Source organism: Bradyrhizobium sp. WCU1 (assembly GCF_053474805.1).
Window position 1 is genome coordinate 7,457,397 of record NZ_CM130280.1, and the last position, 57,671, is coordinate 7,515,067.

44 protein-coding genes (2 of these 44 cut by a window edge) are annotated in these 57,671 nt (G+C 65.1%); 22 read left to right on the forward strand and 22 right to left on the reverse strand.

Annotated elements, in window-relative coordinates; all coding sequences use genetic code 11:
• Positions 1 to 1,023 carry the 5' portion of a caspase family protein gene (locus ACTUWL_RS35000; protein WP_021081127.1) on the reverse strand. The gene continues 474 nt to the left of window position 1, outside the view, so the window shows 1,023 of its 1,497 coding nt (coding positions 1-1,023); its start codon is at positions 1,021 to 1,023; its stop codon lies beyond the left edge, outside the window.
• 235 nt (positions 1,024 to 1,258) lie between these two features.
• Between ACTUWL_RS35000 and ACTUWL_RS35005 the strand changes: the two genes are divergently transcribed.
• From ACTUWL_RS35005 to ACTUWL_RS35030, 6 genes are all read left to right on the forward strand, one after another.
• Positions 1,259 to 2,212, forward strand: a complete 954-nt coding sequence (locus ACTUWL_RS35005; protein ID WP_021081126.1) for an AraC family transcriptional regulator — start codon at positions 1,259 to 1,261, stop codon at positions 2,210 to 2,212.
• 117 nt (positions 2,213 to 2,329) lie between these two features.
• Entirely contained in the window at positions 2,330 to 2,944 is a 615-nt protein-coding gene (locus ACTUWL_RS35010) for a TetR/AcrR family transcriptional regulator (protein WP_021081125.1), read from the forward strand.
• A 188-nt stretch (positions 2,945 to 3,132) separates the two neighbouring features.
• Positions 3,133 to 3,954, forward strand: coding sequence for an AraC family transcriptional regulator (locus ACTUWL_RS35015; protein WP_021081124.1), 822 nt, complete (start codon positions 3,133 to 3,135; stop codon positions 3,952 to 3,954).
• A gap of 153 nt (positions 3,955 to 4,107) precedes the next feature.
• The gene (locus ACTUWL_RS35020; protein WP_021081123.1) at positions 4,108 to 7,956 is read left to right on the forward strand and encodes an autotransporter domain-containing protein; all 3,849 of its coding nucleotides are present in this window, start codon (positions 4,108 to 4,110) and stop codon (positions 7,954 to 7,956) included.
• 480 nt (positions 7,957 to 8,436) lie between these two features.
• Entirely contained in the window at positions 8,437 to 9,909 is a 1,473-nt protein-coding gene (locus ACTUWL_RS35025; protein WP_021081122.1) for a DEAD/DEAH box helicase, read from the forward strand.
• A gap of 303 nt (positions 9,910 to 10,212) precedes the next feature.
• A complete protein-coding gene (locus ACTUWL_RS35030) occupies positions 10,213 to 11,280 on the forward strand; it encodes a GGDEF domain-containing protein (RefSeq protein WP_021081121.1) in 1,068 nt (355 codons plus the stop codon).
• Positions 11,281 to 11,295: 15 nt separating this feature from the next.
• Here ACTUWL_RS35030 and ACTUWL_RS35035 read toward each other — a convergent pair whose 3' ends face one another.
• The 8 genes from ACTUWL_RS35035 to ACTUWL_RS35070 form a co-directional block, all read right to left on the reverse strand.
• The gene (locus ACTUWL_RS35035) at positions 11,296 to 11,763 is read right to left on the reverse strand and encodes a TfoX/Sxy family protein (RefSeq protein WP_021081120.1); all 468 of its coding nucleotides are present in this window, start codon (positions 11,761 to 11,763) and stop codon (positions 11,296 to 11,298) included.
• A 148-nt stretch (positions 11,764 to 11,911) separates the two neighbouring features.
• A complete protein-coding gene (locus ACTUWL_RS35040; RefSeq protein ID WP_106939927.1) occupies positions 11,912 to 12,301 on the reverse strand; it encodes a HesB/IscA family protein in 390 nt (129 codons plus the stop codon).
• A gap of 74 nt (positions 12,302 to 12,375) precedes the next feature.
• Positions 12,376 to 12,747: an SUF system Fe-S cluster assembly protein gene (locus ACTUWL_RS35045; RefSeq protein WP_021081118.1), complete on the reverse strand. Its 372-nt coding sequence runs from the start codon at positions 12,745 to 12,747 to the stop codon at positions 12,376 to 12,378.
• Positions 12,744 to 13,991 carry a cysteine desulfurase gene (locus tag ACTUWL_RS35050; protein WP_035652741.1) on the reverse strand — a complete coding sequence of 416 codons (1,248 nt, stop codon included), beginning with the start codon at positions 13,989 to 13,991 and terminating at the stop codon, positions 12,744 to 12,746. Before ACTUWL_RS35050 ends, ACTUWL_RS35045 begins: the two co-directional genes overlap by 4 nt.
• Complete coding sequence (sufD, locus tag ACTUWL_RS35055; RefSeq protein ID WP_021081116.1) at positions 13,988 to 15,310, reverse strand: Fe-S cluster assembly protein SufD; 1,323 nt, start codon at positions 15,308 to 15,310, stop codon at positions 13,988 to 13,990. The genes ACTUWL_RS35050 and sufD overlap by 4 nt, the downstream gene beginning before the upstream one ends.
• A 17-nt stretch (positions 15,311 to 15,327) precedes the next feature.
• Positions 15,328 to 16,080 carry a Fe-S cluster assembly ATPase SufC gene (gene sufC, locus ACTUWL_RS35060; RefSeq protein ID WP_021081115.1) on the reverse strand — a complete coding sequence of 251 codons (753 nt, stop codon included), beginning with the start codon at positions 16,078 to 16,080 and terminating at the stop codon, positions 15,328 to 15,330.
• 59 nt (positions 16,081 to 16,139) lie between these two features.
• A complete protein-coding gene (gene sufB, locus ACTUWL_RS35065) occupies positions 16,140 to 17,636 on the reverse strand; it encodes a Fe-S cluster assembly protein SufB (protein ID WP_021081114.1) in 1,497 nt (498 codons plus the stop codon).
• 98 nt (positions 17,637 to 17,734) lie between these two features.
• The gene (locus ACTUWL_RS35070; protein ID WP_021081113.1) at positions 17,735 to 18,892 is read right to left on the reverse strand and encodes a cysteine desulfurase family protein; all 1,158 of its coding nucleotides are present in this window, start codon (positions 18,890 to 18,892) and stop codon (positions 17,735 to 17,737) included.
• 439 nt (positions 18,893 to 19,331) lie between these two features.
• Here ACTUWL_RS35070 and ACTUWL_RS35075 point away from each other — a divergent pair, with 439 nt between their 5' ends.
• Positions 19,332 to 19,979 carry an alpha/beta hydrolase gene (locus ACTUWL_RS35075; RefSeq protein WP_016843213.1) on the forward strand — a complete coding sequence of 216 codons (648 nt, stop codon included), beginning with the start codon at positions 19,332 to 19,334 and terminating at the stop codon, positions 19,977 to 19,979.
• A gap of 259 nt (positions 19,980 to 20,238) precedes the next feature.
• Here the strand turns inward: ACTUWL_RS35075 and ACTUWL_RS35080 are convergent, their stop codons facing one another.
• From ACTUWL_RS35080 to ACTUWL_RS35090, 3 genes are all read right to left on the reverse strand, one after another.
• Complete coding sequence (locus ACTUWL_RS35080; protein WP_021081112.1) at positions 20,239 to 20,568, reverse strand: DMT family transporter; 330 nt, start codon at positions 20,566 to 20,568, stop codon at positions 20,239 to 20,241.
• Between the two features lie 3 nt (positions 20,569 to 20,571).
• The gene (locus tag ACTUWL_RS35085) at positions 20,572 to 21,249 is read right to left on the reverse strand and encodes a glutathione S-transferase family protein (protein WP_021081111.1); all 678 of its coding nucleotides are present in this window, start codon (positions 21,247 to 21,249) and stop codon (positions 20,572 to 20,574) included.
• Positions 21,250 to 21,331: 82 nt separating this feature from the next.
• A complete protein-coding gene (locus ACTUWL_RS35090) occupies positions 21,332 to 22,435 on the reverse strand; it encodes an anhydro-N-acetylmuramic acid kinase (protein ID WP_021081110.1) in 1,104 nt (367 codons plus the stop codon).
• Between the two features lie 152 nt (positions 22,436 to 22,587).
• On the opposite strand from ACTUWL_RS35090, the gene tyrS reads away from it, so the two are divergent.
• Together tyrS and ACTUWL_RS35100 are read left to right on the forward strand one after the other, a co-directional pair.
• Positions 22,588 to 23,841, forward strand: coding sequence for a tyrosine--tRNA ligase (gene tyrS, locus ACTUWL_RS35095; RefSeq protein ID WP_021081109.1), 1,254 nt, complete (start codon positions 22,588 to 22,590; stop codon positions 23,839 to 23,841).
• A 56-nt stretch (positions 23,842 to 23,897) separates the two neighbouring features.
• The gene (locus ACTUWL_RS35100) at positions 23,898 to 25,145 is read left to right on the forward strand and encodes an MFS transporter (RefSeq protein WP_021081108.1); all 1,248 of its coding nucleotides are present in this window, start codon (positions 23,898 to 23,900) and stop codon (positions 25,143 to 25,145) included.
• Positions 25,146 to 25,234: 89 nt separating this feature from the next.
• On the opposite strand, the gene ACTUWL_RS35105 is transcribed toward ACTUWL_RS35100, so the two are convergent.
• Complete coding sequence (locus ACTUWL_RS35105) at positions 25,235 to 28,939, reverse strand: YhdP family protein (protein ID WP_106939928.1); 3,705 nt, start codon at positions 28,937 to 28,939, stop codon at positions 25,235 to 25,237.
• A gap of 242 nt (positions 28,940 to 29,181) precedes the next feature.
• Between ACTUWL_RS35105 and ACTUWL_RS35110 the strand changes: the two genes are divergently transcribed.
• Together ACTUWL_RS35110 and ACTUWL_RS35115 are read left to right on the forward strand one after the other, a co-directional pair.
• Positions 29,182 to 29,919, forward strand: coding sequence for a peroxiredoxin (locus ACTUWL_RS35110; protein ID WP_021081106.1), 738 nt, complete (start codon positions 29,182 to 29,184; stop codon positions 29,917 to 29,919).
• 99 nt (positions 29,920 to 30,018) lie between these two features.
• Entirely contained in the window at positions 30,019 to 31,374 is a 1,356-nt protein-coding gene (locus ACTUWL_RS35115) for a M23 family metallopeptidase (RefSeq protein ID WP_021081105.1), read from the forward strand.
• Between the two features lie 281 nt (positions 31,375 to 31,655).
• Here ACTUWL_RS35115 and ACTUWL_RS35120 read toward each other — a convergent pair whose 3' ends face one another.
• Positions 31,656 to 32,891 carry an ABC transporter substrate-binding protein gene (locus ACTUWL_RS35120; protein ID WP_021081104.1) on the reverse strand — a complete coding sequence of 412 codons (1,236 nt, stop codon included), beginning with the start codon at positions 32,889 to 32,891 and terminating at the stop codon, positions 31,656 to 31,658.
• Positions 32,892 to 33,049: 158 nt separating this feature from the next.
• Here ACTUWL_RS35120 and ACTUWL_RS35125 point away from each other — a divergent pair, with 158 nt between their 5' ends.
• Together ACTUWL_RS35125 and ACTUWL_RS35130 are read left to right on the forward strand one after the other, a co-directional pair.
• Positions 33,050 to 35,218: a carbamoyltransferase C-terminal domain-containing protein gene (locus tag ACTUWL_RS35125; RefSeq protein WP_021081103.1), complete on the forward strand. Its 2,169-nt coding sequence runs from the start codon at positions 33,050 to 33,052 to the stop codon at positions 35,216 to 35,218.
• A 15-nt stretch (positions 35,219 to 35,233) separates the two neighbouring features.
• Positions 35,234 to 35,665, forward strand: a complete 432-nt coding sequence (locus ACTUWL_RS35130; protein ID WP_021081102.1) for a hypothetical protein — start codon at positions 35,234 to 35,236, stop codon at positions 35,663 to 35,665.
• 139 nt (positions 35,666 to 35,804) lie between these two features.
• On the opposite strand, the gene ACTUWL_RS35135 is transcribed toward ACTUWL_RS35130, so the two are convergent.
• From ACTUWL_RS35135 to ACTUWL_RS35160, 6 genes are all read right to left on the reverse strand, one after another.
• Positions 35,805 to 36,740, reverse strand: a complete 936-nt coding sequence (locus ACTUWL_RS35135; RefSeq protein ID WP_021081101.1) for a DMT family transporter — start codon at positions 36,738 to 36,740, stop codon at positions 35,805 to 35,807.
• Between the two features lie 84 nt (positions 36,741 to 36,824).
• Positions 36,825 to 37,694, reverse strand: a complete 870-nt coding sequence (locus tag ACTUWL_RS35140; RefSeq protein ID WP_021081100.1) for an NAD(P)-dependent oxidoreductase — start codon at positions 37,692 to 37,694, stop codon at positions 36,825 to 36,827.
• A gap of 3 nt (positions 37,695 to 37,697) precedes the next feature.
• Positions 37,698 to 38,829, reverse strand: a protein-coding gene (gene prfB / locus ACTUWL_RS35145; RefSeq protein WP_106939930.1) for a peptide chain release factor 2 whose coding sequence is annotated in 2 segments (ribosomal slippage) — positions 37,698 to 38,759 and positions 38,761 to 38,829 — 1,131 coding nt in all. Because the reading frame shifts where the segments join, the coding sequence is not laid out codon by codon here.
• Positions 38,830 to 38,933: 104 nt separating this feature from the next.
• Entirely contained in the window at positions 38,934 to 41,429 is a 2,496-nt protein-coding gene (locus ACTUWL_RS35150) for a penicillin-binding protein 1A (RefSeq protein ID WP_021081098.1), read from the reverse strand.
• A gap of 283 nt (positions 41,430 to 41,712) precedes the next feature.
• Positions 41,713 to 43,023, reverse strand: coding sequence for an N-acetylmuramoyl-L-alanine amidase (locus tag ACTUWL_RS35155; protein WP_035652736.1), 1,311 nt, complete (start codon positions 43,021 to 43,023; stop codon positions 41,713 to 41,715).
• 876 nt (positions 43,024 to 43,899) lie between these two features.
• The gene (locus ACTUWL_RS35160; RefSeq protein ID WP_291736155.1) at positions 43,900 to 44,394 is read right to left on the reverse strand and encodes a hypothetical protein; all 495 of its coding nucleotides are present in this window, start codon (positions 44,392 to 44,394) and stop codon (positions 43,900 to 43,902) included.
• Positions 44,395 to 44,421: 27 nt separating this feature from the next.
• Here ACTUWL_RS35160 and ACTUWL_RS35165 point away from each other — a divergent pair, with 27 nt between their 5' ends.
• Both ACTUWL_RS35165 and ACTUWL_RS35170 read left to right on the forward strand, forming a co-directional pair.
• Positions 44,422 to 46,950 (forward strand): Rne/Rng family ribonuclease, encoded by a 2,529-nt coding sequence (locus ACTUWL_RS35165; protein ID WP_291736154.1) that lies wholly within the window; start codon positions 44,422 to 44,424, stop codon positions 46,948 to 46,950.
• Positions 46,951 to 47,050: 100 nt separating this feature from the next.
• Positions 47,051 to 48,283 carry an NAD(P)/FAD-dependent oxidoreductase gene (locus ACTUWL_RS35170; protein WP_021081095.1) on the forward strand — a complete coding sequence of 411 codons (1,233 nt, stop codon included), beginning with the start codon at positions 47,051 to 47,053 and terminating at the stop codon, positions 48,281 to 48,283.
• Positions 48,284 to 48,503: 220 nt separating this feature from the next.
• Here the strand turns inward: ACTUWL_RS35170 and ACTUWL_RS35175 are convergent, their stop codons facing one another.
• On the reverse strand, positions 48,504 to 49,838 hold the full coding sequence (locus tag ACTUWL_RS35175) for a dicarboxylate/amino acid:cation symporter (RefSeq protein ID WP_106939931.1): 1,335 nt from the start codon (positions 49,836 to 49,838) through the stop codon (positions 48,504 to 48,506).
• Positions 49,839 to 50,021: 183 nt separating this feature from the next.
• The gene (locus ACTUWL_RS35180; protein ID WP_035653350.1) at positions 50,022 to 51,209 is read right to left on the reverse strand and encodes a pyridoxal phosphate-dependent aminotransferase; all 1,188 of its coding nucleotides are present in this window, start codon (positions 51,207 to 51,209) and stop codon (positions 50,022 to 50,024) included.
• Positions 51,210 to 51,448: 239 nt separating this feature from the next.
• On the opposite strand from ACTUWL_RS35180, the gene ACTUWL_RS35185 reads away from it, so the two are divergent.
• The 7 genes from ACTUWL_RS35185 to accC form a co-directional block, all read left to right on the forward strand.
• The gene (locus tag ACTUWL_RS35185) at positions 51,449 to 52,855 is read left to right on the forward strand and encodes a M48 family metalloprotease (protein WP_021081930.1); all 1,407 of its coding nucleotides are present in this window, start codon (positions 51,449 to 51,451) and stop codon (positions 52,853 to 52,855) included.
• A gap of 87 nt (positions 52,856 to 52,942) precedes the next feature.
• Positions 52,943 to 53,710: a DsbA family protein gene (locus tag ACTUWL_RS35190; RefSeq protein WP_021081931.1), complete on the forward strand. Its 768-nt coding sequence runs from the start codon at positions 52,943 to 52,945 to the stop codon at positions 53,708 to 53,710.
• A gap of 145 nt (positions 53,711 to 53,855) precedes the next feature.
• Positions 53,856 to 54,788, forward strand: coding sequence for a hypothetical protein (locus ACTUWL_RS35195; protein WP_021081932.1), 933 nt, complete (start codon positions 53,856 to 53,858; stop codon positions 54,786 to 54,788).
• Between the two features lie 126 nt (positions 54,789 to 54,914).
• Positions 54,915 to 55,751: a DUF1236 domain-containing protein gene (locus ACTUWL_RS35200; protein WP_021081933.1), complete on the forward strand. Its 837-nt coding sequence runs from the start codon at positions 54,915 to 54,917 to the stop codon at positions 55,749 to 55,751.
• Positions 55,752 to 56,098: 347 nt separating this feature from the next.
• A complete protein-coding gene (gene aroQ, locus ACTUWL_RS35205; RefSeq protein ID WP_021081934.1) occupies positions 56,099 to 56,572 on the forward strand; it encodes a type II 3-dehydroquinate dehydratase in 474 nt (157 codons plus the stop codon).
• 52 nt (positions 56,573 to 56,624) lie between these two features.
• A complete protein-coding gene (accB, locus tag ACTUWL_RS35210; RefSeq protein ID WP_021081935.1) occupies positions 56,625 to 57,128 on the forward strand; it encodes an acetyl-CoA carboxylase biotin carboxyl carrier protein in 504 nt (167 codons plus the stop codon).
• A 24-nt stretch (positions 57,129 to 57,152) separates the two neighbouring features.
• Positions 57,153 to 57,671: the 5' end (the start) of an acetyl-CoA carboxylase biotin carboxylase subunit gene (gene accC / locus ACTUWL_RS35215; protein ID WP_021081936.1), read on the forward strand. Its footprint extends 840 nt past the window's final position; only the first 519 of its 1,359 coding nucleotides appear in the window; its start codon is at positions 57,153 to 57,155; its stop codon lies beyond the right edge, outside the window.

The following is a 57,671-nucleotide window of genomic DNA, read 5'->3' on the forward strand; positions in this document are numbered from 1 at the left end:
GCCGGTTTCGCGGAAGTCGCCGCGGTCGCCGATCCGCCAGGAGATGCCGAGCGTCGGATCGGCGATCGAGAACACGACCGTCCAGCCGCCATTGTGGCGCGAGAAGCTCGCGATCGGCGCGTTGATCGAGTCCTCCTTCGGCAGCTTCGGCACCGACACCGGCGGCAGCGCGGCCACCTGCTGCGCAGGCGTGGCCGGCTTGGCCGCCTCGGCCTGGGCTTTCGCAATCCCGTTCAGGAAGACGTCATCGACCATCTGGTCGAAATAGACCGGGATCTGCTTGTGCTTCACGGTCTCGGCCATCTCGCTGACCAGGCGCCGCGTGCGCTGGGCGACCTGCACGAGGTTCTCGCCGGGCTGCAGCAGCTCCCCGGCAAAGGTTCGCGTGAACACCGAATTGGGATTGGCATCGTCGTTCGACAGCCGGTCGAGCGCGGTCTGGCGCGGCCCCGCCGAAAACACCGAGAACACGCCTTCCGGCAGCTGCGTCATCGGGGCGAGGCCACCACCGCCGGCAACCGCGCGCGTGCCGGCCCGCTCGAACGGATTGTTGCGGCAGGCGTCGAACACCAGGATCGAGGTGCGCGCCTTCTTGTTCTGCAACCGCTCGATGATGCGGTCGGCGAGAACCGAGGCGTCGCGCACCAGCTCCTCCTGCCCTTCGGTCGCCGCCGGTACGTCGGTCGGCAGCAGGAAATTCTGGCCCGCGATCTCGAAGCCGTGACCGGCGTAGAAGAAGAATGCGGTATCGCCGGGTTCCACGGCGCGGTCGAAGGCGAGCAGCGTCTCGGAAAACGCCTGCCGGTTCAAATTCTCGGCCAGCATGACGTTGAAACCGAGCTGCTTCAGCGTGTCGCCCATGGTGCGGGCGTCGTTGACCGCCTTCTGCAGCTTGGGCACGTTCCGGTAGTCATTGTTGCCGATCACCAGCGCAATGCGCTTTTCGGCCTGGGCGGGCGCCGCCGATGCGACGCATACGACCGCCAACAGGGCCGCTGAAAGTCTCGAAAGCCAGCTCTTCATCCCAATTCCCGCCTGCACGAAAGTGCGCCGCTCGCGCGCCCGCCTAATAGTCGGGTCAGCCGTTTGGCCGGTTCAAGACCGGCGATGGACGGCCGTCGTGAGCGCCTCTTGGCGCCCGTCCCGGCCACCATGGGGCGTCCCGTCCGCCCCAGGCCAAGTTTCTTTTTACAGCCCGCGTGATAGATTCGGGGCCTCACTCCGGCGCGAGCTCTCCACAGGTCCCAAAGGCTCTTCCGTGTACACATGGTCCACTGAGCAAGTCGATCCCCGGGATCGCTTCGACTATTGGCGCGAGGTGCGTGCCAAGGGGTTGTTCGGCGTCACCGCGGAACTCGAGCCCGAGCACCGCCGCAACTTCTTCGGCGAGTTCTCGCTGCGCAAGCTCGGCGATGCCGGCCTGGTCGAGCTGCGGGCCTCGCCCTACCGGGTCGAGCGGGGCGCGGGCGACATCGCCGACGCCCGCAGCGACAGCCTGTGCGTCTACCAGCAGCTCGGCGGCGGCGGCTGGTTCGGCGGCGCACGGCTTGATGAATTCGCGGTGCGCGACGGCATGTTCGCGACCAGCTATTCGGACCTGCCCTATCGCACCGTCCCGCTGCACGACGACGGCTTCCACCTGCGCATCATCAAGATCCCGGTGACGAACATCGTGCCGCCGGGCGCCGAGCTCGGCGAACTCGTCCCGCGGCCGGTGCAGGATGAGACTGCGCTGCAGCCGCTGCTGGAATCATGCTTCCGCGACCTTGTCGAAGGCAACGACACGACGGCGCCGGACCCGGCCCCGATGGTGCAGGCGCTGGCCCATATCGCGCTGATCGAGCGCGGCATCATGCGGCCAAAGAGCCGGCTCGCACAGCAGGCGCTGCGAACCGCCCATCTGTCGCTGGCGCGCCGCCTGATCCGGCGGCATCTGCCCGACGCGGCGCTGGCGCCAACCCTGATTGCCGGCCTGCTCGGCATCTCGGTCCGTCACCTGCACATCCTGTTCGAGGAGACGGAGATGAGCTTCTCGGAGACCGTCACCGCGCTCCGGCTTGCACAAAGCCGCCGCCTGCTCCGCGAGCAGTCCGGGCGGACCATCGCCGAGGTCGCCTTCGCCTGCGGCTTCGAGAGCCTTGCGACGTTCTACCGCCTCTTCAGCGCCTCCGAATCGATGACGCCGGGCGACTACCGGGCCCGATTGGCCTGATCGTCGGTCTGGACGCGCTGGGTAGACCTGGCTCTTTGCGGGTTGCTAAAGCGCGTTGATGCCCGTAATCGAGTTTCCCGGCGTCACCCGGCGCCCCTCGTCCTCCCCGGACTCCTGATGTCGAAGAAGATGATCAAGCCTGGACCCGACCTGCTGACGCAGGTCAACCAGGCTTTTCTCGACTACGGCTATGGCGGGCTGTCGATGGTCGGGCTGGCCAAGGCCTGCGGCTTCACGCAGCGCGCGCTGTATTACTATTTCAGCAACAAGGAAGAGGCGTTTCGCGCCGTGATCGCCTGGCGCCACGTCGAGGACGTCGCTCTTGCACTGGAGGCCGGCCGATCGGTTCGGGCAAAGGGCGGCGGCGCGCTGGATATCTTCGCGACGATACTCGACGTCCGCTACGGCGAGACGCGGCGCCGCGTCACCGCTTCGCCGCACACCGTCGAGCTCAATGCCGAGGCCTTCAGGCGCTGCCGCGATCTGATGATCAAATCCGCCGTCTCGTTCCAGGCTGATCTGGAAAATCTGGTGATCGAATTGCAGGCTGCACGGCTGCTGAAGCTGAACGGCGAATTCACCGCGGCGCAAATCGCGCAGGCGCTTGCCGATGGTGGACGCGCGGTCAACCAGGCACTGCCGCCGATCGCCCGGGACGGCTTTTCGGCCCGCTACCGCCAGATGTGCGCGATGGTGCTCTACGGCTGCGCCGTGATGCCGAAGCGCAGGTAGTTCACGCGACGGCCTGCGCGGCAGCCGTCGTCGATCCCCAAATCCTCCCGACAATCGACCGTCAGGCGCCGGCCGGGCCATCTCCGCCTGTCCACCGACAAGTTTTGACGCATGTTATCTATTTCATATTTTACGCGACTATGTGAAATATACGATATTGCATCGAAAGGCTTTTGGAGGCGTCTCGAATGGCTGACATGGGGCAAACGGACGACGCGGCCGATCGTCGCGCGATCCGGCATTCTCCGGACCGAAGTGAACAGCCTGCGCGCATTGAGAAGATAATTTCCGTCGAGTTCGCCAGAACCGCGCTGGCGCTTCGCCCGGTCTCGGCACAGCCGATTTCATGCCCGGCGACGCGCGCTCTGATGCAGAGCGAGGGGTCATGCACGATGCGCACAAAGCTTGAGGACAGCCCACACACGCCATCCACGGGCCCGACTCGTGCGCGCAGCTCCGATGCCGTGGACGAGGCCGCAGCGACAGAACTGGCGCGTCGAGGTTCGCCGGCGACGGGCAATCGCGGCTGGACGCCGTTGCTCGAGGCCTGCCTCGCCGACTTCAAGGACGCGACGGAGGCCGGTGACACCGCAAGCATTCCTGCGCTGGTTAAGATCATCGCCGACCTTGCGCTGATCGAGCGCGGCGCGATCAGGCCGGGCAGCCGCCGCGCGCAACAGGCGCTGCGCGTCGGCCGGCTCAGCCTCGCGCGCCGTCTGATCACCCGCCACCTCGCGAAGCCGGCGCTGTCGCCGGGCATGGTCGCCGACATGCTCGGCGTCTCGGTCCGTTACCTGCATGTCCTGTTCGAAACGACCGGGGCGAGCTTCTCGCAGACCGTCACCGCCCAGCGCCTGAGCGAAAGCCGCAGGCTGCTGTCCGAAAAGCCGCCGCGGCCGATCGCCGATGTCGCCCTCACCTGCGGGTTCGGCAGCCTCGCAACCTTCTACCGGATCTTCAGCGCGTCCGAGGGTCTGACCCCCGGCGAATACCGCGCCGCGGGGCTCTAGCCGCGGCGACGCTCCGCTGAGGCCCTGCGGCCACAGTTGGCTGCATTTTCGCGGCAGGCGCGCTTTGGATCGACAGTATGCGCGCACTGAGAAGACACCGCACGACCATTGCGCGAGAAACAAACAGATACATCGGGGCTTGGGGGCAAGGTCATGATCGGCATCGGCGGCAGGCTGACGATGTGGCGCGGCGCGCTGCTCGGCTCGGCGTCGTTGATCGCGCTGAGCTCCGCGGCCGAGGCTGCGGTCTACTGCACGGGCGTCGGCACCGCCAACGTGCTCTGCGACGCCGCCCATCCGTCGGACGGCGGGCTCAACACGGTTTTGCGCGGTGATCTCACGGTCAACATCAACGCCGGCGCCGGGATCACGACCCGCGGCGTGACCGCGAGCAGCAGCGGAAACCTCACTGTCAATCACAACGACCCCGCCGGCATCACGGCGCTCCAGCTGTACAACGGCATCGGACTCTCCGCCCTCGGCACGATCACCTACACGGGATCTGCCGACGTCACCGCCGACGGGTACGCGATCACTGCCCGGATCGGCAACGGTCTGACCTCCATTACGCAGACCGCCGGCACGATCAGGGGCGGCACCGGCATCCAGGCCGTGGGCAGCGGACCGAATGCCAGCGTCAACATCAACTCGATCGGCAGCCGGATCGTGGCCGGTCAGGCAATCTTCGTCGTGACCGACGGCAGCCAATCCGACGTCACGATCGCGACAGGCGCAGTCACCGGTATCACAACCCAAGCCGGCGGCGCGATCTACGTCCGGATGGGACAGAGCCTTAATACTGCACGCAACCTTTCCGTCACCACCAACGGCGCGATCGTCGGCGGCATCTATCTCCAGAACGGCGGCGTCGGGACCGTCGACCTCACCACCAATGCGAGCGTCTCGGGCAACATCACCGTCGAGGGCAACAATTCGGCCAATGCCAACGCGTTCACGGTGAAGCTCAACCAGGATGTCAGCGGCTCCGTGAGCTTGCAGAACTACGGCACTGGGACCACGACGGTCCGAACGCACGGCATCACGGGTGGGACACTTTCGGTGTCCGCCGCCGGCGGCGCCAACAACAGCCTTGTCGTGGACGGCAATATTGCCAGGGGAAGCGGCCCCGATACGGCCTACTACGGCGCCCTGGCGTCCGTCGCTTTCTCTGCGGCCAGCGGCACCAACACCGCGACCTTCAATGGCGATATTTCCGGAACCTTCGACACCAGGACTTCGCCCTCCAAATCGGCCGGTGGCAGCGTCGCAGGCCTATCGGCCGCGCTGGGCAGTACATCCAGCAATGGATCGGCGACACTGAACGCCAATGGATCGATTGCGATCACCGGCATGACAAGGTCCGGCTCCGTCGCAAATGTGACGGGGGCCGCCTTGTCGGCCTTCGGCGAGGTCCCGGTCGACTTCAACCTGCACGGCGCCGTGACGGCCACGTCGATCAGCGACACCGTGTCGAGAGTCGTCGGCGTCAGCGTGGGACAAAACAATCTGAGCACAGTCCGGTTGACCGCCGACGGCGCCGTGACGGCGACCGCGATCGGCGCTGGCAGCACCGCCACCGGCATCAACGCCTCAGGCAGCAGCTTTGCTCCGAGCAACATCAACACCGGCATCCTCACCGTTCACGCCAATGGCGATGTGAGCGCGACCTCGGATGGCGGCGCGACCGGCATCGGGCTGAGCCGCGGCAGCACCAGATTCGCGGCCTTGACCGCGGGACTCGGCGGCATCGATCTCGACACCAAGGGGACCGTGAGCGCCACCTCGGCAAGCGCGGCGGCGATCGGCATCAGCGGCGTCATGGTGAATGGCGCCGACAACGCCGCGACGCTGGCGCTGCGCGCCGAAGGCAACGTGATTGCGAGCGGCACGGCGGCCGGCAGCTACGGCATCTTCGCCCAGCGCGACGGTCTCGGCGATATCAGGATCGATGCGCTCGCCGGCGTGCAGAGCTCAGGTGTCGGCATTGCCGCATCGCGCTCGACACCGGGCAACATCTTCATCACGACCGGGACATCAGTCACCGGCACCACCGGCATCACGACGTCGGGCGGCACCACCACCTTGATCGCGAACGGCATCATCACCGGCACCGGCGGCACCGCCGTCCAGTTCGGCGGCACCAACGATGTGCTGCAAGTCCAGTCCGGCGCCGTGTTCAACGGCAACATCGTCGGCAGCGGCACAAGTATCGTACAGTTCGGCGGAACCACCGCGTCGAGTTTCGACCTGTCGAAACTTGGCAGCGGCTTCGCCAATTTCGGGATTCTCGCCGGCTCGAACTGGAGCTTTACCGGCAACTCGAACTTTGCCGGGTCTGTCAACGTCGACAGCGTGTTCATCCTCAACGGCGCGATGCCGAATGCAAGCGTCACGGTCGGCCCGAACGGCACGCTCGGCGGCAACGCCACCATCGGCAACACTGTGATCAGCGGCACGCTGTCGCCCGGCAATTCGCCGGGGACCATCACGATGGCGAGCCTGACCATGACCGCGGCGGCGACTTATCTGGTGCAGGTCACCAACACGATCAGCGACAAGGCGATCGTGACGGGCACCGCTAACATCGCTGGCAACGTCATCGTGCAGCCGCTCGAACGGATCACCAGGAAGACCACCTACACCATCGTCAATGCGGGAACGCTGAGCGGCACGTTCGGCTCGGCAAGCCTGTTGCTCGCCAACAACCTCGCGCGCAATCCGGTGCTGAGCTACGTCGGCAACGACGTGCTGCTGTCGGTCGATCCCGGCCTGCTCTCCCCGATCCTGCCGGCCAATGCCGGCATCAATCACAGGAGCGTCGCGGGTGCGATCGACAACGGCCTGCTCGGCGGCGCCAATCTCTCCAACGCCTTCAGCGCGATCTTCAACCTGTCGGGAGACAATCTCCTGAACGGCCTGACCCAGCTCTCGGGCGAGAGCGCGGCCGGATCGCAGCAGACCACGTTCAACGCCATGAACCAGTTCATGGGTACGATGCTCGATCCCTTCATCGACGGCCGCGGCGCGACGGCGATGCCGGCCGGCGCCACGCCCTACGCAGATGACAATTCCCTGGCCTACGCAGCAAAGCATCCGACCAGCGACGCCGCCGCTGCGATTTATCACAAGGCGCCGATCGCGCAGGGCTACGATCCGCGCTGGAGCATGTGGGCAGCGGCCTACGGCGGCTCACAGTCCACCGACGGCAACACGGCGCTCGGCTCGAACAACACCACCAGCCAGGTGTTCGGCACCGCCATTGGCGCCGACTACCGCTTCTCGCCGAACACGATCGCCGGCTTTGCGCTCGCTGGCGGCGGCACCAATTTCAGCGTCGCCAACAGCGGCGGCGGCCGCTCCGACCTGTTCCAGGCGGGCGCCTTCATCAGGCACAATGTCGGCGCTGCGTACCTTGCCGGTGCGCTGGCCTATGGCTGGCAGGACGTCACGACGGATCGCACCGTGACGGTCGGGAGCATCGATCGCCTGCGTGCCGAGTTCAAGGCCAATGCGTGGTCGGGCCGCGCCGAGGGCGGCTACCGCTTCGTCGCGCCATGGATCGGCGGCATTGGCCTGACGCCCTATGCCGCCGGCCAGTTCACGACGTTCCAGCTTCCGAGCTATGCCGAGCAGGCGATCGTCGGCGCCAACACCTTTGCGCTGGCCACCAACGCCAAGAGCGTCACCGACAGCCGCAGCGAGCTCGGCCTGCGCGCCGACAAATCCTTCGCGCTCTCGGATTCAGTTCTGACGCTGCGCGGCCGCGCCGCCTGGGCGCATGATTTCAACCCGGACCGCAGCATCGCCGCGACATTCCAGACCCTGCCCGGCGCGAGCTTCGTCGTGAACGGAGCGGCGCAGGCCCGTGACTCCGCCCTCACGACGGCCTCCGCCGAACTGAAATGGGCCAACGGCTGGTCGGCGCTCGCAAGCTTCGAAGGCGAGTTCTCCAACGTGACCCGCTCCTATGCCGGCAAGGGCGTGGTCCGCTATGCATGGTAATGCACCTGCGGTGGGCGTGCATCTGCGTGATTTCGGAATATTAGAATCGTACTCGTGAGTTGCCCGACGTGTCAACTGGCCTGTCGAACGCGGGCCACCGCGGCTGCTTTGCATGGGGTTGTTTTCGATATTTTGGCAGCTCGCCTCCCCCGCAAAGGTGGCACCAGCCTCTGCCGGGGGCCTCGTCATCGGGTCCGGAACCGGTGATTCATTTGACCGCCAAATGACGGAAAGGACGGTTATTTTGGCGAAAACGTTAAGGTTTTTCGGTCATCCGGCTGGTTCCAAGATTGACTTTGCCGGTTTCGCCCCTATGTTGCGGGGCAACGCGGCCCTCGGATCGAAACGCGATTCGTCAGGTTTGCCGTCCGTCAGCGTTAGTCAGAGCCCCCGAGCTTTATCAAAAAGCGAGCCGTTTCGGGGCCGAACGCGACAGCCTTTTACCTGCGATGCCGAACGGCGGTTTCGACCAGAGGCTCAATGTCTTTTTCCAATCTAGGCCTGTCCGATAAGGTCCTCGCCGCAGTTGCGGCCACCGGTTACACCACCCCCACTCCCATCCAGGAACAGGCAATCCCGCACGTCCTCGCCCGGCGCGACGTCCTCGGCATTGCCCAGACCGGCACCGGCAAGACAGCTGCCTTCGTTCTACCGATGCTCACCCTCCTCGAGAAAGGCCGCGCCCGGGCACGGATGCCGCGCACGCTGATCCTCGAGCCGACCCGCGAGCTTGCCGCGCAGGTGAAGGAGCAGTTTGACAAATACGGCGCTGGTCAGAAATTGAACGTGGCGCTGCTGATCGGCGGCGTCTCGTTCGGCGACCAGGACTCCAAGCTGATGCGCGGCGTCGACGTCCTGATCGCAACGCCCGGCCGCCTGCTCGACCACACCGAACGCGGCGGATTGCTGCTCACCGGCGTCGAGCTGTTGGTGATCGACGAAGCCGACCGCATGCTCGACATGGGCTTCATCCCCGACATCGAACGCATCTGCAAGCTCGTCCCGTTCACGCGGCAAACGCTGTTTTTCACCGCGACGATGCCCCCGGAGATCAGCCGCATCACCGAGGCCTTCCTGCACAACCCGGCCCGGATCGAAGTCTCCAAACCCGCAACCACCGCCGTCACCGTGACGCAATTGCAGGTCCCGGCCGGTCGCGAAGCCCACGACAAGCGCGAAATCCTCCGCCGCCTGCTGCGCGACGCCAAGGATCTCAACAACGCGATTATCTTCTGCAATCGCAAGCGCGAAGTCGCCGTCCTTCACAAATCACTCCAGAAGCACGGCTTCAGTGTCGGCGCCTTGCACGGCGACATGGATCAGTCAGCTCGCACCGCGGCCCTCGACCAATTCCGCAAGGGCGAGATTCCGCTGCTCGTCGCTTCCGACGTCGCCGCCCGCGGTCTCGACATTCCCGCGGTGAGCCACGTCTTCAATTTCGACGTGCCGCACCACCCCGACGACTACGTCCACCGCATCGGCCGTACCGGCCGCGCCGGACGGACCGGTACCGCGATCTCCATCGTCACCTCGCTCGATAGCAAGTCGATGGCTGCGATCGAGAAGCTGATCGGCCAGCCGATCCCGCGCGCTGAAGGCGACTACACCGTTCACAGCGAGGCCTCCGACGAGGACGCCGCGCCCCGCCGCTCTCGCAGCCGCGAAGGTTCGCGCGACGGCGCCCGTGGCGGCCGCAAGCCGCGGCGTGAACGCGAGCCGCGTCACGGTGAGCGCGAGCCGCGTCACGACCAGGAGCCCCGCCAGGAGCGCGCAGCCAAGCCGGAGCGCGAACCGCGCCACGGACGCGGCACCTCGCCTCAGGCCGCGCCGTCGCATGTGCCGTCGATCGGCCGTGCCGAGCCGCGACGGCCGCAGCACGAGGTCGACCACGAGCCCGCCGATCATTCGCACCTGCCGGCCTTCCTGCTGCGACCTGTGCGCGCACGCGCTTAGGGCTCGCCGTGCTGACGCCGCGCCCGCGGCGGTATTCCGGGCACTCGATGTCGCCGTCGACGGCCCGTGCGGACGTTGATCCCCAGCGTTTGAAGCAAATGCGCGCAGTTTTCGCATCGCGTTGGCGGGCAAGCCAACGCTGCGTGCGAACCCGGCGGCGCCAGGCGCATTCAACCATGGTCGCGACCGAAATCCCGTAATTCTACTGTTTACCTTGCCTTCACTCTCGTCCCGTACCCTCGCCCAATAGTTTAGTCATTGCTGTCGGACACAGCCGACATTGCGTGCATTGGGGACGTAACAGTGGTCAAGCTGCTGGACGAGCACGAACGTACGTTGGCCTTCGCTGAAGTCGCGCTTGGCCAGATCCGCTCGCTTCGCCAGACCGCCGTTCCCCGCAATTATGAGATCTGGTACGTCTACGCGACCGGATACAACGCGCCGCTCAACAAGGTCATCAACGAGACGCTGGCGCGCAGCGGCAAGCTCAACGAATCCGATCTCGAGCAGATCTACGAAACCTACCTTTCGCACATCAAGACCTCGGACCGCATCGACAAGGTCGGGGCGCGCGTCATCGGCGAGATCGATGCCGTCATGAAGCTGATCACCGACGCGCTCGGCGTGTCCGCGACCTACGACGCCAGCCTCGTCGGCGCCAGCGACCGCCTCTCGACCGCGACGACCCGCGATCAGATCAAGACCATCGTCGAGGGCGTCGCCAAGTCGACGCAAGAGATGCGCCAGACCAATCAGGCGCTGGAGAATCGGCTCGCGCTGTCAAAGTCGGAGATCAACGAGCTGCAACACAGCCTCGAGGCGATCCGCGCCGAGAGCCTGACCGATCCGCTCACCGGCCTGGGCAACCGGAAATATTTCGACCGCTCGATGGACATGGCGGTGCAGGCCGCGCTGGCCAGCAGCGAGCCGCTGTCGCTGCTGATGTTCGACATCGACCACTTCAAGTCGTTCAACGATTCCTACGGCCATCTCACCGGCGATCAGGTGCTGCGGCTGGTGGCGCAATCGCTGAAGCAGACCATCAAGGGCCAGGACATCACCGCCCGCTACGGCGGCGAGGAATTCGCTGTCGTGCTGCCCAACACCGCGCTGCGCCAGGCGCTGACGGTCGCTGACCATATCCGCCGCGCCGTGATGGCCAAGGAGTTGAAGAAGAAGTCGACCGGCGAGATCCTCGGCCGGGTCACGATCTCGGTCGGCGTCTCCATGCTGAAGCCTGCCGACGATACGGATTCGCTGATCGAGCGCGCCGACGCCTGCCTCTACGCCGCCAAGCGCGCCGGCCGCAACCGCGTGATCTGCGAAGCCGACCCGGAATTCAGCGCCGAGAGCCAGACCCGCGTGGCGTGATCAGTTCGCCTCCTCTCAGGACGACGACCGTTTCCCGGGCACACGCGTCTTCTTGACTGAAAGCTTTCTCGCGCCGGGCTTCTTCGCCGCAACCCTCTTGCTTGCAGCCTTCTTCGTCGGCGCCTTCGCCTTTCGCGCAGCCGGTCGTTTCCGTGGCCGCTTGTGCAGCGCGGCGCGCTGGGCGGCGCCGAGCGCCGAGCGCGCCCAGACCGCAAGCCCCTCGGCATCGTCGAACAGCCGCGCCGGCAGCTGCCAATAGGAGTTCACCGTGACCGTCTTCGAACTCGTCTGGTACTGGAACGGCCCGCAGCCCTCCGCCTCGAATTGCGGGATGGTCACCTCGTCGGCACGGAAGTAGAGCCCGGCCCGCAAGGCGAGCGCGAAATTGGTGCCGTCGGCCGAGATGCCGTAGCCGGAGAACATCCGGCGCAGCGTGACCGGGCCGAAATCGACGAACAGGTCGGTGAGAAATTCACGGTCCATGTGCCCACCCTCATTGCAGCGCGACCGGACACGCCTGCCGCAGCCCGCTGGCTACGCAGTATGGTCGACGAGGACGTCGACACGCAACGATGGTTGTATCTGATCAAAGGGCGCGAGCGCGATTGCACACTCGCCGGTGCGGCAGCGATCAGACCGTGGCCGGCTTCAGCTGCACCGATTCGCCGCAGCCGCAGGCAGAGACCTGATTCGGGTTGTTGAACACGAACTGGGCCTGCATCTTGTCGGCGACGTAATCCATCTCGGTGCCGAGCAGGAACAACACGGCCTTCGGATCGACCAGGATCTTGACGCCCTTGTCCTCGACGACTTCGTCGGTCGGACGGATCTCGTGGGCATATTCGACGGTGTAGGATTGTCCGGCGCAGCCGCCATTCTTGATGCCGACGCGCAGCCCGACGATCTCGGAATCGGCGCGCTTGGTCAGCTCGGTGATCCGCTCCGCCGCGGCATCGGTCAGCCTCATGACCTGCGGGCGCGGCCGCTTCGGCTTGGCTGGGGTTGGTGAAACTTGGGTCATGTCACTCATGTGGTCAGTCCCAGCGGCAAATCAATTGCCCATTGTCTCGAGCCTAAGTCCAATCCGCTAACACATCACCACATATTGAGGACGAGGCGCGCCTCGTCCGACATCCGGTCCGGCGTCCAGGCCGGATCCCAGACCAGATTGACGTTGACGACACCGACGCCGGGAACGCTGGCAACCGCGTTCTCGACCATGGTCGGCAGCTCGCCGGCAGCAGGGCAGTTCGGCGTGGTCAGGGTCATCAGGATGTCGACCGAGCGATCATCCTTGAGGTCGACCTTGTAGATCAGGCCGAGCTCGTAGATGTCGGCCGGGATTTCCGGATCGAACACCGTCTTCAGCGCCGCGACGATCTCGCCGCTCATGCGCTCGGTCTCCTCCGCCGGCAGTGCCGAGGTGGTTTCCATGGTGGCCGTCTTGACTTCGGCTGTATCGGTCATGCGAACAATTCCCGCGCCTTGATCAGCGCCTGCGCCAGATGGTCGACTTCTTCCTTTGTATTATACATCCCGAACGATGCGCGGCAGGTGGCCGTCACATTGAACCGCTCTAAAAGCGGCATCACACAATGCGTGCCGGCGCGCACGGCGATACCCTGGCGGTCGATCACGGTCGCGACGTCGTGCGGATGTGCGCCCTTCATCTCGAAGGAGATCACCGGCCCCTTGTTGCGGGCGGTTCCGATCACCCGCAGCGAATTGATCTCGCGCAGGCGCTCCTGCGCGTAGGTGAGCAGCTCGTGCTCATGCGCAGCGATGCGCTCCTTGCCGATCGAATTGACGTAGTCGATCGCGGCGCCCAACCCGATCGCCTCGACGATCGGCGGCGTCCCGGCCTCGAACTTGTGCGGCGGATCGCCATAGGTGACCCAGTCCTTGGCGACCTCACGGATCATCTCGCCGCCGCCGTTGAACGGCCGCATCGCCACCAGATGCTCGTGCTTGGCGTAGAGCGCGCCGATGCCGGTCGGCCCGTACACCTTGTGGCCAGTGAAGGCGTAGAAATCGCAATCGAGGTCCTGGACGTCGATCGGCAGATGCACCGCGCCCTGCGCGCCGTCGACCAGCACCGGAACGCCGCGGGCATGCGCCAGCCGCACCACCTCCTTGACCGGAACCAGCGTGCCGAGCGCATTCGACATCTGGGTGATCGCGACGATCTTGGTACGGGGAGTGAGGAGCTTCTCGAATTCCTCGATCAGGAAGTTGCCTTCATCGTCGACCGGCGCCCACTTGATCACGGCACCCTGGCGCTCCCTAAGGAAGTGCCACGGCACGATGTTGGAGTGGTGCTCCATGATCGAGAGGACGATTTCGTCGCCCTCCTTGATGTTCTCTCCGCCCCAGGACGATGCCACGAGGTTGATCGCCTCGGTGACGTTGCGGGTGAAGATGATCTCCTCATTGCGGCGCGCGTTGATGAACTGCGCGACCTTGCCGCGGGCGCCCTCATAGGCCTCGGTCGCAGCGTTGGCGAGGTAGTGCAGGCCGCGATGCACGTTGGCGTATTCGCTCTTGTAGGCCTCGGTCATGCGGTCAAGCACCGCATTCGGCTTCTGCGCCGATGCGGCGTTGTCGAGATAGACCAGCGGTTTGCCGTAGATCTGCATGGCGAGCGCCGGAAAATCCTGCCGCACGAGAGCGACGTCGTAAGAACCGTTGGCGACCGCCTTATGCATGCTCATGCCCTCGCTTCCAGCCAGCGCTGCGCGGTGGCAATTGCCACCTCGCGCAACGCGTCGCTGGCAATGCTCTCGATCGCCTCGCCGACGAAGGCCTGGATCAGCAGCGCCTGCGCTTCCTTCTCGGGCAATCCGCGGGCGCGCATGTAGAACAGCAGGCTCTCGTCGAGCGCACCGGTGGTCGCGCCGTGACCGCAGGTGACGTCGTCGGCGAAGATTTCGAGCTCCGGCTTGTTGTCGGCTTCCGCGTCGTCGGACAGCAACAGCGCACGGGTCATCATCTTGGCGTCGGTCTTCTGGGCGTCCGGACGGACAATGATGCGACCCTGGAACACCGAATGCGCGCGGTCGTCGACGACGGCACGGAAGATCTCGCGGCTCGCACAGTGCGGCACCGCGTGATCCATGAACAGCGTGGTGTCGGCATGCTGCGTGCCGTTGATCAGATTGAGGCCGTTGGTCTCGACGTTGGAGCCCTCGCCGGCGCAGGTCACCGTCAGCTGGTAGCGGCTGACATGACCGCCCGAGGTCAGGCCGAAGGTGTTGAAATGGGCATGCGCACCGAGCGACACCGTCGCCGAGGAAATGTTGAAGGCATCGATGCTGTCCTCGACCAGACGCACGTGGTCCAACCGTGCATTGTCGCCGATCGCGACGATCAGCCCGTCGTACGCCTGGTAGGCCTTGGCGCCCTCGCCGGCGAGATAGCTCTCCACCAACGTCACATTGGCATCCCGTCCGAGCCGCAGCAACGAGCGCGTGAACATCGAGGCCGGGGCGGTGCCGGATGCGACGTGCACGATGTGCAGCGGCTGCGCCAGCACCGTACCGTCGGCGATCTCGATGACAACGCCATCGGTCGCCATCGCACCGTTCAGCGCGATCATCGGATTGGAGATGTCGGTCGCAAAGGCCTGCGTGGAGAGCACGCCGTCACCGGCGTCGAGCACTTCGCGCAGCGGTTGGATGCCGAGGCCCTTGTCGAGGTTGCCGAGATCGGACAGATCAGGCGCAAACGCGCCGTCGACCAGCACCAGGCGGCGCACGCCGTCGATCGCCTGCAGCTTGATGGCGGCAGCAGCGCGGCCCAGAGCTGCGGCATCCGGCGCAGGCGCCAGCGGCAGCACCTCGCGCATCAGCGCGCGCAAATCGGTGTATTTCCAATCCTCGATCCGGCGATGCGGCAGGCCCGAGCGCTCATAGGCCTCGAACGCCTGGCGGCGCTGATCGGCGATCTTGCTCTTGCCCGGCAGGCGGTCACGCGCGACGGCGAATGCATCGCCCAGCGCGCGCCCGGTCTCAGTCTTTGCGACAACGTTCATCTGAGAACCCGTATCTGTCAGGCAGCGTCTTCGAACTGCGCGTAACCGGACTCTTCCAGCTCCAGCGCCAGTTCCTTGCCGCCGCTCTTCACCACCCTGCCCTTCGACATCACGTGCACCACGTCGGGCACGATGTAGTTGAGCAGCCGCTGGTAGTGGGTGATCACCACCATCGCGCGCTCCGGCGAGCGCAGCGCGTTGACGCCGTCGGCCGCGATCCGCAGCGCGTCGATGTCGAGGCCGGAATCCATTTCATCGAGGATGCAGACGGCCGGCTCGAACAGCGCCATCTGCAGGATCTCGTTGCGCTTCTTCTCACCGCCGGAGAAGCCGACATTGACGCCGCGCTTCAGCATGTCCTGCGGAATGTTCAGCGACTTGGCGACCTCGCGGACCTTCTTCAGGAACGCCGGCGACGAGATCTCGTCCTCGCCGCGCGCCTTGCGCTGGGCGTTGAGCGCCGCATGCAGGAAGTTCCAGGTAGTGACGCCGGGGATCTCGACCGGATACTGGAACGCCAGGAACACGCCCTTGGCGGCGCGTTCGTTGGGCTCCATCTCCAGCAGGTCTTCGCCCTTGAACAGGATCTGGCCGCCGGTGACTTCATAGCCCGGCTTGCCGGCGATGACGTGGGACAACGTCGATTTGCCGGAACCGTTCGGCCCCATGATCGCGTGCACCTCGCCCGGGTTCACCGTGAGCGACAGCCCGTGGAGGATCTCGCGCTCCTCGACACGAACCTGCAGATCTTTCACTTCAAGCAGAGACATCTGATTTTTCCTGAACATCATCCGGGAGGCGCGGCGGCCGCGCCCTCACACGGGATGGATTAACCAACCGAACCTTCGAGGCTGATCGAGATCAGCTTCTGCGCTTCCACCGCGAACTCCATCGGCAGTTGCTGCAGCACGTCCTTCACGAACCCGTTGACCACGAGGCCGACGGCTTCTTCCTGCGAGAGCCCGCGCTGGATGCAGTAGAACAGCACGTCCTCGGAAATCTTCGACGTGGTCGCTTCATGCTCGAAGGTCGCCGAGGAATTCTTGGCCTCGACATAGGGCACGGTGTGCGCGCCGCATTTGTCGCCGATCAGTAGCGAGTCGCAGGCCGTGTAGTTGCGCGCGCCGGTCGCCTTACGGTGGGCGCTGACAAGGCCGCGATAAGTGTTCTGCGACTTGCCGGCGGCGATGCCCTTGGAGATGATCCGGCTCGACGTGTTCTTGCCGAGGTGGATCATCTTGGTGCCCGAGTCGACCTGCTGGAAACCGTTCGAGATCGCGATCGAGTAGAACTCGCCGCTCGAATTGTCGCCGCGCAGGATGCAGCTCGGATACTTCCAGGTGATCGCCGAACCGGTCTCGACCTGGGTCCAGGAGATCTTGGAATTCTTGCCGCGGCAGTCGCCACGCTTGGTGACGAAATTGTAGATGCCGCCCTTGCCTTCCGAATTGCCCGGATACCAGTTCTGCACCGTCGAATACTTGATCTCGGCGTCGTCCAGCGTGACGAGCTCGACCACGGCAGCGTGCAGCTGGTTCTCGTCGCGCTGCGGCGCCGTGCAGCCTTCGAGATAGGAGACGTAGGAGCCCTTGTCGGCGATGATCAGCGTGCGCTCGAACTGGCCGGTGTTGCGCTCGTTGATGCGGAAATAGGTCGACAGCTCCATCGGGCAGCGCACACCCGGCGGCACGTAGACGAACGAACCGTCGGAGAACACCGCCGAGTTCAGCGTCGCAAAATAGTTGTCGGAGGTCGGCACCACGGTTCCGAGATATTTCTGCACCAGCTCGGGATGCTCGCGGATCGCCTCCGAAATCGGCATGAAGATCACGCCGGCCGCCTTCAGCTCCTTCTGGAAGGTGGTCGCAACCGAGACCGAATCGAACACGGCGTCGACCGCGATCTTGCGGCTCGGCGTCTGCGGCCCACCGGGCGGCGGCTCGACGCCCTCGAGGATCGCAACCTCGCGCAAGGGGATGCCGAGCTTCTCATAGGTCTTGAGGATCTCCGGATCGATCTCGTCGATCGAGGACAGCGTCTTCTTCGGCTTCGGCGCCGCGTAGTAGTAGATGTCCTGGTAGTCGATCTTCGGATATTCGACGCGCGCCCAGGTCGGCTCGGTCATGGTCAGCCAGCGGCGATACGCCTCCAGGCGCCATTCCAGCATCCAGGCCGGTTCATTCTTCTTGGCGGAGATGAAGCGGACGGTGTCCTCCGACAGCCCCTTGGGAGCCTTGTCGGACTCGATCAGCGTCTCAAACCCATAACGATACTGGTCGACGTCGATGCGCCGGACGCGCTCGACCGTCTCTTGTACTGCAGGCATTCATATCCTCCGCTCGCGGTTTCAAGGACCGCGGTGGATCTCAGTTCCGAAAAGTCTCTTACGATGCTTTGAACGCGAAATCACCCGCTTAGAACAGTTCAAGCTGTGTTTCGTCGCTCTCCCTTAACTAGGCTATCGGCGAGCTTTCGCCAAGCCTTGAGGGTCAAATCCACGTCTGTCTCCGTGGTAGACCAGCCAAGACTGAGCCGCACCGCTCCCTGGGACACCTCTGAACGGTATCCCATTGCCTCCAAGACATGCGACGGCTGGACCTTGCCTGACGAGCAGGCGGAGCCGGACGAGACCGCTACCCCCCCAAGGTCGAATCCGATCACGGCCGTCTCGGCCTTCATACCCGGTGCCGTGAACAGGACGGTATTCGGTAACCGCTTCACGTCGTCGGAGAACACCAGCACGTCCGGCGTCTGCCGCAGCCCGTGCTCGAGCCGGTCGCGCAATCCCCTGACGCGGGCGGCGTCGGCCTTCAACACCGCCATCGCAGCCTTCGTGGCCGCACCAAAGCCTGCGATCCCCGCGACGTTCTCCGTCCCTGCCCGCCGTCCAAGCTCCTGCCCGCCGCCGCGCAGCAGCGCCTCCAGCCCATCAACGCCCTCAGCAAGCACCAGCGCGCCGGTGCCCTTCGGTCCGCCGATCTTGTGCGCCGACAGCGTCACGAGGTCGGCCTTCGTCGAGGCGAGATCGAACGGGATCTTGCCGAACGCCTGGATCGCATCGACATGCAGCAGACCACCGGCGGCATGGACGATGTCTGCGACGTCGCCCACCGGCTGAATGGCGCCGGTCTCGTTGTTCGCCAGCATCACCGAGACAAGTGCGGGCGGACTATCAGCCAGCAGCGCACGCAGACGATCGAGATCAATCACTCCGGCCTGCGTAACATTGATCGCGCCGATTGCCTCGCGCGGAAACCGCCCGCCGGCGAGCACGGATGCGTGCTCGATCGCTGACACCAACAGCCGCTCGACCGGCGCGCCTGCACCGCGGCGCAATCCCGGCGTCAATGCGAGTGCATTGGCTTCGGTCCCGCCGGAGAGAAATACGACGTCCTGAGGCCGGCCGCCGACCGCCTTCGCCACCGCATTGCGCGCATCCTCGACCAGCCGCCGCGCGCTGCGCCCCTCGCTGTGCACCGAGGACGGGTTGCCGCTCAAGTCCCAAGCGGCCGCCATCGCCGCTTTCGCCTCCTGGCGAAGCGGCGTGGTGGCATTCCAGTCGAGATAGACGCGATCGGCCATCGAGCTTGCCCGCCGTAATCACCGTGGTTGCGGCCTTCCCTTGCGACATAGCGACAGTCGGGCACCGAGACCAGATCAGAGTCGCCGGCAAGAGCGGTTTTTCGCGCGCACGAAAACCACACCTGTGTTGCCAGGCAAGACATCCGTTCGTGGCGAGCACGATAGCAATATGACAAAGCAAAACTTCAGGTGGCTAGCGAACGATTCGGCATGTCGATCCGGATCGCGCGCCGCCGCGCGAATTCACGCCGGCCAAGCGGCACAATTTCCTTGATTTTTGCCCCTTGCGTCATGCTAGAAGGCCCACCAGCGTGCCGCGCGGCGGCGCCTGTGCCGATTTCATCATGAGCCGCCCTGTTCGCGCCCCGTCGCTGAAGATGGCTCCAACCGGTTGATTGATCGACGTCAATCAAGGGAACGCGTCAATCAAGGGAACACAATGCCTGAAGTGATTTTCACCGGCCCTGCTGGCCGTCTCGAGGGCCGCTATCATCCGGCCAAGCAGAAGAACGCGCCGATTGCGATGATCCTGCATCCGCATCCGCAGTTCCACGGCACGATGAACCACCAGATCGTCTACCAGTGCTACTACGCGTTTGCGCATCGCGGCTTCTCGGTGCTGCGCTTCAACTTCCGCGGCGTCGGCCGCAGCCAGGGCTCGTTCGACCACGGCACCGGCGAACTGTCCGACGCGGCAAGCGCGCTCGACTGGGCGCAGGCGATCAATCCCGAGGCGCGCGCCTGCTGGGTGGCGGGCTTCTCGTTCGGCGCATGGATCGGCATGCAACTCCTGATGCGCCGGCCGGAGGTCGAGGGCTTCATCTCGATCGCGCCGCCCGCCAATCTCTACGACTTCTCGTTCCTCGCGCCCTGCCCGTCGTCCGGCCTGATCGTGCACGGCGACAAGGATGCCGTGGTGCCGCCCAAGGACGTCAACACGCTGGTCGAGAAGCTGAAGACGCAGAAGGGCATCGTGATCGACCAGCAGGTCATCCCCGGCGCCAACCACTTCTTCGACGGCAAGCTCGAGCCGCTGATGGAGACGGTGACCGGCTATCTCGACATGCGTCTCGCCAACGTGCGGTGAAGCGGCAGTGACGTCGCCCGCGAACACGGCGGGCGAGTTCACTTATAGCGACATCGTGCGGGTAAAGGATGACGCGTCTGACCCGCTCCGTCGAGGCCACAAGGCTTGGGTAGTCTTGGTCGTTCGTCCCCAAGATCGATCCGGCACTTACTTTGACAGGTTTCCACCGGGCGTCGTCTATTCCGTCGAATATGAGGACGGAGTGGCCGAGGATGCCCATGAGGATTCGCTGGAACGTTTTCAAGGCACGTAAGCCTGATCATTCCGGCGCGAACTTCAACGCCGCAATCCCGACCAGCACCAATACGATCCCCGCGACCTTCATCGGGTTCAGCGCCTCGTTGAACAGCAGCACGCCCATGGTCAGCGTGCCGGCGGCGCCGATGCCGGTCCACACCGTATAGGCGACGCCGACGCCGAGCACCTGCAGCGCGCGCCCGAGCAGGAACACGAACGCGGCGAGCAGCAGCAGCGAGACCAGCGTCCAGCCGAGCCGCGTATAGCCTTCGGCATACTTCATCGAGATCGCCCAGCCGACATCGAGAAGACCGGCGATGACCAGCGCGACCCAGGCAACGGAATGCGACATGGCTTACGCGGCGAGCTTCAGCATATGCGCGCGGTGGCCGACCAGGAACGCGTGCAGCAGCGCGGGATAATCGGGTGACACGGCGCTGCGCACGCTCGGCCGCTGCGCCAGCGCGCTGCGCCAGGCGCGGAGTTTCGGCGTGTGGGTGAAGACCGCAAGATCGGTCAACTGATCGAACAGATCGAAATAGCGGAAGATCGGCGCGAACACTGCGTCGACCAGACTGAACTTGTCACCCGCGAAGAAAGGACCCGCGCCGAGCGCAGCCTCGACGCGCGCGAACTTTGCGGCCACCGCCTGCCGCTTGCTCTCGAAGGCGGCGGCATCGGTCGCGGTCTCGAGCCCCCAGAGGTCACCGAGGATAGCCGAACCGAACTCCATCCAAGCGCGGTGCTCCGCGCGGGTGAGCGCATCCTGCGGATGCAGCTTCGCGCCGGCTTGCGTCTCCTCGATGTACTCGCAGATCACATTGCTCTCGAACAGCGCGACCTCCTTGCCGTCGTCGCGGGTCACCACCAGCACCGGCACCTTGCCGAGCGGCGAGATCTTCAGGAAACAGTCCGGCTTGTTGGCGAGATCGATGTCGATTCGCTCGAACGGCACGCCCTTCTCCTGCAGCGCGATGACAGCGCGTTGCACATAGGGACAGAGCTTGTGGCTGATCAGCTTCAGGGCGGCCATGACGAACCTCGCGTTCAATGCAACTGCATCGAATTAAATGCAGCGGCATGGAACTGTCAAGGTAGATGCATTTGCATCTAAGTCACGGTCGCGCGATGATGCCCCCGGTCATCGGGATCGGCACCCCCGTGGTGGTGGGATAGCTCAGCGGCAGCCCCTTCATGCCGCGCGCGGCCAGGAAGCCGAACGCCTGCGCCTCGATCGCGTCCGCCGCCCAGCCGAGCGCCTCGGCGGGCTCGACGGTCGCCGGCGCCAGGCGCTCGCGCAGCATCCGCAGCATCGTCAGGTTGGATGCGCCGCCACCGCAGATGATCCAGCTCTTCGGCCGTTTCGGCAGCAGCGGCACGACGCGGGCGATCGCGGCCGCTGTGAACGCGGTCAGCGTCGCGGCCCCATCGGCCGGTGCCACGGCGCCGAGCTTGAGGCTCGCGAAGTCGTTGCGGTCGAGCGATTTCGGCGGTGGAACCGAAAAGAACGGCAGCCTGAGCGCCTGCGCGATCCAGGCCTCGTCCGGTTTGCCCAGCGCGGCGAACTTGCCGGCGGTGTCGAACGGCTGATGCATGTGGCGGAACATGAAGTCGTCGAGCAGCGCATTGCCCGGCCCGGTGTCGCAGGCGATCAGCGTGTCCGGGCCGTCGATATATGTAATGTTGGAAACACCACCGATATTGACGACGACGATCGGCCCCTCGCGGTTCAGCGATTGCGCCAGCGCACGGTGGTAGACCGGCACGAACGGCGCGCCCTGCCCGCCGGCCTCGACGTCGGCGGCGCGGAAATCATGCATCACCGGAATGTGGATCACCTTGGCGAGCGCCAAGGCGTCGCCGATCTGCACCGTCAGCTTCCGCTCGGGGCGATGCAGCACGGTCTGGCCGTGGAACCCGACGATGTCGATGTCCTGTGCCGAGATCCGGTGCTGCGCCGTGAAGGCGGCAACCGCCTCGGCGTGAGCTGTCGTGACCGCCTGCTCGGCCTGCCGCAGGATCCCCGGCCGGGCGTCGCGCCGGGACAGATGAACGGCTTCGGTCAGGGCCTGGCGCAGCAGGCTGCGCTCGCTCTCGGTATAGGGCCGATAGCCCGTGGGTCCGAAGGCCCTGATCTGGCGGCCATCGGTCTCGATCAGTGCCACGTCGACCCCGTCGAGCGAGGTCCCGCTCATCAGACCGAGTGCCGTTAACATCATCGTAGAAGCGCCCCAGCCGGGAACCCCCGGCTTGTCTCAAACAAGTACATCCTATAATGCCACTGCGCGTCCGCCTGCGGCAGCCTCAAGCATCAGGGTTCCGCAAATAGATGCAAAAACCGTAAAACAAGAATGATCTGGCTCGCCGACAAATGACTGCATTTAAATCGGATTTCCTGAACACTCTACAGGAACGCGGCTTCGTTCACCAGTGCTCCGATTTCGAGGGCCTCGACGCGCTTGCCGCGAAGGGAGAGGCCACCGCCTATGTCGGCTATGACTGCACCGCGCGGTCGCTGCACATCGGCAACTTCCTGACCATGATGATGCTGTACTGGCTGCAGCAGAGCGGCAACAAGCCGATCACGCTGATGGGCGGCGGCACCACGATGGTCGGCGACCCCTCCGGCAAGGACGAGACCCGCGCGATGCGCACGGTCGCCGAGATCGAAGCCAACAAGGCCTCGATCCGCGGCGTGTTCGCCAAGGTGCTGCGCTACGGCGACGGCAAGTCCGACGCCATCATGCTCGACAACGCCGAGTGGCTGACCAAGCTGAACTGGATCGAGATGCTGCGCGACATCGGCCGGCACTTCTCGGTCAATCGCATGCTGACGATGGACTCGGTGCGGCTCCGGCTCGAACGCGAGCAGGAGATGAGCTTCATCGAGTTCAACTACATGGTCTGCCAGGCCTACGATTTCGTCGAGCTGTCACGCCGCGCCGGCTGCCGGCTGCAGATGGGCGGCTCCGACCAGTGGGGCAACATCGTCAACGGCGTCGATCTCGGCCGCCGCATGGGCACGCCGCAATTGTTCGCGCTGACCACGCCGCTGCTCACCACCGCCTCCGGCGACAAGATGGGCAAGACCGCCAAGGGAGCGGTGTGGCTCAACGCCGACCAGTTCTCGCCGTACGACTTCTGGCAGTACTGGCGCAATGTCGAGGACGCCGACGTCGTCAAGTTCCTCAAGCTGTTCACCATCCTGCCGATCAGCGAGATCAACAAGCTCGCCGCTCTCGGTGGCAGCGAGATCAACGAGGCCAAGAAGGTGCTGGCGACCGAGGCAACTGCCCTGCTCCACGGCCGCGATGCGGCCAATGAGGCCGCCGAGACCGCGCGTCGCACCTTCGAGGAAGGTGCGCTGGCCGAAACCTTGCCGACGGTGGAAATTCCGCGCGGCGAATTCGAAGCCGGCATCGGGGTGCTCGCCGCCTTCGTCAAGGCCGAGCTCGTCGCTTCCAACGGCGAAGCGCGCCGGCAGATCAAGGGCGGTGGCCTGCGCGTCAACGACGCTGCCGTCACCGACGAGAAGATGCTGCTGACGCCGGCCAATCTCACGCCGGAAGGCGTGGTGAAGTTGTCGCTCGGCAAGAAGCGCCATGTTCTGCTGAAGCCTGCATAGGCGCATTCGCATTTGTCGGTTGCAGGGGGTGACGAAAGCGCGCTCCCTGCATACCGATGGACCAGACCACGCCTCCGAACGACACGCTTGCCGCACCGGCGAAGCAATCGCGCACCGCGCTGAACGTGCTCGCGCTGTGCTTCGTGCTGTCGGTGCTCGGGCGCGGCCTCAGCGACAGCTTCACGGTGTTCCTGAAACCGATCTCGGAAAATTTCGGCTGGGACCGTGCCTCGGTCGTGTCCGTCTATTCGCTGACCTGGCTCGCCAGTGGCCTGACTGCGCCGCTGGTCGGACGACTGTTCGACCGCTCCGGTCCGCGCGTGGTCTATGCGCTCGGCCTGTCGCTGCTCGGCTGCGCCTTCCTGGTCGCCTCGCGCGCCGAGCAGCTCTGGCAATTCCAACTGAGCGTCGGCCTCTGCGTCGGATTCGGCACCGCGCTGATCGGCAACGTCTCGAACTCGATCCTGCTCGGCCGCTGGTTCGGTCCGCGACTGCCGACCGCGATGGCCGTGATGTATTCGGCGACTGGCGCCGGCCTCTTGCTGCTGCTGCCGCTGTCGCAGGTGCTGATCGACCGGATCGGCTGGCGCGAGGCCTATCAGGTGTTCGGCATCGGTGCGCTTGGCCTGCTTATTCCGCTGGTCTTGCTGCCGTGGCGCCTGCTCGCCGGCGGCTCGCCGCATATCGTGAAGAAGGCCGAGAGCAATCTGGCCGATGAAGGCTGGACGTTGCTGCGGGCGATGCGCCATCACGCCTTCTGGGCGCTGTTCTCGACCTTCTTCTTCACCGCGATTGCGATGTACGCGCTGACGGCGCAGATCGTCGCCTATCTGATCGATGTCGGCTTTCCACCGCTGCAGGCCGCCACCGCCTGGGGCTTCTCCGGCGTCGCTCTGTTCGTCGGCATGCTCGGCGTCTCCACGCTCGACGGCATCATCGGCCGCAGGCCCAGCGTGCTGTTCAGCTATGGCGTCTCGATTCTGGGCATCATCCTGCTCTGGCTGCTGCAGTGGTACCCGAACTACTGGCTCTTGACCGGCTTCATCATCTGCTTCGGCAGCATGATCGGCTCACGCGGCCCGCTGATCACCGCGACCGCGCTGAAGATCTTCCGCGGCGAACGCGTCGGCACGATCTACGGCACCATCATGATCGGCAGCGGTCTCGGCTCCGGCCTCGGCTCCTGGGGCGGCGGCCTGATCCACGACTGGACCCACAGCTACAATCCGCTGATCGCGTTCGCGCTGGTCAACGTGGTGCTCGGACTGATCCCGTTCCTGGTGGTGCCGGCGCTGCGGCGGTGACGCCGTTTTTCAGGAGGTCCGCGACTGGCTGTGAACGGCTATGCGTTCGAACTCGTCGAAGTGAACGCTCTTCCCGCCAATCGATTCCCCTAATTGTTGTTCGTCGTCGGCAGGTCGTTCGGGCCGTACTGCTTGAACTCGAAGATCTTCCGCGTCAGGCCGGGCGCCAGCGCCGAGATCGGGTTGACGCGCAGCACCGGCGCGCTCGGTGTTCCCACCACTTCATAGGTCACGCCGATCAGGCCTTCATTGCTGCCGGCGCCGAGGAAAATCCCGAAGAACGGGATCTGGCCGAACATGTTGTTCAAGCCGTACATCGGAATGAAGGTGCCGTTCATCCGCACCTGATTGCCGACATAGTCGATGCTGCCCTCGATGGTCGCGCCGATGCTCGGTCCCTTGACCACGCCGTTGCGGATCGAGAGCTGGCCGCTCTGGCGGGTGAACTCGGCGCGCAGCGCATCGAACCCGATTCCGTTCTGGGTGCTGACCGGCCCGCCGGCGACGGCGCGGTCGAGCTGGGTTTCGCCCTTCACCGAGAAGCCGGTGATGTTGATGAGGCCTTCCCTCGGGCTCGGCTCGGGGATCGGCGGCTCCATCGCCAGCGTGAGCTGGCCGCCGACGACCTTCGAATAAGTGTCGATGAAGCGCAGGAATGCGCCGGCGTCGCCGGTCTGCAGGTAAATCACCTCGCGGCCCTGCTGACGGCCGCGCATATCGACCGTAACAGGCGTGTCGCGGCCGACCTTGCCGCTCAGCGTGAACGCCTTGAAGAACCCGTTGCGGCGCGAGATCTTGGCATCGACGCTGCGCAGCGCCTCGCCGTTGAAACCGGCCACGGCGCCGAGCTTCAGATCGACGTCGAAATCGGTGGTCCTGGTCTTGCTCTTGGGATCGCTGTCGCGGCCGGAGATCGCCGATTTCAGGAAGCCGCGGCCGTCGAACACATCGCCGCGCATCGTCACCTTGATGACGCCGTCGGGTCCGCGATCGGCCCGCAGCGATGTCTTGTCGCCTTCCGACGGCGCATAGGTCGGGAAGTTCGCATTCATGAGATCGCCGTTCTGGTCGACCTCGAGCGCGCCCTTGATCGAGACGCCGGCGCCTTCGATCGAGATATCCTCGAACCGCGTCGATTGTCCCTTCGGCACCACGTTGAAGGTCGCCTTGCCGGCCCGGCCCTGCGCTTTGACCCACCCCGGCAGGATGTTGTCGAGCTTGAGCTGAGTGAGGTCTGCCTCGACGCCCATCTTGGTGGCGGGATTGTCGCCGCTGCCGATCTTGCCGGAGAGCTTGATCGGGATCGCGCCCGAGACGGCAGGACCGAGATCTAATCCGAGGCGCGCGCGGCCCGCATCGTCGAGCGTTGCCTGCAGCTTGACGTCGGCATCGCCATCGGTCGGCTTGCGATAGTCGAGCGAGGCCGCCTGCCCGTTGATCTTGACGTCACCCTTGACCTGGAAGCCGGCATTGCTGGCGGCCAGCTTCAGCGTGTTGGCCTCGAGCTTCTGGTTCATCACCAGCTTGTCGACCGCGACACCGGTGATGTCGGCATTGACGGAATATTGCGTGTCGGTCTTGGTGAGCTCGCCCTTTACCGGCATGCCGAGATTGATGGTCGCGGTGACGTTGCCCCTGCTGGCGTTGGGATCGATCGGCGGACCGGAGAGATCGCTGAGCCGGTCGGATGCGAGGATTTCGGCGGCGGCCGGCACCGGGCAGTCGACCCGGAACCTGACCTTCGACGGCGACGGCTTCGGTGCCATGTCCGGCACCTCAAAGGTGAAATCCGAGATCGTGATCTTGCGCCCCGCCGGCGTGTCGGCGATGCCCTGGTTGATGGACACGGTCGCGGTGCGGCCGGTCACCCTCGCCTTCAGATCCGCATCATGCACCGCGGGCATCTGATCCACCGGGCGCACCGTGACGCCGGACGCGACGATGTTGACCGAAAGACCGTCATCGGGGATCGGCGGGCCCTTGCGTGACAGATTATGCACTGGCGAATTGACGCCGACATCGATGCGCTGGAGCGTGCCGCGGTCGATCCGCTCGAGCACCCATTCCCGCACCTCGGGCACGATGATGATCGGCCACATCCGCTTCAGGGCCGAGGCCGACATCGGCGTGCCGGCGAATCCGAGCTGCAACCGCGGCTCGCCGGAATAGTCGATGCTGCCAGTGCCGGCGACGCCGATCTCGCCATTGGAGATGTCGGCCTGGGTCAGCAGCACGCGCTTCTTCTCGGTGTCGAAACGGAAGCCTATATTGATGCGATTGAAAATCAGCGGCGGTTCATTCTTGTCGGCGCCGGCCAGCACGATGGTGCCGCCGGATAGCCCCGCCTGCCAGTCGGCGACATTGTCGTTGGGCGGTTCAAGATGCCCGAGCAGCGTGATGCGGTTGGCGCCCGAGACGATTTTGATCGGCGCCAGCAGCACGCGCCGGCCCGAATCCCATTCCACGCTCATCTCGGCCGAATCGACCGGCATCGGGTAGTCGGGCGTGTCGGTGTCGATGATGTTGCCGGCGCCGACATTGATCTTTCCGCGGAAATAGGTCGGCAGGCCGTCGCGCCCGAGTTCGCCCTTCATCTCGCCCGACAGCGGCAGGTCGGCGGTGTAGGTGAGATCCTTGGTCCGCATCGCCAGCAGGATGTTCCGGGTGGACACCTTGTCGGCCTTGACGTCGACCGAGCGCACACCGTTCTGCTGCGGTCCGACCAGCACGCGGACCAACCAGGGCTTGGCGCCCTCCTCGCCGAAGCTGAGCGCAACCCCGCCGCCGCTTGGGCGGCGCAGGCTCAGGCTGATATTCTCAAAGCTCCATTTGTTGCCGCGCTGCTGGTCGTCGACGACGAGATTGCCGTTCTTCAGGCCGATCTCGTTGAGGTTCTGCCCGTCGAGGCCGGTCATGCTGAGGCTGTCGAGCCAGTCGAGACCGGCAAGAAGCCCGCTCTGGGCCGAATCGGGCGAGGCCGCCGAGGGCTCGGAGGCGGCGGGCGGCGACGCAACCGGCGGCGGGGCCGTGGGCGTCGGACGCGGGAATGTCGGCGGCAGGCCCGCGTCGCGCTTGGAGGCGACGCCGGTGGCCAGCGGCTTTGCGGTGTCGCCGGCCGACACCGTCACATTGCCGTCGGGCGTGATGCGCACCGACAGTTCCGCATCGACCAGATTGAGGCTCTCCGCCCGCAGCTGGCCCATCAGAAGCGCCGTTCCGGACAATCGCACTTCGGCTTTCGGCGCGCTGGCGACGACCGCATGGTCGCGGTCGCGGACGATGATGTCGCGGATGCGCACCGCGATCCTGACCCGGCCGGCGCGCTCGATCTGCGTACCGCCGACCTCGACCGTGTTGCCGTGGCCGATATTCTCCTCGATCGCCGCGGCAAGCCATGGCGTCGCCAGATCGAGATTGATCGGACCGGCGCCGAGCCGCCACCACAATGCGCCGAAGCAGGTCGCGAACAGCACGACCAGCACCACGAGAACCAATCCGATGCGGCGGATCCAGCGCTCGCCGTGCAGCCAGCGCTGCATGCCGGAACAGAAATCGGTGAAGCGATGCAGGTTGTTGTTGGAACGCGCCAGCAATTGCCGCGCACGGTTGCCCGCCGCCTCATCCTGCTCGTCCCACGCGGCGTCGTCTTCCCATTGAGAGAAGTCAGCCCCGGCGCGCGGATTTGGCCCCTGCGGCGACGTGTTCCTTGCCATTGCCTCTCGGTGCTGACGGCGAAGCTGCTTGCCGTCATCAGGGCGCCCGTCGACTACTATCGAGCGCTCCCGTGCCGGCATCGCCGCCTATCCTCGCCTCATCATGTCACTCGCCGATGGCCCCAAGATCGGCCCCAAAAGAACGGACCAGACCAACCAATCAAAAGCCAATTCAACAAGCGGACGGGTTACGCGTCGAACTCCTTGTCACCATACTCCGCGGCCATCAAACTTGCCCAGCGGCCGGTGCGAATCCGGCCGCCGCTAACAAGACCCGCAATACCCCAATGGTTGAGCTTCGGAAAGCGACGAAAGGAAGGCGTATGTCCAAGAAAACGCGCAAGAAATCCTCCAATACAACCGGAAAGCCGGCCGCAACAAAGGTTGCGCGCGCGAGAAGCGCAAGCACTGGGAAGTCCGCGACGAAAACCCGCACAACGGTTGCGAAAAAGGCCGCATCCAAGAAGGCGTCCGAGCAAGCGGCCAAAACAGCGAAAGCCAAGACCGCAGCGGGTGTTCAAGTCAAAGCCTCGCACAAGGCTGCATCGAAACCGTTAAAGCCGGAGCCCGCCGCGACCGTGATCAAGTCGTCTGCCGTCACACTTGCCGAGGGAGCCGCGGCGCCTGGCTTCGACTTGCCGCGCGATGGCGGCGGCAGAGTCTCGCTGAAGGATTTCGCCGGCAAGAAGCTGGTGCTGTTCTTCTATCCGCGCGCCGACACCCCCGGCTGCACCAGGGAGGCAATCGACTTCACCCGGCTCAAGGGCGAGTTCGCAGCAGCAGGCGCCGAGGTGGTCGGCATATCAGCCGATACGGTTAAGGCGCAGGAGTCATTTCGAAACAAACACCAGCTGTCGGTGCCGCTGGCCTCGGACCCCGCCCATGAGATGCTCGAGGCATACGGTGCCTGGGGCGAAAAATCCATGTATGGCAGGACCTTCATGGGAATTATTCGCACCACGGTTCTGGTCGATTCCGGTGGAAAAGTCGCCCGGATCTGGCGCCATGTGAAGGTCGACGGCCACGCCGAAGCGGTATTGGAGGCCACCCGGGAGCTCTGACGGGAGGGTTCCGTTTCCTGAAAATTAACCATGGCGGGCTCAAATCGGCCCCGCAAAGTAGCCGTGCGGAGCTTGGTCCGACCGGCCGCGGGAGTACCGATGTCGAGCCGGTCCGGTCATCACCAGGAATACCTGAAACACCATCATCCCCAGGACCATGGCCGGGCACCGGCGCGCCGTCCGGCCGCCCATCACGCCGCACCGGCGGCAGCATCCGGCGAGGGCTATACGCTGGTCCATGCCGGCAAGCAGGTCCGGTTCGGGCCGGTCGTGTTCTGGATTGCGGTCGGAACCGTGGTCCTGCTCGGCATGTGGTCGGCGGCGACCGCGACCTATTTTGCGTTCCGCGACGACGTGCTGACCCGCCTGATCGCGCGCCAGGCCGAGATGCAATACGCCTATGAGGACCGCATCTCCGAGCTGCGCGCCAAGGTCGATCGCACCACCAGCCGCCAGCTGCTCGACCAGGAACAGTTCGACCAGAAGCTCGACCAGATTATGAAGCGGCAGTCGACGCTGGAATCGCGCGCCACTGCGCTCGGCGCGATGCCCGATGCCACTTCGACCGGATCGATCAAGCCGCAGGGCCGCGCCGAATCTGCGCCGTCATCCGGAACGCCAAAGCCCTCCCCGATCAGCGACACCGTGATCTTCGTGGCGCCGCCGGATCGCGAGGCGCGGCTGGAATCTCGCGCACCGCTGATCGCCAAGACGCAGCCGAACCAATTCGCCAAGGCCCAGGGCGTCGACAACGTGCTGGTCCGTCTGCAGACCTCGCTTGACCAGGTCGAGCGCCGTCAGGTCGCCGCGCTCTCCTCGGTCGAGGACGGCATCGAATCGCGGGTGCGCCGGATGCGCGGCGTGATCAGCGATCTCGGCCTCAACATGTCGCAACTCGAAGCCGCTGTGCCGCGCTCCGGCATGGGTGGCCCGTTCGTGCCGGTGAAGCTCGCGCCCGACGCCGGCGCGTTCGAGCGCCAGCTCTACCGCATCAACATCAACCGCGCGCAGATGCAGCGCCTCAACCAGACGCTGGCGCTGGTGCCCTACCGCAAGCCCGTGGTCGGCGAGGTCGAATTCACCAGCGGCTTCGGTGTCCGCAGCGATCCCTTCCTCGGCCGGCCGGCGATGCACACCGGCCTCGACTTCCGCGCCGCGCAAGGCGATCCGGTGCGCGTCACCGCCAACGGCAAGGTGGTGTCGGCGGGCTGGGCCGGCGGCTACGGCCGGATGGTCGAGGTCGATCACGGCAACGGCCTTTCGACCCGCTACGGCCACCTCTCCGAGATCGGCGTCAAGGTCGGCGAATACGTCAAGATCGGCCAGGTGATCGGCGCGGTCGGGTCGACCGGCCGTTCCACCGGTCCGCATCTGCACTACGAGACCCGCATCGACGGCGAAGCGGTCGATCCGCAGCGCTTCCTCCGCGCCGGCATCCGGCTCAGCGCGGGTTAAGCCTCGCCTCACGACGATCGATCTGAACATCGGCGCAAGCGCCCTCGCTTGCGCCGATCTCGTTTGTGGCTCAGCGACGACCGCCATCGCCCATGCCGCCGCCCGGCCCGGGGCCGGTTGTTGCTCCGCTGAGAGAATCGGGCGCAGGGCCGCTCCTACCTGACGGGCCGCCGCCACCAGGCGCACCGCGCCCGCCGACCGGAGAAGATTCGGTGTCGTCCCTGCGAAAGCACTGACGACAGCGGTGGGTTGGCACGAGCAATCGCGTGACTGGCGAGCGCTTACCGCGTCGCGTCGTGCCCCACCTCGCCGGTAATGACATCGCCGAACAGCTCCCACGCCTCGCCGTTGAACCGCATCAGCTGCATCTGCTCGATCGGGAAGTAGTCGTCCGGCGAGGTATTGACCATGACGCCCGGCAGCATCAGGTCGGAGTGGAAGTTCTTCAAATTGGCGGCTTGCTTCATCACGTTTTCGCGCGTCAGATTGTCGCCGCACTGCTTCAGCACCTGGACCATGGCCTCGGCCTGCACATAGCCATAGAGGTTGTTGGCGTTGCCCTTGTCGCCGTCGGGATAATACTTGTCCATGAACGCGCGCCATTTCACGACGGGAGGATCCTTGTCCCAGGTCGGATCGGTCGGGTCCTTCAGATAGGCCGTCGAGATGATGCCCTTGGAATATTCGAGCCCCGCCGGCTTCAGGACCGAGGCGACCGAGGTCGCGGTGTTGGCGAGGAAGAATTTCGGCTTCCAGCCGAGTTCGCCCACCTTCCGGATCGCCTGTGCCGATCCCTTCGGCGCCGCCCAGGAGAAGAAGATGTCCGCGCCGGAATCGTGCAGCGCGACGATCTGCGAATCGATCGAGGGATCGGAGACCTCGTAGGACTTGTCGGCGATGATCATGCCCGCCTTGTCGCCGAGCCCGTCCTTCAAGCCCTTGAACTGATCCTTGCCGGCGTCGTCATTCTGCCAGAACACCGCGATCTTGCTGTCGGGAAACTTGTCGCGAATATATTTCGCGTAGATGCGCCCCTCGCTCTGGTAGTTGGGCTGAAAGCCCATCGTCCAGGGAAAGTTCTTCGGATCGCCGAACTTGGTGCCGCCGGACGCGACGAACAATTGCGGCACCTTCTTGGCATTCATGTATTTCATGATTGCCGAATTCGACGGCGTGCCGAGCGCCTGGAAGATCAACAGCACCTCGTCGCTCTCGACCAGCTTGCGCGCCTGCTCGATCGCCTTCGGCGGCGAATAGGCATCATCGTAGCTGATGAAGTTGATCTTGCGGCCATTGATGCCGCCCTGCTCGTTGATCATCTTGAAGAACGCGGCCTCGGTCTTGCCGATCACGCCGTAGGACGACGCCGGGCCGCTATACGGCATGATGTTGCCGATCTTGATTTCGGTATCGGTCGCGCCGGGATCGTATTTCTTCTGCGCATACGCCAATGTCGCGATCAGTGCCACACTTGCGAACGCCGCGATTGCGCCAATATATCCAGGACGAGCCGGCATCGTTTTCTCCCGATTTTTGTCGTGGTTTTGACGCAAGTCTCGCAAGAGACGCATGTGCTGGCAAGCGCCGGGTTTTTCCGTTGGACGAAACGGCATTGTTGCCTGGCGCTGTTTATGATTGAAGGTCGATCTGGGGATCACGAGTCGAGGCGTTTTGATTGCGTAAACCGGACATTCGTACCGGTCCGCGGCATCCGCGTATTGCGGCTGCGGGCTATGAAATCACACGCCGCCTCAGCGAACGTGCGCTGGCCAGTCGTGGCCTCCACAAAGTTAACGGCGAGTTCGCGCAAGCCACGATCGCCTCGATCCGCGAGAGGCTGCAGCGCGGCGAGACCATCTATATCGCGGGCCTCGCCTGCCCCGGCACGCACAACACCGGCGTCGCGCTGGTCGAGGTCACCCAGAAGGACGGCCCGCGCCTGATCGTCAACAACGAGGAAGAGCGCTTTTCCGGAAACAAGCATACCAACGAGTTTCCACAACACGCGCTCGACGACATGCGCAAGGTGCTGCGGCGGATGGGCCGCGACATCGGCGACGTCGCAGCCTTCGTCACGACATGGGACTATCCGGCACTGCTGCCGATGCTGATCCGCACCTCGCTCGAGGAAGCGCCGGCCAGCATTAAATTGCTGCGCGCACCGATCGCGCCCGCGATCAACCTGCGACAGATGGACCAGGTGCGGCGCATCTCACGCAGGCTCGGCAAGATGTACGGGCTTGGCGAGCAGCTGCCGCTGATCTGCATGCCGCATCACGACAATCACGCCTGGTACTCGTTCACCGCCTCGCCGTTCGCCGATCTGCGCGAACGTGTGGCGATCGCGGTGCTCGACGGCACCGGCGACGTCGGCTCGATCTCGCTCTATGTCGCCGAGAACGGCGAGATGAAGCGGCTGTACTGCAATGAGAGCCTGTTCGATTCGCTCGGCGCCTTCTACACCGTGATCTCGTCGAGCCAGGGCGGCTGGACCTGGCTCTCCAGCGAAGGCCGCTACATGGGCGCGGCCGCCTGGGGCGACATGAACCGCGCCACCAATCCCTACTATCAGCGATTGAAGGCGGTGCTGCAGCTCGGCCCCGAAGGCCGCGTGCAGCTCAATCGCGCGATGGCCAACTGGTTTGCCGATCCTGCCGACAATCCCTACAAGCAGCCGCTGATCGACATTCTCGGCCCGCCGCTGCGGCCCGACCAGCTCTGGAATCCCGATGCCGTGCTGCGCGTCGAGGACATCAACCACCGCCCCGACACCAAGGACCGCGTCGACAAGGCGGCTGCGACGCAACTGGTGTTCGAGGACGCGATGATCCACGTCATCGATCATCTCTTGCGCATCACCGGCACCGACCGCCTGGTGCTGACCGGCGGCGTGGCGCTGAACGCGCTCGGCAACATGCGGCTGCTCGAGCATTTTGACGAGGCGTGGTTCGAACAGGCCCAGCAGCGCAAGACGCGGCTGCACATGTGGGTGCCGCCGGTGCCCGGCGATCCCGGCGTGCCGATCGGCGCGGCCTGGCTGATTGCGCATATGGCGGGCGCGCCGCGCGGTGCGCCGCTGTCGCATGCGTTCTACTGCGGCCTGCCGCCCTCGAACACCGACATCGCTGCGGCACTCAACGCCGACGACGTCGCCTCGATCGTGATCGGCAATGTGACGACATCAGAGGGGCGCGATGCCGTTGCCGATCTGATGGCCAGCATGGTGGCGCAAGGCGGCGTGATCGCGATCTATCAGGGCGCGGCCGAGACCGGCCCGCGCGCGCTCGGCCATCGCTCGATCCTCGCCAACCCCTGCGATCCCGAGGTGCGCGAGCGGCTCAACGAACGCGTCAAGTACCGCGAGGCGATCCGGCCGCTGGCGCCGATGGCGACGCTTGAGGCCGCACGCGATTATTTCGAGCTGGAAGACGGCGCCTCCGACGCTGACTACAACGCCTACAACTACATGGTGCTCACGGCGCATTCGAAGCCGGAGGCGCGCGCGAAGATACCGGCCGTGGTGCACGCCGACGGCACCGGCCGCATCCAGATCGTGCGCGAGGCCGACGATCCCCTTACCTACGCCTATCTGAAGGCGCTCGGCCGCCATATCGGCGTCGAGATGTCGGTCAACACCTCGTTCAACGTTGCGGGGCCGATCGCGCAGACCCCGGTGCAAGCAATGGACACGCTGCGCCGCTCCAAGGGGCTCGATGCCGTGGTGCTGGTCGCCGATGACGGCACCGCCTACGCCGCCTGGCACGGCGGCGAGCGCGACAGCGGTCGTTTTACTGGCTGGTATGCGGCGTGGAAGCAGGAATATCCAAGGACCGCGGCAACCTAGCGACTGGAGGAGCCGATGTACGACCTTTTGAAGGATTGGGCTCAAATCTCTCCAGGATTTGTACCCGTTGTCGCGCTTCTCGCCGTACTAATAGCCGGGCGGCAACTCGCCCTTAATCGAATAAGTCATCGGGAGACGACCGCAAAAGCGACCCTCCGAGAGTATCTCAAGCTTGCCGTCCAATACCCAAAGCTTTCTCAAGGTGACTTCAGTCAACTGCAGGGAGAAGAATTAGAGCGCTACAAATGGTTGGTTGGCTATCTTCTTTGGTCGGCCGAGGAACTCCTAGAATTTGATCCGAAAGAAGGTGCCTGGACGCGCAATCTGAAGATGTTGATGAAGCATCACGGCGACTACCTCAAGTCGCCGGAGTTCAACGCGCAAGAGCTCGGAACCTATTCCGCGAAAACGCAATCTTTCATCAAGGATGCCGTTGCGTCGAACTAAAGCATGATCCGGAAAAGTGCGAAGCGGTTTCCGAAAAGATCATGCTTAAACAAGAATCCAAAGCGCAGTGACGATTCAACATGATCTCATCGCGCTTTAGATCTCGCAGCGCTAAAACAAAGATTTGCGGCGCAAGATGTCAGCGTGTCGTCGAGCCGACCGGACGCTGTTTGCGCTGGCCGAACGTTAACACACGTCCGTCGATCAGCAGCAGCGCGCTCGCGATCACCAGCGCGCCGGTCACCTCGCGCCACGAGACCGGCTCGCCGAGCACGAGATAGCCGAGCAGCATCGCGGTGGCTGGAATCAGCAGCGTCACCAACACCACATTGGTCGCGCCGGAGCGTTGCAGGATCTGAAAGAACACGATGTAGGCCAGCGCCGTCGACAGCGCCGCGAGCCCGAGCACCGCGAGCCACGTGGTCGCCTGCGGCATCGGCAGCAGCCAGGGCCGATCGGCCACCGCGGCGATCGGCGCAATCATCACGGCCGATGCCAGCATCTGGAACGTCGCCGTGCCGAGCGGCGGCACGCGCTGCGGCAGCCGACGCCCGACCAGTGCCGCGATGCCATAGCTGAAGGCGCCGGCAAGGCACAGCGCGATGCCGATGCCCTGGCGGCTCTCGAAGCCGAGCGCATCGCCGTGCAGGATCGCGACCCCGATCAGCCCGACCACCACGCCCACGACGCGACGCGCCTGCAGCCTCTCCTCGCCGGCCGCCGCCATGATGACCACCGCGAACAGCGGCGTCGTCGCATTGAGGATCGAAGCCAGCCCGCTCGGAATGTAGGTCTGCCCGAACACGATCAGCGAGAACGGCAGCACATTGTTGAACAACCCCATCGCGACGAACGGCGCCCACCCCGGCACACCGCGCGGGAATTCGATCTTCCTGGCCCGCAGCAGCGGCAGCAGGATGATCGTGCCGAGCACCACGCGCAGCAGCACCAGCGTCAGCGGCGGCAATTCGCGCAGGATCATGCCGTTGAAGAAGAACGAGCCGCCCCACAGCACCGACAGCAGGCCAAGCAGGCCCCAGTCGCGGCGATCGATTCTGTTGTCGACGGAAGGCATGGCGGGCACCCGGCTGCACTGGCAGAGGTGACTAGCGCGGCGCCGCAAATATTCCCACCCGATTTCCCGGAATGGCTGGCCCGCCTATTTCGGCCGCGATACGATCTCGATCATCTGGCCTTCGTCGCCGTCGGGGGCATGAGCCCTGGCCTTGTCGTAGGCGGTGAGCGCGGCGCGGCTCACGGGCACGCCGGGCAGCAACGTTTCGGCGAGCCGCACGGCATATTCCGCGTCCTTGTGACGCAGCGCCGCCGTGAACGACGCGCCGGAGAAGTTGCGGTCGATCATCCGCTTGCTGTGGCGGATCACCTGCGGGCTGGCGATCGCGCCGGTCCCTAGCGCCTCGGCGACCAATTGCATGTTGAGGCCGGCCTGCTCGGCGATCGCAACGCCTTCGGCAAGGCTTGCGATCTGCACCGCGCCGATCAGGTTGTTGATCAGCTTGAACACGGTGCCGGTGCCGACCGCACCGAAATGGCGGATCGTGCTGCCGATCGGCGTGAGGAACGGTCGTGCCTTGTCGAGGTCGGCGTTGTCAGCGCCAACCAGCAGCGTCAGCTTGCCGGCGGCCGCAGCCTCCGGCAGCCCGGTGACGGGACAATCGATGTAGATCAGGCCGCGGCTCTGCAGCTCGCGCGCCATATCGAGCGTGTGCTGGTAGGAGACCGTGGAGCATTCGATCGCCAGCGTGCCGGCCTTCATCGTGGCGGCGGCGCCATCCCTGGTGAGCCAGACATCACGCGATGCCGCATCGTCGGCGACCATCGTCACGACCGCATCGGCATCGATCGCGGCATCCTCCGGCGAGGTCGCCCATTGCGCGCCGCGCGCGATCAGATCCTCGGCCTTGGCCTTGCTCCGGTTCCAAACCGCGACCGTGAAGCCGGCTTCGAGATAACGGCCGGCCATCCCGTGGCCCATGCGTCCCAATCCGATGAAAGCGACGCGCGGCATGAGCTAATCCACATCCTCGACGGAACCGGGCCCGGTGCCGAACGCACGCTGCGCCAGTGTCGCCGCCATGAATTCATCGAGGTCGCCGTCGAGCACGCCCGAGGTGTCGGAGGTCTGCACACCGGTGCGCAGGTCCTTCACCATCTGGTAGGGCTGCAGCACATAGGAGCGGATCTGGTGACCCCAGCCGATATCGGTCTTGGCGGCCTGATCGGCAGCCGCCTGCTCCTCGCGCTTCTTCAGCTCGATTTCGTACAGTCGTGCGCGCAGCATGTCCCAGGCCTGTGCCCGGTTCTTGTGCTGGGAGCGGCCCGCCTGGCAGACCACGGCGATGCCGGTCGGAATGTGTGTCAGGCGCACCGCCGACTCGGTCTTGTTGACGTGCTGGCCGCCGGCGCCGCCCGACCGCATCGTGTCGGTGCGGACGTCGCTCTCCTTGATCTCGATCTTGATGCTGTCGTCGATCACCGGAAAGATCTGCACCGACGAGAACGAGGTGTGCCGCCGCGCATTGGAGTCGAACGGCGAGATGCGCACCAGGCGGTGCACGCCGGCCTCGGTCTTCAGCCAGCCATAAGCATTGTGCCCGGAGATCTGGATGGTGGCGGACTTGATGCCGGCCTCTTCACCCTGGGACTCTTCGAGGAACTCGATCTTGAAGCCGTGCTTCTCCGCCCAGCGCGTGTACATGCGCAGCAGCATCTGGGCCCAGTCCTGGCTCTCGGTGCCGCCGGCGCCGGCATGGACCTCGAGATAGGAATCGAACTTGTCGGCCTCGCCCGAGAGCAGCGCTTCCAGCTCGCGCCGGGCGACCTCCTTCTTGAGGTCCTTGAGCGCCTTCTCGGCCTCAGCGACCACGCCGGCATCGTTCTCGGCCTCGCCGAGCTCGATCATGCCGACCTGATCCTCGAGCTCGCGCTCGACCTTGCCGATACCCGAGAGCGCGTCCTCCAATGAGGTGCGCTCCTGCATCAGCCGCTGGGCCTTCTGGGGATCGTTCCAGAGATTGGAATCTTCTGCGAGCTTGTTCAGCTCAGCGAGGCGTGCCGTCGATTGTTCGACGTCAAAGATGCCTCCTCAGCAGCCCGACTGACTGCTTGATCTCTTCAACAAGGCGTTCGATTTCCGCGCGCATGGTCTTTCAGGTGTTGGCAAAAAGGTTCCGGGGGATGTAGCGACCGGCGCGGCAAAGCGCAATCGGCTTGGCCGCACTATCCCGGCGATTCGTCGCATCGGCCGCTAGTAAAGCCCCCCGGTTCCCGGCCGCATGAAGAAGCCGCTGTCAGGCTGCCCGCCTCCCTGCGACGGCTGCGGCGCCGGGCCGCGGCCGTCGGCATCGGCGACCCCGATGACCGAGTAATTCTCCGGCGGCGCGGTGCCCGGCTTGAAGGCTTCGAGGATGGTGTTGCCGCCGTCGCCGGGGCCGGCACGCATGCCGGTCTTGGCATCGACCCGGATCAGCTTGATCCCGGCCGGCACCTTGAACGGCGTCGGCGGCTTGTCGGCGAGCGCAAGCTTCAGGAAGTCGCGGGCGATCGGCGCGGCGACGTGACCGCCGGTGGCGGCGCGGCCGAGATTGCGCGGCTTGTCGTAGCCCATGTAGACGCCGACCGCGAGATCCGGCGAGAAGCCGACGAACCAGACGTCCTTTTCGTCGTTGGTGGTGCCGGTCTTGCCGGCGATCGGCTTGCCGACTTCCTTGACGACGGTCGCGGTGCCGCGCTGGACCACGCCTTCCATCATCTCGGTGATCTGGTAAGCGGTCATCGGATCGAGCACTTGCTCGCGGCGGTCGACCAGCTGCGGCTCCGGCTGGCTCTTCCAGCCGCCAGGCGCGTCGCAGCCGCGGCATTCGCGGGTATCGTGCTTGAAAATGGTGTGGCCGTAGCGATCCTGGATGCGATCGATCAGCGTCGGCTTCACGCGACGGCCGCCATTGGCGAACATCGAATAGGCCGTCACCATCCGCATCACGGTGGTTTCACCGGCCCCCAGCGCATAGGACAGATAGTTCGGCAATTCGTCATAGACGCCGAAGCGTTTCGCATACTCGCCGACCAGCGGCATGCCGATGTCCTGCGCGAGCCGCACCGTCACAGTGTTGAGCGAGCGTTGCAGTGCGTTGCGCAGCGTGGTCGGGCCGTAATATTTGCCGGTGGAATAGTTCTCCGGTCGCCACACGCCGGCGCCCTGCCCCTGATCGATCTCGATCGGCGCGTCGATCACCGTGGTCGACGGCGTATAGCCGTTGTCCAGCGCCGACGAATACACGATCGGCTTGAACGACGAGCCGGGCTGCCGGTAGGCCTGCGTCGCGCGGTTGAACTGGCTCTGGTCGAACGAGAAGCCGCCGACCATCGCGAGCACGCGGCCGGTCCACGGGTCCATCGCCACCATCGCGCCGGAGACCTCCGGCAATTGGCGCAGGCGGTACTGGCCTTCGACCGCGGTGCCGTCCTTGGTCACCAGCGGATCGGCATAGATCACGTCGCCGGGCTGCAGCACCTGCGACACCGCCGTCGGCGCCTTGCCCTTGGACTTGGCCCAGCGCACGCCCTCCATCGTGATGATGCCGGTCTGCCGTTCCTTGCTGACCGCACCGCCGAGCTCGCGGCCCGGCTGAAAGCCGATCCGCGCCGACTGGTCGCTGGTCTCCAGCACCACCGCCATCCGCCATGGCGAGATGTCGGACAGCGATTTGACGTCGGCGAGCTTGACGCCCCAGTCGCCGGAGATGTCGAGCTTGTGAACTGGCCCACGCCAGCCCTGCGCCTCGTCGTAGTTGACGAGGCCGGCCACCATGGTCTTGCGCGCCATCACCTGGATCTTGGGATCCAGCGTGGTGCGGACCGAGAGGCCCCCCTCGTAGAGCTTCTTTTCGCCGTAGCGCTCGAAGATGTCGCGGCGGACTTCCTCGGCGAAATATTCGCCTGCGAAGATGTGCGCGCCGTTCGAGCGGTTGGTGACGTTAAGCGCGTCCTTGCGCGCCTTGTCGGCGTCGGCCTGCTTGATCCAGCCGTTCTCCAGCAGGCGGTCGATCACATAGTTGCGGCGTTCGATCGCGCGGTCACGGTTGCGGACCGGATGCAGCGCGGCCGGCGCCTTCGGCAGCGAGGCGAGATAGGACGCTTCCGCGATCGTTAGCTCGTTGACCGATTTGTCGAAATAGACCAGCGACGCCGCAGCGATGCCGTAGGCGCCGAGCCCGAGATAGATTTCGTTGAGATAGAGCTCGAGGATGCGGTCCTTGGAATAGGCGCGCTCGATGCGCATCGCCAGCAGGGCTTCCTTTATCTTGCGCGCGAACGAGACCTCGTTGGTCAGCAGGAAGTTCTTGGCGACCTGCTGGGTGATGGTCGAGGCGCCCTGCGGGCGGCGGTTGGAGCCGTAATTCTGCGCGTAGAGAATCGCGGCGCGCGCCATACCCTGATAGTCGATGCCGCCGTGCTCGTAGAAGTTCTTGTCTTCGGCGGCGAGGAACGCGTTGATCACGAGCTTCGGCACTGCCTGGATCGGCAGATAGAGCCGGCGCTCCTTGGAATATTCACCGAGCAATGCGCCGTCGGCGGCATGCACACGGGTCATCACCGGTGGCTCGTAGTCCTGCAGCTGCGAGTAGTCGGGCAGATCCTTGGAGAAATGCCAGATGGCGCCGGCGACGGCGGCGACACCGACCAGGAACACGACGGTTCCGGCGGCGAACAAGAAACCCATAAACCGCACGAGCAGGCGCATTATCGACGTTCCGTTCCTACCCTCCGGCGCTCAGTCGTCAGAGGCGCCTGTCCAAAAGTGCGAAGCCTCGCACAACCAAGGCTCACAACAAAGCCCCGTCACAACGAGGACTTTCCACAACAAGGCCTTGGCCCGGCGAGCCGCCTTGCGCATGCGAACAAAAACAACAGCCGCCGGACAATATGGTCGATTCTGCGGACCTGCGGTCGATTGTCTATACCGTTGCCGCTGTGGCCAAACTAGGGCTTCCGCGCAACGGCACCGGCTTTTCAGCCGGACAATTTCACTTGGCCGGTCCAGCGGTTGCCAGCCGTTTGGCGAAGAACGTGTCGATCGCCTGGACCATCGATCCGACGGCCTTGTTCCGCCAGTTCTCGGACACCAGGTGTTCGAGGTCACCCTTGTTGGAGACGTAGCCGATCTCGACCAGCACGGACGGCACGTCGGGCGCCTTCAGCACCCGGAAGCCGGCCGATTTCAGCGGATGCTTGTGCATCCGCACCGTGGACTTCATCTCGTCCATCAGCAGCCGGGCGAAGCGGTTGGAGAAGGTCTTGGTCTCGCGCTGCGCGAGGTCGATCAGGATATCGGCGACCTCGGTCGGCTCGTCGGTCAGGTTCACGCCGGCGATGGCGTCAGCCTTGTTCTCCGCTTCCGCCAGCCGTTCGGCTTCGGCGTCGGAGGCCTTGTCCGACACCGTGTAGATCGTGGCGCCCTGGGCATCGCCCTCGCGACGCGGCAAGGCATCGGCGTGGATCGAGACGAACAACGCCGCGGATTGCGTGCGCGCGATCTTCACCCGGTCGTTGAGCGGAATGAAGGTGTCGTCGGACCGGGTCATGATCACCCGATACTTGCCCGACTTCTCGATCCGGTCGCGCAGCGCAAGGCCGAAGCCCAGCACCAGGTTTTTCTCGGTCTGATCGCCGGACTGGGTGCCGTTGTCGATGCCGCCGTGGCCGGGATCGATCACGATCAACGGGCGCGAGTCGGTGACCGCAACCGGCGGCAACGCCGCCGTGGTGACGGCCGGTATGGCCGCCGTGGTCGACTCGGAGATCGCAGGCTTCAGCTCGGGACGGCTCTCGGGCGCGAGCGACTGCACGAAGCTGGTGCGATCGACCTCCTCGAAATCCAGCACCAGCCGCGGCGGCTGGCCATTGGCAGCGTCAAGCACGTAGGAATTGGCGATCTTCACCGGTCCGGTCAGGTCGAACACGATCCGGGAACCGCCGGGCATCACGAGGCCATAGCGGAACGCCTTGACCAGCCCGCGCCCAGCCGAGCCGGTACCGGCCGCGAGCTGGAAATTGACCTGCGGGATATCGACCACCACCCGGTACGGGTCGGCCAACGGGAAGGCGCGAAATTCGATCTTGCGATCCAGATCGAGGATGAATCGGGTCTGCTTGCCGTCGCCGGCAAGCCTGGCGCCGGATGCGACCGGGAAGTTCGCGGTGCTGGCGTCCGGCGCGGATGCACCGGCCTGCGGGCCTTCGGCCGCGCTCGGGGCGCTGGCCACGGCAACCACCAATGCTGCAGCGCACAACAGCCCGCATCCCAGAAAAACAAGGTGTTTTGCGCGGTTCTCCACCCGATTCGGAGCCTCCCAGCTGCTTCTTACCGCATTAGAACCACACGGTTAATCGTGCCCTAATGACATCGGAGCGAAAAGAACCGAGTGTTGCGGCGGCGTGACGCTTCCCTTGCACGCGACGGTCAATCCACGTATGTACGGAATGCTGACGGCTAGTACTCCCGGTTGTGTCGCGTTCAGCCTCTTGGTGCAGCGGTGGAACCTTCCAAGTCGAAGATCCCGCCGTGTTTTTCCGGTCCCTCCCCAGCCAGCGCCGCGCGCGGCTGACACGGAGTGGCGGATTCAAGCCCGAGCGGCGTCCGGTCCCAGACACACTCCCTCGCCAGAGGGACGGTTTGAGACACGGCGTAACCGATTATCCGGTTCCTTGGGGGATTCCTTGGGGCCTCGATATGCGATCGCCGGCAGGCGCTTCGGCGCCGGACGGGGCTTTCAGCAAAAGATACGGCGGTCAATTTCGCCGCCAACATGTTTAGACGGGCCGACGCTTAATGCGCCAGACTGCATTGCCGACCAGGATCCCCCGAATGCTCGCGCTGACGCGAGGTGAAAACCTCGCCCGTCGCATCATCCCGGTGAGTTCCCGTCCGGCGCTGCGCCGCGAGACGCGTTTTGGCCTTCCCCTCACCCCCGAATCAGGTGGACCGTCGCGTCACCGGGCGGCGCAGTTTGCGCGCGCCATGATCCGCGCCCGCCGCCGTCAAGAGCTCCAAAATGCCCAACAAGATGTTGATCGATGCCACCCACCCGGAAGAGACCCGGGTCGTCGTGGTCCGCGGCAATCGCGTCGAAGAGTTTGATTTCGAGACCGCCCAGCGCAAGCAACTGCGCGGCAACATTTACCTTGCCAAGGTCACGCGCGTAGAGCCGTCGCTACAGGCTGCCTTCATCGAGTATGGCGGCAACCGGCACGGCTTCCTGGCCTTCAGCGAAATCCATCCCGATTATTACCAGATCCCGGTCGCCGACCGTCAGGCGCTGATCGAAGCCGACGAGCGCGCCCATCGCGAGGCCGAGGAAGAGCACGAGAACCGCGGCCATCGCCGCCGCTCGCGCCACCGCAATGCCCGCCGCCGCGGCCACGGCGACCGTGTCCAGAGCGAGGTGATCGAAGGCGCCGGCGACGCGCAGGCGCTGCCGACAGCCGAGGCCCACGAACATCCGGTCGATGCCGAGCATCACGAGCACGGCGTGGTCGCCCATGAGGGGCACGAGCATGAGGCGCATGACCATGCGCATCATGAGGACCATGAGCACCACCACGATGATGAGCACGGTCACGCTCATGATGATCACGGCCACCACGATCATGGCCACGATGACCACGATCATGACCACCACGATCATCACCACCACGACCATGACCATGCGGACGATCACGACCGTGCCCCGGTCGTGAGCGAGGCGCCGGCTGCCGATGCTCCGACCGATCCCGTCGCCGCGGCGGTCGAAGCCTCGGTTGCATCAGCCGCCCCGGAGGCCTTCGAGCCGGTCGAGGTCAATCATGAGCCCGAGCGGGCCCATGAGGAACAGGTCGAGGAAAACGCCGCCCACGCCGATGACGCGCCGTATGTGGCTGCCGAAGAAGTCCACGCCGCGGCCGATGAGCATGCGGTCACCGAATACGCCTCGCTGGTGGAAGTCGCCCCCGAATCCGCGCGCAGCGACGAAGCTGGCGAAGATGATGACGAGGATGACGGCGAAGAAGGCGAGGAAGAGGATGTCGTCGAGTCCGTCGGCGGTGACGACGTGCTCGAGGAGGTTCCGGAGCGCCCGTTCCGCCCGCGCCGCCAGTACAAGATCCAGGAAGTGATCAAGCGCCGGCAGGTCATGCTGGTGCAGGTCGTTAAGGAGGAGCGCGGCAACAAGGGCGCCGCGCTGACCACCTATCTGTCGCTCGCCGGCCGCTACGCCGTGCTGATGCCCAACACCGCGCGTGGCGGCGGCATCAGCCGCAAGATCACCTCGGCCCAGGACCGCTCGCGGCTCAAGGAAGTGGTGCAGGATCTCGACGTGCCCGAGGGCATGGGGATCATCCTGCGCACCGCCGGCGCCTCCCGCAGCAAGCCGGAGATCAAGCGCGACTTCGAATACCTGATCCGGATGTGGGAGACGGTGCGCGACCTGACGCTGAAGTCGCAGGCGCCGACCCTGGTCTACGAGGAAGGCTCGCTGATCAAGCGCTCGCTGCGCGACCTCTACAACAAGGAGATCGACGAGATCCAGGTGGCGGGCGAAGCCGGCTACCGCGAAGCACGCGACTTCATGAAGATGCTGATGCCGGCCAATGTGCGCGCGGTGAAACAGTATCGCGACGGCCAGCCGCTGTTCTCGCGGATGGGCGTCGAAAGCCAGCTCGACGCGATGTTCTCGCCGACCGTGCAGCTGCGCTCCGGCGGCTACATCGTGATCAACCAGACCGAGGCGCTGGTCTCGATCGACGTCAACTCCGGCCGCGCCACGCGCGAGCACCATATCGAGGACACCGCGCTCAAGACCAATCTGGAAGCCGCGGAAGAAGTCGCGCGACAGCTGCGCCTGCGTGACCTCGCCGGCCTGATCGTCATCGACTTCATCGACATGGACGAGAAGCGCAACAACCGCGCGGTCGAGCGCAAGCTGTCCGACTGCCTGCGCCAGGACCGTGCGCGGATCCAGGTCGGCCGCATCTCGCATTTCGGCCTCCTGGAAATGTCGCGCCAGCGCATCCGCGCCAGCATGCTGGAGAACTCGACAGAGCCCTGCCCGCAATGCGGCGGCTCCGGCCACGTCCGCTCGGTCTCGTCGGTTGCGCTGCAGCTGCTGCGCGGCATCGAGGAAATCCTGATGAAGGGCGCGACCCACAATCTGGTGGTCCGTACCCGCACCGACGTCGCGCTCTACGTGCTCAACCACAAGCGCGGCCATCTGCGCGACCTCGAAGACGCCTTCCGCGTCTCGCTGTCGATCGTCGCCGACGCCACCGTGCACGGCCAGCAATCCTACATCATCGATCGCGGTGAGCAGGTCCATACGCTCGAAGCCGCCAAGGCGCTGCTTGCCGCGCAGGCGGCCGCCGCGCCGGCGCAGGTCGATGAGGCCGACGACGAGGAAGAGCTGTTCGAATACGAGGCCGAGATCGAGACCGACGAGACCGAAGGCCTCGCCGACGACCGGGCGGCCGGCGAAGAATCCGGCTCCGCCGAGGGCGAAGGCGACGGCCAGCGCCGCAAGCGCCGCCGCCGCCGCCGCGGCCGCGGTGGCAACGAGGCCCGCGAAGGCGCTCCGGCGCCGCGCGAGGACGGCGACCTGATGCACGTGTTGCCCGAGGGCACCGAGGCGGTTGCCGCCGCCGATGCCGAAGGCGATGAGGACGAAGCCAACGAAGCGCAGGGCGCAGTCCGCGACGATGAGGCCGGCAATGGCGATCGCCGTCCGCGCCGCCGCGGACGCCGCGGTGGACGCCGCCGGCGCGGCAGCGGCGGACCAGATGACGGTCTCGCCGGATCGATCTCCGACGAGCTGGGCCCGATCGCACCGCCCGAGGCGGCCGACGCCGTCGCCGATTTGGACGGCCATGACGCGGAGCCGGCGCCCTCGCTGGCGCAGCCCGAGCCGGTCGCGCCGCCGACGGAATGGCAGCCGGTCGAGACCATTGCTGTCGAGACGGCCACAGCACACGAGCCCGAACCTGTTGCAGCGCCTGCCGCGGAGGATACGGCCGCCGAAAGCGACCGCTCGCAGCGCCGCCGCTCAACGGTGCGCGAAAAGGTCAGCTTCGCGTCGAGTCCGCAACCCGAGGCACCGGCGCCCACCCTGGTCCAGAGCGCGGCGGAAGAAGTGGCCCCTGCCCCTGAGCCCGCAACATCTGCCGCAGAGCCCGCTGCGGCCGAGGCGCCGGCCCGCAAAGGCTGGTGGTCGCGCCGCTTCGGCGGCGGCAACTAGCGCCAGCTACAAGTCAAAACGCCCGGTTCACGCCGGGCGTTTTTATTGGACAGGCATTTCCGTTCGTCAGGCGTAACGGAGCCTGACGGAGACGGATGCAATGCAAAGCGCGATCGTTCTGGGCGGCGGCATGGTGGGCGTCAGCACGGCGCTGCATCTGCAGCGCCGCGGCTGGTCAGTCACGCTCGTCGACCGCAAGGAGCCGGGCCGCGAGACCAGCTACGGCAATGCCGGGATCATCCAGAGCGAAGCAGTGCGGCCCTACCCGATGCCGCGGGATCCGGCCGTCCTCGCCAGGATCGCGATGGGGCGCACCAACGACGTGCACTATCGCCTGGCCTCACTGCCGCGGCATGCCGGCCCGTTGCTGCGCTACTGGTGGAACTCGACGCCCGAGCGGCACCGCGAAGCCACCCTCGCCTGGGCGCGGCTGATCGCCCACGCCACAGCAGAGCACGACACGCTGATCCGCGATGCCCATGCCGACAATCTGATCCGCCGCGCCGGCTATCGCCTGCTGCATCGCGACCCGGCTGCGCTAGAGCAGGCGATCGCGGTCGCAGAAGAGAACCGGCGCGAGTTCGGCGTGCAGTTTCGCGTGCTCGACGGCCGCGAGCTCGCCAAGGCTGAGCCGTTGCTGCGCGACGACCTGCCCGGCGCCATCCACTGGCTCGGGCCGTGGACCACGTCGGACCCCGGCGGTCTCGTTTCCGCCTATGCCGGATTGTTCGAACGTCTCGGCGGCACGCTCTTGCACGGCGACGCGCAGACGCTGACCGAGACGACCGCCGGCTGGTCGGTCGATACCAATAGCGGCCGGATCGATGCCGCAAACGTCGTGGTCGCGCTGGGACCGTGGTCACCGCAATTGCTGGGCAAGTTCGGCTACCGGATCCCGCTGGTGCGCAAGCGCGGCTACCACATGCACTATCAGGGCGGCCGCTCGCTCGACCTGCCGCTGGTGGACAGCGCCAATGGCTACGCGATGGCGCCGATGACCAAAGGCATCCGCATCACCACCGGCGCGGAGCTCACCAGTCCGGACGCGCCCGCGACGCCGATCCAGCTCGGCTACGCCGAAGCCGCCGCACGGCAACTGATCGAGATCGGCAGTCGCGTCGAGCCCGAACCCTGGTTCGGCACCCGCCCCTGCACGACCGACATGCTGCCGGTGCTCGGGCCGGCGCCGCGCCATCGTGGGCTGTGGGTCAATTTCGGTCACGGCCATCAGGGCTTCACGCTCGGCCCGGCGACCGCGCGGGTGCTCGCCGAAACGATGAACGGCGAGGCATCCTCGGTGGACACCTCGCCGTATCGGATAGACCGCTTTTGACGTTGAACTGAAGCCTGATGAGATCAGGTTGAGCTGGAACGGCGTCGAGTTCACCTCTCCCTTGGGAGAGGTCGATTTGCGCAGCAAATCGGGTGAGGGATTACGGTCTATCGAGAGAGCGAGAGCCCTCACCCGGATCGCTTCGCGATCCGACCTCTCCCCAACGGGGAGAGGTGAACCGAGACCGCACCAAGCCGATTCAACCAAAACTCATCCCGCTTTAGTCGGTCGTCAGCGCGGTCTCCATATCGGTCGGGTCGATCTGCCGCGCGAGATTGGCGTTCAGTTTGTCGCGGTCGAGCTCCCCCTCCCACCAGGCGACGATCACGCAGGCGACGCCATTGCCGCACAGATTGGTCAGCGCGCGGCACTCGCTCATGAACTTGTCGATGCCGAGCACGATCGCCATGCCCGGCACCAGCCGCGGATCGACCACCGCAAGCGTTGCGGCCAGCGTGATGAAGCCCGCGCCGGTGATGCCGGAGGCGCCCTTCGATGTCAGCATCGCCACGACCAGGATCGTGAGCTGCTGGCTGAACGAGAGGTCGTAGCCCAGCGCCTGCGCGATGAACAACGTCGCCAGCGTCATGTAGATGTTGGTGCCGTCGAGGTTGAACGAATAGCCCGTGGGCACCACGAGACCGACCACGGATTTCGAGCAGCCGAGCCGTTCGAGCTTCTCCATCAATGACGGCAGCGCGCTCTCGGAGGACGAGGTGCCGAGCACGATCAGGAGCTCGTCCTTAATGTAGGCCAGGAACTTGAAGATCGAGAACCCGGCGATGCGCGCGATGACGCCGAGCACCACGAGGACGAACAGCGCGGCGGTCAGGTAGAACGTCGCGATCAACCCCATCAGATTGAGGATCGCGCCGGTGCCGAACTTGCCGATGGTGAAGGCCATCGCGCCGAACGCGCCGATCGGCGCCGCCCGCATCACGATCGAGATGACGCCGAACACCGCGTGCGCGGCGTCGTCGATGAACGAGCGGATGGTGTGGCCGCGCTCGCCGAGGCCCATGATCGCGAAGCCGAACAGCACCGAGAACAGCAGCACCTGCAGGATCTCGCCCTGCGCGAAGGCGCCGACCACCGTGTCCGGAATGATGTGCAGTACGAAGTCGACGCTCTTCTGCGCTTCCGCCTGCTTGGCATAGCCGGCGACCGCTTGCGCGTTCGCTGCGGCATTGCCGAAGCCCGCTCCGGGCTTCACGAGATTGCCGACCAGCAATCCGATCACCAGCGCGAAGGTCGAGACGACCTCGAAATAGACCAGCGCCTTGACGCCGATGCGGCCGACCTTCTTGGCGTCCTGGATATGCGCGATGCCCGAGACCACGGTGCAGAAGATGATCGGCGCGATCACCATCTTGATCAGCTTGATGAAGCCGTCGCCGAGCGCCTTGATCCACTCGTTGGTGGCGAGCGCTGGCCAGAACGCGCCAACCAGCGCGCCGAGCACGATCGCAATCAGGACCTGGACATAGAGAACTTTGTACCACGGCTTGCCGCCGGCGCTCGCCGGTGCGGCCGTGGCAATGGTTGCCGTTGCCATGTTTCACTCCCCCTCAGAAATGGCGGAAACAGCCAAGATCAACTTGGCCGTTCAAGTCAAATGGAACTGTGTGGGCCCTTCCGTCTGTCCGCGACGATCTGCCGCGTACCCCGCAGCAAGGCGCCGCTTGCGAAACCGATCTGATCGACCCGACGAACGCGGAAGGCTCTTGAAGTTTGCGCGCTATTTAAGCCAATGCGCGATCCGCGCAACTGCTTCCTGCATCTCCGCGGCCGAACGCGCATAGGAAAATCGGATGAAGGCTCGGCCGTGGATCGGATCGAAATCGACGCCCGGGGTCGCCGCGACATGCGCCTTTTCGAGCATCTCGCTGGCGAAGGCGAAGCTGTCGGAGGTGAAGTCGGAGACGTCGGCATAGAGATAGAAGGCGCCGTCGGCCGGCAGGAATTTGGTCAACCCGGCCTTGGGCAGGCCTTCGATCAGGATGCGGCGATTCTCCTGATAACCACGCTTGATCGCCTCCATCTCCGCGCGGCCCTCGAACGCCGCTTCGGCCGCGATCTGCGACAAGGTCGGCACCGAGATCGAGAGGTTCTGCTGCAGCCGCTCGATCGGCCGCACCAGCACCTCGGGCACCACCATCCAGCCAACGCGCCAGCCGGTCATGCAGAAGTATTTCGAGAACGAGTTGATCACGAGCGCGTTCGGCGACAGCTCGGCCGCCGTCACGGCGGGAAACGCGTAGTCGAGCCCGTGGTAGATCTCGTCGGAGATGAAGCGGATTCCGGCGCTGTCGGCGGCCGCCATCAGGTTCGAAAGCGCCTCGCGCGACATCATCGTGCCGGTCGGGTTGGCGGGGCTGCCGACCAGCACGCCCTTCAGCGGCGCCTTGCGATGCGCGGCCAGCAGCGCCTCGCCGGTCAGCGCGTGGCGGGTGTCGCCGGAGGTCTCGATCAGCACCGGCTCGCAGCCGAGCGCAGTCAGGATGTGCCGGTACGGCGGATAGCCCGGCACGGTGACCGCGACCCGGTCGCCCGGCTCGAACATCGCTAGGAACGCCAGGATGAACCCGCCGGACGAGCCTGTCGTGACGATGATGCGCTCGGCATCGACCGCGCAGCGATACGTGTCGCGATAGTGCCGGGCGATGCGCGCGCGCAGCGAGGGGATGCCGAGCGCGGAGGTGTAATCGATCCGTCCACTGGCAAGCGCCGCCTGCGCCGCGGCGATCGCCTGCTTCGGCGCGCCCTCGGCGGGCTGCCCCACCTCCATATGGATGACATGGCCACCCGCGGCCTCGATTCGCTCCGCGGCGGCCATCACGTCCATCACCATGAACGGTGGAACATCGCTGCGCCCGGATGCCGTCAAAAGGCTGCTCACATGGTCTCTCGGTGTCGCTTCACGCATGGATTTCTGCTATTGCACGGCCGCTGCCGGATTTGGGTTCCCGTTACCGCTACTGCCCCAGACTGGCCGCATTCGGTGGCTCGTTATAGCGCTTTCAGGCTCAGTGAATACCCCAAGTGAATATCCGGTTCGCGTGAAGAAGAACTGCAAAAACAACAGACTGCGCCACGCGCCTGATCCAGTCGGGCCAGGAACCGGACGTTGCCGCGGCGCAGCTCCCTATCGCCGATAGATCGCCCATGCTGTTTCGCCTCACGCTCCGCACCAGAGGGTTCAAGCTGACCGCATTGCTGACCGCGGTCGCGCTCGCCGTGGGTCCGGTCGTCCCCGCGCGAGCCCAGCAGAACGGTCCGCCGGTGCTGCGCGACACTGAGTCCGAGCAATTGCTGCGCGAATATACCAGGCCGATCCTGCGCGCGGCCGGTCTGGAGAAGCAGAACATCCAGATCGTGATCATCAACGACAGTTCGTTCAACGCTTTCGTCGCCGACGGCCGCCGCATCTTCGTCAATTACGGCGTGCTGCTGCAATCGGAGACGCCGAACCAGATCATCGGCGTGCTGGCGCATGAGACGGGCCATCTCGCCGGCGGCCATCTGGCCAAGATGCGCGAGCAACTGACGCAGGCACAGACCCAGATGATCATTGCGATGCTGCTCGGCGTCGGCGCGCTCGCCGCGGGCGCGGGTGGCCGGGGCGCCGGCAACGGCTTGTCCAGCGCCGGCGCCGCGGCGATCTCGGCGCCGCAATCGGTCATTCAGCGCACGCTGTTGTCGTACCAGCGCCAGCAGGAAGAAAACGCCGATCGCGCCGGCGTCAAATTCCTGACTGCGACCGGGCAGTCGGCACGGGGCATGTACGAGACGTTCAAGCGCTTCACCGACGAGAGCCTGTTCGCCGCGCGCGGCGCCGACCCCTATCTGCAGTCGCATCCGATGCCGGTCGATCGCGTCTCCGCGCTCCAGGAACTGGCGCGCTCGAGCCCCTATTGGGACAAGAAGGACGATCCGGCGCTGCAGCTGCGTCACGACATGATGCGCGCCAAGATCTCGGGCTTCATGGAGCGGCAAGACACTGTCTATCGCCGCTATCCGTTGTCCAACACCAGCCTGCCGGCACGCTATGCACGCGCGATCACCACCTATCTGCACGGCGATCTGCGTTCGGCGATCGCGCAGATCGATGGGCTGATCCAGGTCCAGCCCAACAATCCCTATTTCTACGAGTTGCGCGGCCAGGCCCTGCTCGAAGGCGGCCGGCCGGCGGAGGCCATCGCGCCGCTGCGCCGCGCGGTGCAGCTCTCCAATAGTTCGCCGCTGATCGAGATGCTGCTCGGACAGGCGCTGGTCGCCTCCGACAACAAGGCCACCACCGACGAGGCGATCAACATGCTGCGCGCCGCGGTGGCGCGCGAGCCCGAGGCGCCGCTCGGCTACACCCAGCTCGCGATGGCCTATGGCCGCAAGGGCGACTATGCCCAGGCCGACCTTGCCTCGGCCCAGGCCGCCTATCTCCGCGGCGACACCAAGACCGCCCGCGAACTTGCGTCGCGCGCCAAGACGCGGTTCGCGATCGGCACGCCCGGCTGGGTCAAAGCTGACGACATTGTGAGCGCCAAGCCGATGCCGGGTCAGAAAAACAACTAGAAATAAACCGTAGTTCCATACAACGATCACCGAAACCGGCCCACGGCCGTGCCGTATTTCGGGCCACCTCGAACAAGGATTTCGTCCATGCCAGCGCTTCGTTTCCTCGCCCCTGCCCTGCTCGCGCTCGGCATCTGCGCCGCGCCGCTGACCGCGTCCGCGCAGAGCTTCAGCGACACCCAGCGCGGCGACATCGAGACCATCGTGCGCAATTACCTGATCGCGCATCCCGAGGTGCTCGAAGAGGCGATGAACGAGCTCAGCAAGCGGCAGGCCGCCGCCGAAGCCGAGAAGCACGAGCAGAGCGTTGCCAAGAACGCCGACACGATCTTCAACTCGCCGCGCGGCGTGATGATCGGCAACAAGGACGGCGATGTCACCTTCGTCGAGTTCTTCGATTACAATTGCGGCTACTGCAAGCGCGCAATGTCCGACATGCTCGACCTGATGAAGTCGGATCCGAAGCTGAAGGTGGTGCTGAAGGAATTCCCGGTGCTGAGCCAGGGCTCGGTCGAGGCCGCGCAGGTCGCGGTCGCCGTGCGCATGCAGGATCCGACCGGCAAGAAGTATCTCGAATTTCACCAGAAGCTCTTGGGCGGCCGCGGCGCAGCCGACAAGGCGCGCGCCCTTGCAGTTGCCAAGGACGTCGGCCTCGACATAGCGAAGCTCGAGAAGGACATGGCGAGCCCCGAGGTCAAGGCGACCATCGAGGAGAATTTCCGCCTCGCCGAATCGATGGGCATGAACGGCACGCCGAGTTACGTGATCGGCAAGCAGGTCGTGATCGGCGCGGTCGGCGTCGACGGCCTCAAGGAGAAGATCGGCATTGCCCGTTGCGGCAAGGCGACCTGCTGAGCGTCGACAGCGCTCATTTCGTTCGACAATATCCGGTCGTTCGACAAGATCCGGCTGCCTGGCAGCCGGATTTTTTTGTTGCGGCACCGAACCACGTCCGCGCCGGCTGCAACCAAGGGCCATCACCAACAATGGAAGCCGCGCGATGCCCTTGGCCCCGCCAACCCTTGGCTACGACCTCACGCTCCTGAAGACGGCGCCACAGCGTGGCTCCGACCATGATCACGGCTGGTGCTACGGCCTGCCATCAGGCATACGCGCCGAGCAGTGGCCGCTCAGCCCCCACGACGGCTTTCCGATGCAGCACTGCTTCACGCTGCGCGTCCCGGCGCAGTATCGCGCCAAGGGCGATACCTATGTCGCGCTCGCGATGTTCGCCGATCAGCAATATGACGAACCCGTCGAGATCGACGCGGTCGCGCAATATCTCGCGGCGGAGACCATCGAACGTCCGTCAGATCCGAATCTGTTGCCGTACTTCGCGTACCGACAGAACCGTCATCCGATGGAGTTCCGGATGAAGGACATCATCGACCACAATTTCGCGGCGATCTGGCTCACGGAGGCCGAGTTCGCGGGGCCGCTGTGCGAACCACCCGAGCTTGCCGGCAATCCGTTGCTGGAAGCCAATCCGCCGCCGCGCTGGCTCCTGAAGGGCGCGGCGCGCACGGCGTTCGACGTCAATGTCGGACGCAGTACCCGGATCGACGAGTTGGAGAAGACCCACTGGTATCGCCTGTTCGGCCACGTCCCCGCGACCGGACATCATGCGTACGGCATCGCGCTGGCGCCGCGCGACGACGATCCCAATGTCGGCAAGCCGCCACGCGATCATCTGCTGCACAAGGGCGAGCTCGGCGACTATATCGCGCCCTACAGCGAGGTCGGCACTGCGCGCGGCCTCGACCGGTTGCATGGTCGCAACCATCTCGGCGGCACGATGTTTCCCAATCAGTGGACGCCGAAATACAGCGCGACCTATCTCGAGATCGAAGAGCATTTCGGCGGGTTCAATTTCGGCGGCGGCAACGGCCAGCTCGATCTTGCGAGCATGGAGTTCGACTGGGCCTGCGGTTGAAGCGCGCGCTGTTCATCGCGCATTCACACAGGAAACAAACCGCGGGGAACCGCAAATCTACAGGAACATCGCACATCCTCTCTCGTTGTCGGCGCGGGCAATGCTGAAAAACGAGGAGGAATTTCGATGTCTAAACGCTTTCTGATTTCGGTCGCTGCGGCGGCTTTGCTCGCCGGCACCGGTTTCGCGAACGCACAGGGCGCGGGCGGCGCCAACAAGGAATCCGGGGCCGGCGGTGGCGCGACCACGCAGCACTCTGCACCGTCAGGTGGCGCGTCGTCGGGCGCGATGCAGCACGATTCGGGTGGCATGAAGGGTTCCGAGCATTCGACGACCGGTGAGTCTTCTTCGGGCATGAAGGGTGAATCGCCCGGCATGAAGGGCGCCGAGTCCGACAAGGCCGGACCCGCCACCAAGGGCGCCCAGGAAAATACCCAAAAGTCGAAGGGCATGAGCTCGGAGAACGAGACCACCAAGGGCAACGAAAGCTCGAAGGACATGAAGGCCGAGAGCCGCGACAAGAGCGGCAACATGAAAGCCGAGGGTCGTGAGAAGAACGGCAACATGAACGCCGAGAGCCGCGAGAAGAACGGCGCCACCACCAACCAGAACGCCCAGACCAAGAGCCCGTCCGACACCAACCGTGCGCAGACCAACGACACCAGCCGCACCCAGACCACGACTGGCAACGCGGCGACGTCGGCCACCGCGGCTCCGCCGGCCGAGAAGCGCACCGAGATCTCGACCGCGATCAAGTCGGAACACGTCACCGAAGTCACCAACGTGAACTTCAACGTGGCGGTCGGCACCCGTATCCCGGCCGACGTGCACTTCTATCCTCTGCCGGAACGGGTCGTGACGATCTATCCGCAGTGGCGCGGTTATGACTTCATCCTGGTCGGCGGCCGCTACATCATCGTGCAGCCGGAGACCCACGAGATCGTCTACATCATCGAGGGCTAAGCCGGCCTCTGCGCGAGGGTGCCACGACGGGCCCTCGCCCCCATTCTCAGCCCCGCCCCTCACGGGCGGGGCTATTCGTTCGCCGTATCGGGCAGATGGCGGTGGACGGCTGGCCGGGACGCCCCCTCGACACGCCTTCCATGAGGTTTGGTTAACCAGCAATTTCCGCAGGTTACGCCAGCTACCTAATAGGCTGGAGGAAGCCGCTGAAGGCGTTCCGATTTCACCTAAAGGCTTCCCCTGCGGCCGGTTGTTACCTATAACCCGGCCCACTTCACCCCTCGCCGGAACCCCTCGGACCCCTTGTCGGACCTATTGGCCGGAACCTTTGGCAGGAATCTTTTGCAATGGCTGCTGCCGGAACGATCTACGTGCTGAACGGCCCGAACCTCAATCTGCTGGGGACGCGCGAGCCGGAGACCTACGGCCACGCCACGCTCGCCGATGTCGAGAAGCTGTGCGCGGACACCGCACGCCAGTTCGCCCTGACCGCCGACTGCCGGCAGTCCAACCGCGAGGGCGAACTGATCGACTTCATCCATGAAGCCCATGCCAAAAAGGCGGTCGGCATCATCATCAATGCCGGCGGCTATTCCCATACTTCGATCGCGCTGCATGACGCGCTGGTTGCGGTCAGGATTCCCGCCGTCGAGGTTCATGTCAGCAACATCCACGCCCGCGAGAGCTTCCGGGACCACTCGTTCACTGCTAAAGCCGCCTTCGCGTCACTTTGCGGCTTCGGCATCGACGGCTACCGGCTTGCGATCATCGGCCTCGCCACCAAGATCGGTGCCAAGATCGATGCAAAGGCAAAGACTTAATCGTCAATCCTGACGTTCCCCGTCACCAGATAGAGATTTCGGATCAAACAACATGGCGCGCCAGCCAGACGACAAATCAGCCGCAAAATCCAAGAGCGACTCCAAGAGCGACGACAGCGTCCTCATTCGCGAGCTCGCGCTGCTGCTTGCTGAGACCAACCTCACCGAGATCGAGATCGAGCGTGCCGGCCTGCGCGTCCGTGTCGCACGCAACATCAGCATCGCGGCATCCGTGCCCGCTGCCGTCCACGCGGTTGGCGCGCCGGCCATTGTCGCAGCACCTGCTGCCGCCGTTGCGGCTGCGACCGACCTCGCCAAGCATCCGGGCGCCGTGCCCTCGCCGATGGTCGGCACCGCCTATTGGTCGCCCGAGCCGGGCGCCAAGCCGTTCATTGAAGTCGGCTCGAAGGTCAGCGCCGGCCAGACGCTTCTGATCATCGAGGCGATGAAGACCATGAACCAGATCCCGTCGCCGCGCGCGGGCACCGTGACACAGATCCTCGTCGAGGACGGCCAGCCCGTCGAATTCGGCGAGCCGCTCGTCATCATTGAATAGCTTCCGTCAACGTCAGGCGCTGCGATGTTCGACAAGATCCTCATAGCCAATCGCGGCGAGATTGCGCTTCGCGTGCTGCGCGCCTGCAAGGAGCTCGGCATCTCCACCGTCGCGGTGCATTCCACCGCCGACGCCGACGCCATGCATGTGCGGCTCGCCGACGAGAGCGTGTGTATCGGCCCGCCGCCGTCGAAGGATTCCTACCTCAACATACCGGCGCTGCTCGCCGCCTGCGAGATCACCGGCGCCGACGCCGTGCATCCCGGCTACGGCTTCCTGTCCGAGAACGCGCGCTTCGCCGAGATCCTCGCCGACCATAATCTCGGCTTCATCGGCCCGAAGGCCGAGCATATCCGCCTGATGGGCGACAAGATCGAAGCCAAGAAGACCGCCAAGCGCCTCGGCATCCCCGTGGTGCCCGGCTCGGACGGCGCAGTGACCTCTGAGACCGACGCGCTCGCCATCGGCAAGGAGATCGGCTTCCCGGTGCTGGTGAAGGCGGCGGCCGGCGGAGGTGGCCGCGGCATGAAGGTCGCCCACACC

Bases quoted from the DNA above. Each gene is read 5' to 3' on its own strand.
- ACTUWL_RS35010 (WP_021081125.1), top strand. From the start codon at position 2,330: ATGTCGAAGAAGATGATCAAGCCTGGACCCGACCTGCTGACGCAGGTC.
- ACTUWL_RS35015 (WP_021081124.1), top strand. From the start codon at position 3,133: ATGGCTGACATGGGGCAAACGGACGACGCGGCCGATCGTCGCGCGATC.
- ACTUWL_RS35020 (WP_021081123.1), top strand. From the start codon at position 4,108: ATGATCGGCATCGGCGGCAGGCTGACGATGTGGCGCGGCGCGCTGCTC.
- ACTUWL_RS35025 (WP_021081122.1), top strand. From the start codon at position 8,437: ATGTCTTTTTCCAATCTAGGCCTGTCCGATAAGGTCCTCGCCGCAGTT.
- ACTUWL_RS35035 (WP_021081120.1), bottom strand. From the start codon at position 11,763: ATGGACCGTGAATTTCTCACCGACCTGTTCGTCGATTTCGGCCCGGTC.
- ACTUWL_RS35040 (WP_106939927.1), bottom strand. From the start codon at position 12,301: ATGACCCAAGTTTCACCAACCCCAGCCAAGCCGAAGCGGCCGCGCCCG.
- ACTUWL_RS35045 (WP_021081118.1), bottom strand. From the start codon at position 12,747: ATGACCGATACAGCCGAAGTCAAGACGGCCACCATGGAAACCACCTCG.
- ACTUWL_RS35050 (WP_035652741.1), bottom strand. From the start codon at position 13,991: ATGAGCATGCATAAGGCGGTCGCCAACGGTTCTTACGACGTCGCTCTC.
- sufD (WP_021081116.1), bottom strand. From the start codon at position 15,310: ATGAACGTTGTCGCAAAGACTGAGACCGGGCGCGCGCTGGGCGATGCA.
- sufC (WP_021081115.1), bottom strand. From the start codon at position 16,080: ATGTCTCTGCTTGAAGTGAAAGATCTGCAGGTTCGTGTCGAGGAGCGC.
- sufB (WP_021081114.1), bottom strand. From the start codon at position 17,636: ATGCCTGCAGTACAAGAGACGGTCGAGCGCGTCCGGCGCATCGACGTC.
- ACTUWL_RS35070 (WP_021081113.1), bottom strand. From the start codon at position 18,892: ATGGCCGATCGCGTCTATCTCGACTGGAATGCCACCACGCCGCTTCGC.
- ACTUWL_RS35075 (WP_016843213.1), top strand. From the start codon at position 19,332: ATGCCTGAAGTGATTTTCACCGGCCCTGCTGGCCGTCTCGAGGGCCGC.
- ACTUWL_RS35080 (WP_021081112.1), bottom strand. From the start codon at position 20,568: ATGTCGCATTCCGTTGCCTGGGTCGCGCTGGTCATCGCCGGTCTTCTC.
- ACTUWL_RS35085 (WP_021081111.1), bottom strand. From the start codon at position 21,249: ATGGCCGCCCTGAAGCTGATCAGCCACAAGCTCTGTCCCTATGTGCAA.
- ACTUWL_RS35090 (WP_021081110.1), bottom strand. From the start codon at position 22,435: ATGATGTTAACGGCACTCGGTCTGATGAGCGGGACCTCGCTCGACGGG.
- tyrS (WP_021081109.1), top strand. From the start codon at position 22,588: ATGACTGCATTTAAATCGGATTTCCTGAACACTCTACAGGAACGCGGC.
- ACTUWL_RS35100 (WP_021081108.1), top strand. From the start codon at position 23,898: ATGGACCAGACCACGCCTCCGAACGACACGCTTGCCGCACCGGCGAAG.
- ACTUWL_RS35105 (WP_106939928.1), bottom strand. From the start codon at position 28,939: ATGCCGGCACGGGAGCGCTCGATAGTAGTCGACGGGCGCCCTGATGAC.
- ACTUWL_RS35110 (WP_021081106.1), top strand. From the start codon at position 29,182: ATGTCCAAGAAAACGCGCAAGAAATCCTCCAATACAACCGGAAAGCCG.
- ACTUWL_RS35115 (WP_021081105.1), top strand. From the start codon at position 30,019: ATGTCGAGCCGGTCCGGTCATCACCAGGAATACCTGAAACACCATCAT.
- ACTUWL_RS35120 (WP_021081104.1), bottom strand. From the start codon at position 32,891: ATGCCGGCTCGTCCTGGATATATTGGCGCAATCGCGGCGTTCGCAAGT.
- ACTUWL_RS35130 (WP_021081102.1), top strand. From the start codon at position 35,234: ATGTACGACCTTTTGAAGGATTGGGCTCAAATCTCTCCAGGATTTGTA.
- ACTUWL_RS35135 (WP_021081101.1), bottom strand. From the start codon at position 36,740: ATGCCTTCCGTCGACAACAGAATCGATCGCCGCGACTGGGGCCTGCTT.
- ACTUWL_RS35140 (WP_021081100.1), bottom strand. From the start codon at position 37,694: ATGCCGCGCGTCGCTTTCATCGGATTGGGACGCATGGGCCACGGGATG.
- ACTUWL_RS35150 (WP_021081098.1), bottom strand. From the start codon at position 41,429: ATGCGCCTGCTCGTGCGGTTTATGGGTTTCTTGTTCGCCGCCGGAACC.
- ACTUWL_RS35160 (WP_291736155.1), bottom strand. From the start codon at position 44,394: ATGGTCATGGTCGTGGTGGTGATGATCGTGGTGGTCATGATCGTGGTC.
- ACTUWL_RS35170 (WP_021081095.1), top strand. From the start codon at position 47,051: ATGCAAAGCGCGATCGTTCTGGGCGGCGGCATGGTGGGCGTCAGCACG.
- ACTUWL_RS35175 (WP_106939931.1), bottom strand. From the start codon at position 49,838: ATGGCAACGGCAACCATTGCCACGGCCGCACCGGCGAGCGCCGGCGGC.
- ACTUWL_RS35180 (WP_035653350.1), bottom strand. From the start codon at position 51,209: ATGCGTGAAGCGACACCGAGAGACCATGTGAGCAGCCTTTTGACGGCA.
- ACTUWL_RS35185 (WP_021081930.1), top strand. From the start codon at position 51,449: ATGCTGTTTCGCCTCACGCTCCGCACCAGAGGGTTCAAGCTGACCGCA.
- ACTUWL_RS35190 (WP_021081931.1), top strand. From the start codon at position 52,943: ATGCCAGCGCTTCGTTTCCTCGCCCCTGCCCTGCTCGCGCTCGGCATC.
- ACTUWL_RS35195 (WP_021081932.1), top strand. From the start codon at position 53,856: ATGCCCTTGGCCCCGCCAACCCTTGGCTACGACCTCACGCTCCTGAAG.
- ACTUWL_RS35200 (WP_021081933.1), top strand. From the start codon at position 54,915: ATGTCTAAACGCTTTCTGATTTCGGTCGCTGCGGCGGCTTTGCTCGCC.
- aroQ (WP_021081934.1), top strand. From the start codon at position 56,099: ATGGCTGCTGCCGGAACGATCTACGTGCTGAACGGCCCGAACCTCAAT.
- accB (WP_021081935.1), top strand. From the start codon at position 56,625: ATGGCGCGCCAGCCAGACGACAAATCAGCCGCAAAATCCAAGAGCGAC.